Genomic DNA, 57,671 nt, shown 5'->3' on the forward strand with positions numbered 1-57,671 from the left:
TTTTATCGTAAAAAAGTCTCTCCAGATGATAAGATTCTCACCAAAGAGGAGGAGGCGACTTTTATCCCCCTTGCGCAAGCGCGATTGCTAGGCGATGTGAGTGTGGGCGATGAGGTGGATTGTGAATTGCAGCTAGATTCTATGAGTAGAGGTGCGATTAATAAACTTTTTTTAAACCTTGAATACCACTTGCAGCGCTCCATTGAAGACCAAATTTTGCAAAATTTTCGCGCGCAAGTGGGTAAAATCGTTAATGGGCAAGTTGTGGGCGTAGATGAGCAGGGCAATACTTTTATCGAAATTGAGAGCATTCGCGCCATTTTGCCGCAAAAAAATCGTATCAAAGGCGAGCAGTTTAAAATCGGCGATTGCGTGCGCGCGATTTTAAAATTTGTAAGCATTAATAAAAATGGTTTGCAAGTGGAGCTTTCCCGCACCACACCGAAGTTTTTAGAGGAGCTTTTGGCAATGGAGGTGCCAGAGATTAAGGATAACGAGGTGATTATTTTTAAAAGTGCTAGAATCCCCGGTGAGCGCGCAAAAGTGGCGGTATATTCTCATAATCCACGCATCGACCCAATTGGCTGCTGTGTGGGCGTGAAAGGCGTGCGCATTAATGCTGTGAGCGCTGAACTAGCTGGGGAGAGCATTGATTGCATAGAATATCATAGCGCGCTTGAAATCTTTGTGGCAAAGGCTTTGACACCTGCGCAGATTCTAGGGGTTAAAATAGAGCAGGGGCAAGAAGGCGCGCGCCATAAGGCTATCGTGCAAATTAAAAGTGAGCAGAAAAGCAAAGCCATTGGCAAAAATGGCGTAAATATCCGCCTTGCGAGTATGCTTTGCGAGTGCGATATTGAATTTAACGAGATTGCAAGTGAAGAGCGCAAAGAAGAAAAGATAGAGGGTGAAAAGCGCGGGATTGATGCGTTAAGCTCGCTTTTTAAAGACTAGATTCTATAACTCCGCGCTATTGCTTTTTTAACAAAAAGCCGCGCAGTCTTATCTTCGGGCAAGTGAATTGCCCTGCGACGCCTAAAGTATAAAGTTATAGTTGCTTAAAGCATCTATCAACTTAGTTTTTAAGGCTAGATTCTATATTTTACAAAACCCCTTGACTTAGAGTAGCACTCATTTTTTATAATACGCGATAAGATTCCATAGCATAGAATCTATTTCGAATATAAGGAGGCAAAATGCTACTAAAAATGAATTTACAAGAGGCAAAAGAGGGCAAACGCATAAGTGCGAAAGGCTTTGCGGTGCGTGATAAAAACGACACATTTAAGCCATTTGATTTCACGCGTCATGCGATGGGGCAAAATGATGTGCTAATCGAGATTCTATACGCTGGAATCTGCCATAGCGACATTCATTCCGCGCGCAGTGAGTGGCATCCGGGCATTTATCCTATGGTGCCCGGACATGAGATTGCTGGGCGTATCGTGGCGGCGGGCGATAAAGTCAGCAAGTTTAAAGTCGGTGATTACGCCGGGGTTGGCTGCATGGTAAATAGCTGTGGGCAGTGTCGCGCGTGCAAGGAGAGTATGGAGCAGTTTTGCGAGAATGGCAAGCTTGTCTTTACCTACGACTGCAAGGATTGCTTTCATAACGACGAGCCAACTTATGGCGGTTATAGCAATAATATCGTGGTAAATGAGCATTTCGCCCTAAAAGTGCCGCAAGATGCGCCGCTAGAGAAAGTCGCGCCTTTGCTTTGTGCGGGCATTACGACTTATTCGCCCTTAAAATTTAGCAAGGTTGGCAAGGGAATGAAGGTTGGTATCGCTGGATTTGGCGGGCTTGGCGTTATGGCGTTAAAATATGCTAAGCTATTTGGCGCGGAGGTTAGCATTTTTGCGCGTAATCGCAATAAGGAGCAGGCTGCCATTGAACTTGGCGCGAGCAATCTTTACACGATTGATAAGCTAGATTCTATAAAAGAGAGGTTTGATTTTATCATAAGCACGATTCCTACGCGGTATGACCCTATGCGTTATGTGAATTTACTGCGATATGGCGGGGATTTTGCGATTGTGGGGCTGCCACCTGAGAATGCGACTATAAAGACTGATATGACGCGCCTTGTCTTTAGCCCAAATCGCCGTGTGTATGGGAGTTTGATAGGCGGTATTAAGGAGACGCAAGAAATGCTTGACTTTTCGCTAAAACATGGAATCTACCCTGAAATCGAAATGATAACGCCAAATGACATAAATCTCGCCTATGACAATTTGACTGATGGCAAGGCAAAATTCCGCTATGTGGTGGATATGAGTAAGCTTGAGGGGTGAAGCCTATGAAAGAGAGACTAGATTCTATAAATTTATAGAATCTAGCCTTAAAAACTAAGTTGATAGATGCTTTAAGCAGCTATAACTTTATACTTTTAGGCAAAAAGTGGCGCCACAATAAAGCCCAGTGCCACAGAAAAAATAATGGCAATAGTACCCGGCAGTATAAAGCTGTGGTTAAACACATATTTGCCTATGCGCGTTGAGCCTGTGTCGTCCATTTGCACCGCGCCTAAAAGCGTTGGATAAGTAGGCAGCACAAAGAGCGCGGAGACAGCCGCAAAGCTCGCCACTAAAATATAGCTAGATTCTGGATTTGCCGCACTTATGCCAAGCGCGCCAATCACCACAGGCATAATCGCTTTTGCTGTGGCAGCCTGCGAGTAGAGCAGCATACTAGCTAGAAATAGCGCCACGCTTAAAAGTGCGGGATAATCGCCCACAAGCTTGCTTGCTAGCGCGCCAATCTCTTCTTTATACCCGCCCACAAAGGTATTGCCTAGCCATGCTACGCCTAAAACGCACACGCAAGCGGTCATACCCGATTTAAAGGTGCTAGCATTTGGTAAGGCGCCGCTATCGACTTTGCAAAAAATCACAATGCAAGTCGCAATAAGCAGCATAAAGCTCATAATCGCGCCATCTCGGCTTAAGCGCACGGGGTCGATGTAACTTTTTATCATCTTAGCCACCTTTACGCTAAAGCCCTCCTCATTTATATCCTCTTTTATAGAATCTTGCGCTCTTGCGTTAAGCTCGCTTAGTTTAGATTCTAAAAATGCTTTAACCTCCTTTAGCTTATCATCTACGCCTAATTCTTTAGCATGTACGATATTGTGCTGCAAGATATTTAGAGAATCCACATACGCGCTAATTTTAGTTTCATCAAATGCGCCATTTTTATCCCTAAATGCGCCCTTAGATTCTATAAATAGCGCTTGCATTTTACTAAATTCAGCATCTAGCTTTTGCGTGGCTTGATTGACATCGCTTGAAGCACTTTTGAGCATGCCAATAGCTTGGCTTTTGATATTAAAAAGCTCTTGCTCCATATCTAGGGGTATGTGGCTATTTATAAGCCTTAAAAGCGGCGCTCTTACCACATCTGAAATAGAAGTGGCATAGATTACCACGCATAGCACGCCGCCCAAAAATATGCCTACACTAAGCTTTGCACCCTTTCTTAGCTCCATATGTTGCGCACCGCTGCTTGGCTTGACTAAACCAGCCTTTAATCGCTCTTGATAGATAATATCTTTGCTTAAATCAAGGGGGAAAAATTTACTCACCACAAAGGCAGTGAGCATACACGCGCTAAAAGTAGTAATAAGCCACACTAATAATAGCGTAGGATAGCTCCAGCCAAAAGGCTCTAGCACGCCGCTCATATACACTACAGCCGCGCTCACAGGGGAAGCGGTAATAGCGATTTGACTAGCCACCACAGCAATGGAGAGTGGTGCGGAGGGCTTAATATTTTGCTCCTTTGCCACTTCGACAATCACAGGTATCATAGAAAATGCTGTATGCCCTGTGCCAGCTAGAAATGTAAGGAAATATGTCACGCTAGGGGCTAGATAATTAATATACTTTGGATTTTTGCGTAAGATTTTTTCTGCCACCTGCACCATATAATCTAGCCCACCAGCAAGCTGCATAGCCGCTATGGCTGCGATTACAGACATTATAATTAAGATTACGTCCCATGGGATATCACCGGGCTTCATACCTAAGCCAAGACATAAAATCACCACACCAAAGCCTCCAGCATAGCCTATGGCCATACCTCCTAGCCTTATGCCCAAAAAGATTGCCCCAAGTAATACTGCCACTTGTAAAATAAGCAAAATACTATCCATTACCCCCTCCTTTTTATTATTGTCTATGTTTGTATGCCTAGTTTAAGCTTAAAAGCTAAAACATAGAATCTAGCCTTGAATAAACGAAGTTTGGCGCAGATTCTATCCCGCGCCAAATGATGTAAGTTTAGTGTAGCTTAGTGTTTGCCAAACCTCGCCTTATCCTCCGCGCTCATGTGCGGGTTTAGCATATTTGCAGGTTTGAAAATTTCATCTAATTGTTTAGAATCTAGCAAGCCGCGCGCTAAGGCAATCTCGCGCACGCTTTTGCCACTTTGCAGGGCTTCTTTAGCGATACTTGCCGAGTTTTCATAGCCAATATATGGATTTAGCGCAGTGACAATGCCAATGCTATTAAACACAAAGTCACTGCACACTTTCTCATTCGCGCTTATCCCCTCCACGCACTTACTCGCAAGAGTTAGCATTGCATTTCGCAGCATCGTAATGCTATTAAACAGCCCATAGGCAATCACAGGCTCAAAGACATTCAACTGCAGCTGCCCGCCCTCACTTGCAAAGCTAACGGTCACATCATTGCCTATCACAGCGTAGCACACCTGATTTACGACCTCAGGTATCACGGGATTGACTTTACCGGGCATTATGGAGCTTCCGGGCTGCATTTTAGGGAGATTAATCTCATTTAGCCCAGCGCGAGGACCGCTGCTAAGTAGCCGCAAGTCGTTACAAACCTTGCTAAGTTTCACTGCCACACGCTTCAAAACGCCGCTAACTTGCACATACGCGCCCGTATCCTGCGTAGCCTCGATTAAGTCATCAGCGGTTACGAATGGATAGCCTGTGACTTCGCAAAGTTTCTTTTGCACGATTTTAGGGTATTTTGGGTCTGAGTTTATGCCCGTGCCAATCGCCGTTCCGCCCATATTTATCTCGGTAATTAGCTCTCTAGCCTCTTTCACACGCTCAATATCTTCACCCATCATCACGCCAAATGTGTGAAACTCCTGCCCCAAAGTCATTGGCACGGCATCTTGCAGTTGCGTGCGCCCCATTTTTAGCACATCTTTAAACTCATTTGCCTTCTTAAGAAACGCGCTTTTTAGCACCTCCATATCATTTGCTAGGTTGCTAAGCTCAGCATATAGTGCCACATGAATCGCCGTAGGATACGCATCATTGGTGCTTTGGCTCAAATTCACATGGTCATTTGGGTGGCAAAATTTATACTCGCCCTTTTTATGCCCCAAAATCTCTAACGCGATGTTTGCGATGACCTCATTTGCGTTCATATTCGTGCTAGTGCCAGCGCCCCCTTGTATCATATCCACGACAAACTGCTCCTTAAACTCGCCATTTATGATTCTATCGCACGCCTTGCAAATCGCCTCTGTGATGTTAGAATCTAGCAAATTAAGCTCATTATTAGCCTGTGCGGCGGCTTTTTTTACCTGTGCGAATGCTTTTATGAAACTAGGATACTCGCTAAGTTTTCGCCCTGTGATATGGAAATTTTGCAGCGCCCGAAAGGTCTGCACCCCGTAATACAAACTATCATCAATCTCTAGCTCCCCGATAAAATCATGCTCCACGCGCTTTGCCATGAAACTCTCCTTGTTAAGTAAAATAGTTATCTTAAAAGATAACTTTGCGGTTAAGATTCTATGCCTTAAAAACTGAAAATAATATAAAAAAATAATTGAATACTTTAAATAAAGCTAATGTTAAGTTATAAAAGTTATATATTTAAGAATATTTTAAAATATAAGCTGAAATGTATTCACTAATTCTTAAATAAAAATAAATTATAGTGAGGTTAAGCAGTGCGGTTATAGAATCTAAGGCTAGATTCTATAAATTCCGCGCTATTGCAAGCAAGCTTGCCGCGCGCATCTTACACAGATGAGCAAAGCTCATCTGTGCGCCTAAAGTATAAAGTTATAGCTGCTTAAAGCATCTATCAACTTGTTTTTTGAGGTTAGATTCTATAAACTCCTACGCTGCGACTTTTATTAGCGTAAAAGCCGCGCGGTTTTATAAATGTCGGCAAAGCCATGCAATCAAGCTTAGAAATCAAAGGCGATATTGAGCCAATACCTGCGCCCTTCTTGAATAACAGGTCCATAGTAATTAACACTTGCTCCAGCTGTTGTGCCATTATTATACCAGCGGAAATCAGCAAAGTTTGTATCTAGTAGATTATACACGCCGCCATTTAAGCGAATATTTTGTGTTAGCTTATAATGCATGCCTAGATTAAGCGCAACAGAGGGCTTATAGTAGATGCCACCAAAGAGATTTCTTAAGCCTTGAGCCGCTGCGTCATCGCCTATAGCGCTTGTATTTACGATACCTTCTTTGTAGTGGGCTTGCAGATACATACCAAAGGCACGATAATTATAGCTTAGCTTGCCAAAGAGATTATTGCGCGCGGTGGTGGAGAGAGGATTGCCCTTATTCGTGCCGGAGGTAATTTCAGAATCTATGTAGGTGTAGCTCACATCAAAGCCAATGCCATAAATAGGCTTAATGCCAAAGCTTGCCTCTATCCCTTGAGAATACGCGCTATCGGCGTTGTAGGTGCGATTACACGCAGCATTACTGCCACCATAGAGCGCGCAAGTTTCACTATAGTTCGCACTACCTGCGACTTTGCTTACCCTTTGAGATTCTATCTTGTCCTTAAAATTAGTTTTAAAGATAGTGAGTGAAAAATCAACATAGCTGCCATCAAAGACCGTGCCTACTTCATAGCTTATAGAGCTCTCCGCCTTTAAGTCAGGATTTCCCAAAAAGGCAAGCGTGCCTTGAGAGCCATAGCCATATACTGCATCAATAAGTTGATTAGCATAAGGGGCTTTATACCCTGTAGCCACGCCCCCTTTAAGCGACCAATTATCTATAATCTCATAGACTAAATACGCGCGTGGGCTTACATTTGAGCCAAATTTGTCATTATAATTATAGCGCGCGCCAAGCGTTAGGGTTAGGGGTTTAAAAATATTCCACTCATCTTCTACAAAGGCAGCAAAGGTGTTGCGATTGTGATTAGCGGGCGTAGCGGCTAAATCATGGTAATTTTCGTGGCGATATTCAAGCCCTACATTAAGATTATTAGACTCCCCAAGATAAAACAAAAGTCTAGAATCTGCGATGATGTCATTACTTGCAATGCCGCGATTTTTACCTAAATTTGGCGAACTCACATTGCCTGCGACTAGTCGCCCGGTATTATCTGAGCGCATATATTGCAGGCTATTGCGCCAAGTGCCAAAGCCATAGCTACCCATATGTGCGAGGCTTGAGCTAAGTTTATTCATACCTACCCACTCTGTATAGCCGCCTCGACCTTGTGCATTAACACCTAGCGTGCCAATTTGCCCTAATTGATTATCATAAGTGGATTGCGTGTAGTCAATATCCGCATACAAGGTATTTTTCTCATTTGGCAGATAAGTTAAGCGCCCACCGATATTATATGCCACATATTGCGTGCCAAAAAATGAATTGATTGTATCTCCTCTATCATTTGTAGGCTGCTTGCTTGCTTCACGCGTGATTTGGCGTGCGCGCAAGGTTAAGCCTAGCTTCTCCGCTAAAGGTCCTGTGATGTAGAGGGAGTTTTGGTAGGTGTTGCCAAAAGTAGGCGATTCTGGTGCGACAAATTGCGATTGAAAGCTGCCGCTCCATTGCTTTGTGATAGGCTTTGTAACGACATTAATCACTCCGCCTAGCGCATCGCTTCCATAAAGCGTGCTCATCGGTCCTCGTATAACTTCAATGCGCTCAATCGCGCTTAGGGGTGGCATAAAGGTATTATACACGCCCACACCTAAGTTTGCTGTGGCGACATCACCGCTAGGATTTTGCCTTAAGCCATCGATAAGAAATAGCGTATATCCCGCGGGCATACCGCGAATAGAGATAGCGTTTGCTCCAAGCTTGTTGCTTGTGCCCTCCACACTCACGCCCGGAATTTCTTTAATTGCCTCGCCCAAATCGCGGTAGGGCTTTTGCTCTAGCTCCTCTTTACTAATAACGCTCACAGATGCGGGCGCATCAACGACATTTTTTTCACTCCCTGCAGTGGCGCTCACAACGGACTTTTGCAATTTGACATTGCGCGCAGAGGCTGTGGGCTGTGAATTAGATGAACTAGAGGTGGGAGAAGTGGTAGAGATAGAATCTGCTGCTTGTGTATTAAGCTCATCGCCTAGAGCGGAGCTAAAAAGTAGTATTAGCCCCCCCCCCCGTTAAAATTCTGCTAATTGTTTTCATTTAAATCCTTTTTTAATGTGAAATATTTGTGAAATTGCATTCTAGCGATTAAAACTTAAAATAAGTTGATAGGAATAATTACTAAAATTTTTATGCAGATTCTATTATGTCCGCGCTGTTGCTTTTTAAACAAAAAGCCGCGCACTCTCACAATTTCGCGCTAAAGCCGCCTATTGCGCTTGAGTAATCACCCCGCCGCCTAGCACGCAATCACCCTGATACAGCACTAAGGCTTGTCCTTGCGCTACGCCATAGGCAGATTCTAAAAGTTGGGCGTGGATATAATCGCCATCTATGTCAATTTGTGCTTTAAGCGGCACACTGCGATAGCGCACTTTCACATCATACACACCGCCATTAAAGGCTTGCGGGAGGCTTTTATTGAGCGCTTTTATAGAATCTACAGCAAGCTCTTCTTTTGTGCCAACGACAATTTCATTACTTAGCGGATTAATCGCTTTCACATAGTGCGGTTCATGAGAGCCAAAGACACTAAAGCCCTTGCGCTTACCGATAGTGTAGTGCATATAGCCTTTGTGCTTGCCTACAGCCTTGCCTTGTGTATCGCGCACAATGCCCTCTTCATCAACCTTTTCATGCAGTTTTAAAATATCAATGTAGCTCTCCTCCACAAAGCAGATTTCTTGTGATTCTTTATAGGTTTGTAGCGTGCCAAGAAAGGGCAGGAGGTTAAGTGCTGTTTTTTTCACATCTTCTTTATAGAATCCACCAAGAGGGAAAATAATCCTATCGATGGCTTCTTGTGGCAGCGCGTAAAGGAAATAGCTTTGGTCTTTGGTATCATCTACGGCTTTTGCAATGCGCTTAATGCCCTCTACTTCTTTAATCTGCGCATAATGTCCTGTGGCGATATAGTCACAGCCTAGCTCATCAGCTTTCTGCAGTCCCAAACCAAATTTCATTAAAGGATTGCAAATAGCGCAGGGGTTTGGCGTCTGTCCCTCTTTGTAGGAGCGCACAAAGCTATCATATACATTTTGCTTAAATGCCTCGCGCAAATCCACCACCTCAAAGGCAATGCCTAGACGCTCGCTCACCTGCTGGCAATTTTTAATAAAAATATTATGTTTTTTCTCTTTATCATGTAATTTGAGATAAAGCCCTATAACTTCATATCCTTGTGATGAAAGCAGATGGGCGCAATAAGAGCTATCCACGCCCCCGCTCATAAGAAGTGCAACTTTCATAAAAATCCTTTTGTTTTATTATGGTTTTTGGGAGTGGGGAGTGTAGCATTTTGGAGTAAGTTATGCGTAAATGCTCACTCAAAAACGATTTTGTGATATAATCTTGCCTTTTTTGAATGACACACATAGATATTGCTTAAAAGGTTTAGTCGTGATTTTAGAGCATGAATTGCCGCAAGGAAGTAAATTATATTTTGACACATCAGCCAAATTAAAGCGCGATATAGAATCTTGCGCAATTAGGGCATTTTATGAGAATGATTATAAGGAGATTGTAACGCCCACTTTTACTTTTTTAGAGCATCAGGGCGACATTTTTAATCGCGATATTGTGCGCTTAAGCAGTGAGAGCAATCATCAAATTTCTTTGCGTTATGATACGACTATTGATGCTATGCGTATTATCACAAAGCGCATTACACGCAGCAGCGAGCATAAAAAATGGTTTTATATCCAGCCAGTTTTTAGCTACCCTACTACTGAAATTCACCAAATTGGCGCGGAGCATTTGGGCGGGGAGAGCTTATCGCCAGTTATGTGCTTGGGAGTGGGAATTATACAGGAGCTAGGATTAAAGCCATATTTGCAAATTTCAAATATGAAAATTCCGCTACTTTGCGCGCAGCATAGCGGGGTAGATATACAAGTATTTGCCTCACAAGAGGCAGGCAAGCTTTTAGAAATGGAGGGCTATATCGCGGATTTAGTGTATGTTAAAACTAAGCAAGATGTGCAGAAAGCCATTAAAAACGCGCCATCATTTTTAAAAGATGAATTAGAGCGATTACTAGAGTGCGCGAGTTATTGTGAGTATGAAAAAAGTATTTTTTCTCCCCTTGCTTTCACGCCTAGTTCGTATTATGGGGATTTATTTTTTAGAATGTTTATGGGCAACGCGACTTTATTGCAAGGTGGCAAGTATAGCGTAGGCGAGCAGTATTCGTGCGGCTTTGCTATCTATACAGATGCTGTGGTTAAATGTTTATGCTAAGGAGAATGGTATGGCTGATGTGATTGTGGGGATTCAGTGGGGTGATGAGGGCAAGGGCAAGATTGTTGATGCCTTAGCAAAAGAGTATGATTATGTCGTGCGCTATCAGGGTGGGCATAATGCAGGGCATACTATTGTTGTAGATTCTCAAAAAATTGCCCTTCACCTGCTGCCCTCTGGTATTTTGTATAGCCATTGCAAAAATGTTATCGGTAATGGCGTGGTGATTAACCTTAATGCATTGCTTGATGAAATGAGCGCATTTAAGGACTTAGAGGGACGATTGTTTATAAGCGATAAGGCACATATTATTTTGCCCTACCATGAGATATTAGACAAGGCGCGCGAGAAAAGTTTGCAGCAAACGGCTATAGGCACTACAGGCAAGGGCATAGGACCATGCTATACAGATAAGATTGCCCGACATGGCGTGCGCATTACGGATTTAAAACATTTAGAGTTACTAAGAAGCAAGATAGAATCCATTCACGCACAAATGCAGTATGTGCAAAGCCTCTATGGCGTGGAATTACCTAGCGTAGATTCTGTAATGGCGCATATAGAATCTATTGCGCCTAAGATTTTGCCTTTTGTAGTGGATAGCGCGCAGCTTTTGTGGAGCGCTCAAGCGCAGGGTAAAAAGATTTTGTGCGAAGGCGCGCAGGGCAGTATGCTTGATATTGACCATGGCACTTATCCTTTTGTAACTAGCTCGACTACTATCGCCGCAGGAGCGTGTAGCGGCAGTGGGTTAGCTCCGCGCGATATTCATAGTGTGATTGGCATTGCAAAGGCGTATTGCACAAGGGTTGGCAATGGCGCTTTCCCCACTGAAGAAAAGGGCGACATAGGCCATAGAATCCGCGAAGTGGGTAAAGAGTTTGGCACGACGACAGGCAGAGCGCGCCGTTGCGGGTGGTTTGATGCGCTAGCTGTGCGCTATGCGTGTAGGCTTAATGGCTGTGATAGCATAAGCCTTATGAAACTTGATGTGCTTGATGGATTTGAATGCGTTAAAGTATGCGTGGGGTATGAGTATGAGGGCAAAGAGATAGATTATGTGCCAACTGATTATGAGGGCGTTAAGCCTATTTACAAGGTATTTGAGGGTTGGGATAAAACAAGCCATGTGCGTGAATTTAGCGCCCTGCCTCAAGCAGCCAAGCTATACATACAAGAGCTTGAAAAGCTTATTGGCGTGCGTATAGCGATGATTTCTACATCACCAGAGCGGGCAGATATTATTAGGCGCTAAGATGAAAACTAAATTTAGCTCTATCGTGTCGCTGCGTAAAAAAGATATGCAGGCTTGCGAGCGTAGTATTTTGCAAAATGAAAATAAGATTGCGAGTAAGCAAACACAAATTGGAGCTTTTCAAGAGGAATTTTTGCAATTACAAATGCCACAAAATGGCACATTTTATGCTTTTAGGGCTTATGAGGAGAGTAAAAATATGCTCCTTTCTCACATTGCCTTTGCCAAGCAGGAATTAGAGGGACTTTTAGCCAATAAAGCCCTTTTGCAAGAGCAGTATAAAAAATGCCATATTGAGTATGAAAAAGTGAAATTTTTGGAGAAAAAAGCACAAGATGAGATGATAAAGCGACTAAAACGTCAAGAGGCATTAGAAATTGATGAAGTCGCCCTTATGCTTTATAATAATGCAGGAGGCAGGATAATATGAGCCTATCCACAAAACAAATTGCCGCTATATTTTTGATTGCAGCTTTTTTATGCCTTGCGTGTGTGCAAAGTAGGGCTGCAGATTCTCAACTGCTTGATTGTAGCATTATTTTTGAGGCGCGCAAAAATGAGATAAAAGCCCAGCTTGATGAAATTGATGAGCGCCAGCAGGCTTTGCAAGTGCTGCAAAATGCCACGCAAGTGCTGCTTGATGAGAAAGAGCGCCAGTTAAAGCAAAAAGAGCAAGAAATTGATAATAAAATTGTCATCTTTGCCAAGGAGCAGGAGCAATCAAAGGCTGATTTAGAGGCGCAAAATACTAAAAACACCCAAGCCCTAGAGCAAAAAAGCCAAGAAATCCAGCAGCTCATTAAAAAAAATGAGGAGATTCTCTCTCAAATTAAAAAGGCAAAGGATAATAAAGTAATCCAAGCCTACAAAGGGCTAAAGGAGGCAAAAGCCGCAGCCATTTTAGCCGATATGCCAGAATCTGAGGCTGTGGATATTCTCTCACAAATGGAAGTGCGCGATATTACTAAGATTTTGGGTAAAATGGATACGCAAAAGGCTGCTGCTATCACTTCACAAATTCGCGCTATTGACCCAAATCGCCTGCCAGATTCTATAAATGTAAATGCTAACACCGAGCAAAATACACAAAGTGCGCAAAATACAGGGCAGAATACAGAATCTAAGCCTACAGATTCTATAAATACCCAAAATGAGGCAAATACACAGAATCTAGACTCGCCAAATGCGCAAGATATGCCAGATAATGCAAATGATGATGCACAAAATGGGCAAAATGCGCCATCTCCTAACGCAGATTCTCAAAATCAAAATAATGCTATGCAAAATCCCAACGCACTCTAGCTTTAAGCGGCATAGCAGTGATTTTAGTTATAATTTAGCATTTATTTTAAGGAGCAGTGTATGAAAATTTTAGTCATTCAAGGACCAAATCTTAATATCTTAGGACATCGCGAGCCACACATTTATGGGACATTTACATTAGAGCAAATTCATAATAATCTTAAATCCCAAGCCCAACAGCACAATGCACAATTAGAATTTTTTCAAAGTAATTTTGAGGGGGAGATTATTGATAAGCTCCAAGAGTGCATAGGCGGCGAATATGTGGGCGTTATTATCAATCCTGCGGCATTTTCGCACACTTCTATTGCGATTGCTGATGCGATTGCAAGCTGCGGTGTGCCTGTGATTGAAGTGCATATTAGCAATATTCATGCGCGTGAAGAATATCGCTCTAAGAGTTATACTGGCGCGGTGAGCGCGGGCGTTATCACAGGCTTTGGCGCATTTAGCTATCATTTAGCCCTCATGGGTATTTTGCAAATTGCAGCTGAAATTGAAGCAATGAAGCAAAATCAGCAGTCAGAGAAAAAATAGAGAAAAAGACAAAATGACAGATACTTATCTCACACTCAATGAAAATGCCCAATATTATGAATGCGGCTTTAGTTGCGATAATGCGCTGCTTGTGCGCGTGGGCGATATGGTGTTTTTTATTACAGATTCTCGCTATACCCTTGAGGCAAGGCAGTATTGCACAAAGCACACGCAGGTTATAGAATCTAGCGATTTTATTCAAAGCGCGTGTGATGTGCTAAAAAGCTTACATGTTAAAACCATAGTGTTTAATCCTAATGAATTGAGTTTAAGCTTGTATGAGGGGCTTAAAAATAAGCTTAGCGACATTAAATGCGAGCTTTTAGCGCAGGCAAATTTCCACCAAAAGCTAAGAGTGATAAAAAGTGAAAAAGAAATTGCACTCATTGCTAAATCACAAAAACTCAATAAAAAAGCCTTTAAGCACTTTGGCGATTACATTAGCGCGCATTTGCATAAAAAGCTAAATGAGGCGGAGCTGCATTATCGTGCTACGCAGTTTTTGAGCCATTTTGGCAAGTATGCTTTAAGCTTTGAGCCAATCGTTGGCATTAATGCAAACGCGGCTAAACCCCATGCGCTGCCCTCAAAAAAATGTGTGCTAGCCAAAAATGATATGTTGCTCTTTGATGCGGGCATAAAATATAAGCGATATTGCTCTGATATGACGCGCACAGCCGCAGTGCATGGAAATAATGGCAATATAAATTTTCATAAATCACAAAAGTTTAAAAATAAAAAGCACGCGCGTATTTATGAGATTGTCCTAAAGGCGCAAGAGAGGGCTATTTCGCAGGCTAGGAGTGGTATGAGCGGCAGGGAGATTGATGCATTAGCGCGCGATGTGATAGAAAAAAGCGGCTATGGCAAATATTTTGTGCATAGCACAGGGCATGGCGTTGGGCTTGATATACATGAATTGCCGCGCATATCGCGTTTGAGCGAGGAGATTATAGAAGATGGTATGGTGTTTTCTATAGAGCCGGGCATTTATCTTTCTGGCGAATTTGGCGTGAGGATTGAAGATTTGGTGGTTATGAAAAATGGGCGCGCGGAGATTTTGTAATTGAGAGAAAATCTAAGCCAAATATGCGCAAGCGGGGATTTACACCTTTTAGAATCTTACACCGCTAAGCGGTATGCTATTAATATGGATTTTTTTTCCTCGCTTAATCCTACACTTTTTAAAGAGCTGCAAGCTCCCTTAAAGCAGTATAATCTTTATATTGACAAAGGCATTAACATTATTGATGTGCAAAGCGCTCAATTTGTCTATCCTGTGCAAAATGGTGTGCATACGATGATTGAGCAAAATTTTGAGCTTGCTAGAAATCCGCTCAATAATAAAGCCTATACGCTTTATACCAATCATTTAGCCCTGCATAAGCAAGATGAAGCAAAAATCCCTTTGAGTGCTGGCATTTGCAATCCTATGATTGATATGATGATGCGCGATTTTAACGGGACTAATCGCTTTCATTTGCCCTCACTTTTTTTGCCTAGTGTAACGATTTTTGGGCTGCTTGGGGGAATGTTTTTGCAATTTTTAATCGAGCAGGGGTATAGCTTTCATTCATTGCTGCTTTTTGAGGAGGATATAGATTTATTTAGAATCTCACTCTACTTTGTGGATTATCCGCTTTTGTTTGAACGCGTGAGCGAGCGCTCATGCTATATATTTGTGAAAGATTTGTTGCATAAGGAATTTGTGCAGCATTATTTCACGCATAGGCGCATTACAAATAATTTTTTGCGCCTTGAATTGCAGCTTTATGATAGCCCAAAGATTAAGCAAGTCCAAGAAAGTGTCGCGCAGGCTTATGCGATTAATTCGCGCGGTTGGGGGAGCTTTGATGATGAGATGATAGGGGTGAGAAATACTTTTTCAAATCTAGGCACAGATTCTATAAGCAAATATCCTATTTTGCACCTGCCAAAACGCGTAAATGCGCCAATATGCGTGGTAGGAAATGGCGCGAGTTTAGATGCCTTGCTGCCTTTTATTAAGCAAAATGCTAAGAGAATGATTATTTTTAGCTGTGGCACGGCGCTAAAGCCGCTTAAAAATGCGGGCATTGCGCCTGATTTTCAAATAGAGATTGAGCGCATTTCATATTTGAAAGAAGTGTTAGAATCTGCTCCTTTAGGCGATACTACGCTTTTGTGTGGGAATATGGTGCAGCCTAATGCGCTAAGCCTTGCCAAAGAGGCGTATTTATTTATGCGCGGGGGGAGTGCGAGCGCGTATTTTGGCGACTCAAAAACTATTATTGAGTTTGCAGCGCCTTATGTGGGCAATGCTGGGTTTGCGCTAGCGTGTTTATTGAGCGAAGAGGTGATTATTTGCGGGCTTGATTGTGGTTATATTGAGGGTAAAACTAAGCACGCAAGCGGCTCATTTTACGGAGATGAGCAGAGTAATATCCCTAAAAATGCCTATGAAGTGCAGGGCAATGGGAGCAAAAGGGTATATGCAGATGCGCTCTTTTCGCTCTCAAGCGCTATGATGAGCAGGGCGGTGAATGCGTTTAAGCCAAAGGTGGTGATTAATTTAGGAGAGGGGGCGTATATTCAAGGCACGCGCGCGGTGAGTAGTGAGGATTTTACTTTGCGCGAGATTGATAAATCCACTTTTATAGCTCAATTGAAAGGCTTTATGTGTGCGGATAAGGCTAAGATTTTTAGTTATAGTGGATTCTATGAGGAGGAAATAAACGCCTATAAACAAGCGATTTTAAATATGCTGCGCAAAGGTGTGAATGGCGAGCATAGGGGCGTGGCGAATAAAAAAGAGCTATTTTTGCGCATTGATAGCCTTTATGCACTAAGTCTTAAAAAATCAGCGAGTATACCATTTGTGGGGGTGCTATTTGAGGGGAGTATTTCGCATATTTTGCACACACTTATGCTCTGCGCGCTGCACATACCTCATGATGATATTGCGCTTTTTTACGCGCGGAGCGTGGAGATGATAGAATCTGGCTTAAACAAAATGGTGATGAGTTACAAAATGCTAGTGGCTTCACTCCAAAGATAGCTTTTATAGAATTTTGTAGAACTTTCACAGAGCCTTTATAGAATCTAAGGAGTGCGAAGAATAACAGCTAGGCTTAAAGCCTTATTTGCGCAGTTCTTTGATGCGCGCAGCCTTGCCCTTGCGTGTGCGTAGATAATAGAGTTTTGCCCTCCTTACACGCCCTATGCGCAATACCTCAATACTCTCCAAGCTCGCGCTATAAAGCGGGAAAGTTTTTTCCACGCCGATATTATTTGCGCCAATTTTTCTAGTGGTAAATGTCCTATCCACACCATTGCCACGGATAGCGATGCATACGCCCTCAAAATGCTGGATTCTACTTTTATCGCCCTCTTGGATTTTAATGCCTAAGCGAAGTGTATCGCCTGCTTTAAATTGCGGGACTTTCTTATCGGCAATCTGCGCTTGATTAAAGCTTTGAATATAACGATTTCTCATAAATTTACCCTTTCTTTTTTGTCTGCTCTGGCTCTACAAAGGCGCGATATGCGCGATACAAGTCCGGTCTAAAATACTTTGTCTTGCATATTGCCAAGCGTTTTTTTAAATCGCAGATTATATTATGGTTTCCCTTTGAATACACTGAAGGGGCTTTAGAAAATTGCATATTTTTGGGAGAAATTTTTGCAAAAGCAGGCGCTTCAAGTAAATAATGCGCAAAGCTCTCTTCTTTAAGAGAATCTGCATTGCCTAGCACGCCTTGAATATGTCGCGCGATGCTATCACAAAGCATTAAAGCGGGCAATTCCCCGCCTGTTAGGACAAAATCACCCACACTAAAGATTTCATGCGCATATTTTTCAATCACACGCTCATCAATGCCCTCATATCTGCCACACACAAAACTTATATGGCTTTTGTGGCTTAGGCGCAGCGCGTCATTATGCTTAAAAGGCTTGCCACATGGACTTAGGACAATCACATGAGCATTTGCCACACTTTGCAGCGCCCTCTCTAGCACATCAGCTTTTATCACCTGTCCAGCACCACCGCTAATTGGTGGCTCATCAACTTTTTTGTATTTATCAAGCGCGTAATCGCGGATATTTACGCACTCTGTGCTTATTAGTCCATTGCTAATAGCGCGCTTTAGTATAGAATCTTGGAAATAAGATTCTATAAGCGCTGGGAAAAGTGTGAGGAAAGAAAAGTGCATAACAATATCCTAGCTTTGCTCAAGGAGTGATAGGGCATTATGGGTAAAAATGCCTTGAGGGGAGAGCGAAGAGACAAAATGCGCAATGTAGGGGACAAAAAACTGCTTTGGCAAGCCTTGTGCGCGAAGTTTAGAATCTGTAGCTACAAGCAGATAGTCTATCTCACCTATGCGCTCAATATCCTTAACCTCCCCTAGCTCTAATAGCGCAACTTGCCCACTGCATTCTTGCTCATTGTGTGTTTGCTTATCAAATACTTTTGTGCCTATGATGTCCTGCCATAAGAACTCACCCTCCGTGCATATAGCTCTACTTTCCTCAAGCGTGGCATAAAGCTCGCAATTTACAAGCCTAGCTGCACTCTCTCTTGATTGAAAGCCGCAAAAAGTAATAAGACCTCTTTGCTCATTAAAAGTATGCACGCGTAAATCCCCAAGTGATGTTTTAGTATGAAAAACAGCATGAGGGGTAAAAATCGAGGGAAAGTCACTCATAATATGCAGTTTTAATGCACCGCCTACACCCACCAATCGCCCCACTTTAGCAACCAAAAGGAGAGGAGATTGCTTCATTATTTAATGAGCTTGTATGGCTATTCTGTAATTTTTGCCATCTTTGGCTTTTGTGCCAGAGATAAAAGTCTTAAGCGAGCCCACCATTTTGCCATCTCGTCCAATGAGACGCCCCACATCTTGAGCGTCAGCTAGGATAATGATTTCGCGTGTGTTGTCTTCTGCATCTTGAATTTGGATTTGTATCGCTTCGGGATTATTTGCAATTTTTTTCGCATATTCTTTAATAAAATCTTCGACCATAATGTTTTCTTTCTTAATATTGTGTTATTTTGAAGTGAGCTTTGCCACCCTTTCACTCATTTTTGCCCCCACACTTTTCCAGTATTCTAGTCTTTGCGCGTCATATTTAACTAAGATTGGCTCCACTAAGGGATTATAATATCCTAGAGATTCTATCCAGCCCCCATCACGCTTTTTGCGAGAATCTGTTACTACAATACGATAAAAAGGTTTCTTTTTGCGTCCCATTTTTGTGAGTCTGATTACTGTTGCCATTGGCTCTCCTTGAATTTTGGCTTTTAAAATCCGCAATTATAGTGTGTTTTGCTTAAATCATCATTATTTTGGCATTCTAAGAGAACCCATCATATTCATAAGCTCCTGCATACCGCCCTTTTGAGAGAGCTTTTTGGCTATTTTTGCTGCATTATCAAATTGCTTAATAATGCGGTTAATATCACTCACTTCTAAACCGCTGCCAAGCGCTATGCGCCTGCGCCTTGAGCCATTGAGTAGGCTAGGATTCTCGCGCTCTTTTTTAGTCATAGAATTCACCATAGCGCGTATATTTTTAATCTCGCTTGATTTATCTAAATCCACATCTTTTAGTGCGCTTGCCATACCGCCTAGTCCGGGTATCATTGAGGCGATTGAACTCATTGAGCCAAGCTTTTTCATATTTTCAATTTGAGCGATAAAATCTTCAAAGCCAAATTGCCCTTTTTTGAGTTTTTTAGCGATATTTTTTGCATCATCTTGACTAATTACACTAGCTGTTTTTTCCGCAAGGGAGGCAATATCACCTGCCCCCATAAGTCGCGAGATAATCCTATCTGGTATAAATACATCAAAATCAGCCACTTTCTCGCCATGCCCTATGAACTTAAGTGGAATACCAATTTGGTGGGCGATATTAAGCGCAATTCCGCCTTTGCTATCACTATCAAATTTTGACAAAATCACGCCATCAATACCAATTTGCTCATTAAAATGTTGCGCGGAGCGGATACCATCTTGCCCACTTAGAGAATCTGCCACATACAAGCACTCTGTAGCATTTATTGCTTCCTTAATAGCCTTGAGTTCGTGCATTAATGCTTCATCGATAGCTAGTCGCCCAGCACTATCGATAATCACCACATCATAATGCGCATTTATAGCCTTTTGCTTAGATTCTGTAGCCACACATACCGCATTTTGTGGCTCACTCGCCATTGGGGGAGTAAAAATATCTACCTCTATGCTTTGGGCGAGCTGGCTTAATTGCTCAATAGCCGCAAGCCTATGCAAATCACACGCTACAAGCAGCACTTTTTTGCCCCTCTGCTTAAGATAAAGCGCGAGTTTAGCACTTGAAGTAGTCTTCCCACTACCTTGCAAACCCATCATAAGAATAACGCTTGGGGGTGTGGGCGCAAAGCCAATGCCATAGCTCTTTGCAGATTTTAAAATTTCACTTAAAGCGCTCTGCAAGGCATTCATAAAATTTTGCTTACCAATGCCTAGCTCTTTAGTGCGCTGCTGCACTTCTTGCACGATTTGTTTAGTTACTTTGTGATGGACATCATTTTTAAGCAAAGCCTTTTTTAACTCATCGCAAGCCCTTAGGAGCGATTTTTCATCATCGGCAAAGCGAATTTTATTAACAATGTTTTTAAATGAGCTTGTGAGGGTATCAAACACGAAATCTCCTTTAATTTTTTAGCTGCGAACTTATAGAATCTAACCTTAAAAAACAAGTTGATAAGCTGCGTAAGCAGATTATAACTTTATACTTTAGGCGCAAATGTGAGCTTTGCTTGCATTTGCAAGATGCGCGCGGCTTTTACAAAAGCAACAGCGCGGATTTATAGAATCTAATGCTACAAAATGGCAGATTCTATATAAAAATCACTTTTATTATGCTTTTATTTGCCTCAAGTTTATATATTGCAAGGCAAAAATTTTTTTATTATAACTTTTTTAAGGATTAGCTATGATGAGTTTTGAACAACATTTGCGGGAAAAACACCTAAAAATTACGCCTCAACGAATCGCTATGCTTAATCAAATCCAACATAATGGGCATATGAGCGTAGAGGAGATTTATGAGCAGATTCGCCATATTTATCCTTCTATATCCCTTGCTACCATTTATAAGAATGTGAGTGCGCTGTGTGAGGCAAATATTCTGCGCGAGATTAAAGCGCCAAAAGATAAGCAAAAATATGAATTAAGTAGCGATAGGCATTTGCATGTGTATTGCGAAGTGTGCGGCAAGCTAGAGGATATTAAGCTTGATACAAACGCGCTAGAAGCAGATTGCAGTCATAATAGCGGGTATAGCATTTGTGATATTTCAGCGGTGCTTATTGGCGTATGTCCGCATTGTAAGGCAGAGCAAGCGCGCCGTTTATAGAATCTATAAAGCTTTTGAGTATCAAGCCTCGCACGTCTGCTAGATTCTATAAATCCGCGCTGTTGCTTTTTTTAACAAAAAGCCGCGCGCATCTTGCAAATGCAAGCAAAGCTCACATTTGCGCCCTCAAAGTATAAAGTTATAATCTGCTTACGCAGCTTATCAACTTGTTTTTTAAGGTTAGATTCTATAAATTTAGCAATAGTATAGAATCTAGACTTTTAGATTTGCTTTTGCATTTGGGGGTAAAATCTCCATAAATCTATTTAAATCAAAATTAATATTTTGCGTCTTTGCTTCCTTGATGAGCGCGAGTGCGTCCTCCATATTATACACACTTCCGCCCTGATAAGGCTCAAAGACTTTGTTGGTAACTGCTAGCGCGTAGGCGTTTTTTTTCACTTCATCTGAAGCTGCATGCGGCATAGTGATGTAAGCAGTGCTTTGTATAAGCACTTCATCAAATTTCCAATGGTCAAATAAAAAGCCCAAAAATGTCAAATGGTCTAAGCCGTAAAATTCATTTTCCACAGCGCCAATATCGGTAAAATTATTCGCTTTAAGTTGGGCTAAAAATTCCTTATCCTTGCCACTTTGAATAAGTGTGTTTGCAAAAAGCATCATTCCCAAACGCAAGAGCATAGCGCAAGGCACAAGCACTTGAGCGAGCTTTTTATCACTTTGTGAAAACCACTCTGATAAAAAGTCCGCCTCTCTGCTACAATTGCCTAAAAACTCTTGTGTATCAAGCCCATAGGGCGATACATCAATTTTAAATCCACTTCGTAAAGAATTGGCTATGGCTACATTTTTGACATTGCTAATGCCTAGTAGGGATACTACTTGATTGAGTGTAGAAATCTCGCGTGAAAATCCATAATAAGGCGAGTTTGCTAAACGCAGCAAATCACCAGTTAAAAGCGGGTCTTTGGAGATGATATCCACCACGCCTTGCACCTGCACTTCTGAGCCAGATGAATCTACATATTGTTGTAATTTCATCACCGTTTCAGGCAAGGGCGGCAGATTATCAATTGTTTTTAATAAAAGCTCATTCATTATGTATCCTTTAGCCGACTCTCATAGATAAGCGCGCACATGGCATAAATTGCGCGTGCAAACCAAGTGAGGGCAAATTATATCAAAAACGATTATAAAAGCATGTAAAACTTGCCATTTTTGTAAAAATTTGCTCCCCCACATTTATGCCCTGCTCCTTAATGCTTGAGCTATAAGCTCCAAAGGGTGGGCAAAACGCACTTTAGAATCTATTTGCGTGAGTGAATTATCAATCTGCATACGACACGCACCGCACTCCGCGCTTACAATTTGCGCCCCACTTTGCTCTATCATTTGCGCCTTACCCCTGCCAGCTTTTAGCGTTAAAGCATAGCGCGAGCTTTGCATACTAATGCCGCCAAATCCGCAGCACTGCGTAGAATCGCGCATCTCTTGTAATGTATAGGCTTTGCCCAAAAGTGCGCGTGGCTCTTTAAAAATACCTAGCACTTTTCTAGCATGGCAAGGGTCGTGATAGGTGATTGTTTGTTGGCCTAAATGCGCGGGAATAATATCTTGCAAGCAAGTGTGCGCATAGAGCCACGAGCTTGCCATATCAATTTTTGGCAATAATTTTTTTAAACGCATAGCATATTCACTCTCTCCCAAAGCATGCAGCCAATCTTTTTTAATCATCGCTGCACAGGTAGCTTCAGGAATAATCATCGCATCAATACTATCCCAAAAACTCTCAAAATACTCGATATTTTTTTGAGCCAAATGCACAACCGTCTTTACATCACCAGTAAAAAATGCAGGCGCGCCGCAGCACTCTTGTAAATGTGGGACAAAAGCTTGAATGCCTAGTGTGTGCAAAATACTAAGCAGGCTCTCTCCCACACTCACATAATTATAATTGCTCAAACAGCCAATAAATATCGCCACTCTATTGTGCTTAAGATTATGCTTATGCGCCACATCGGCTTTGGGGCTTTGTGAAATGCGGCTAGATTCTGTAATTTGTAGTGGCGCAATATCGCCTTGATAAGTTTGCAAAAATGATTTGCGTCGCACGGGGAAAATAGAGCGTTTCGCCCATTTATTATTATCGTCTTTAAATAGTTTTAAGCGGCTAATCCACCGCCCATGCTCCTCCTTAAACGCGCAAGGCATAATAAAATGCACAAAGCTAAAGACAATATCTGCTACTTTTCTATGCCGTAAAAGGAAAAAATATGCCCTTTTATACCACGCAATGCCATATTTTTGCGCAATATCCACGCGCACAGATTCTATAGCCACATCAACAGGCAGGCTTGAGGGGCAGTGCGTTACGCAAGTGGTGCAAAGGAAGCAAGATTCAAAAATATCCCTCGCTTTAGAATCTAGCTCCAACTGCCCGCGCTTATACGCACCCAGCAAATCCAAAAAGCCGCGCGGAGAAGTTACTTCATCGCGATTAACCATATAAATAGTGCAGTGAGGAATGCATTTGCCGCATTTCACACACGCATTGGCTACGCTTTGTAAATCAAGCATAAAGGCTCCTAAATAGTCTTGCTAAAGCGTTTATCGCCTTGATGCGCGCCTAAATACGCATCAAAAGTCATAGCGATATTGCGTATGAGCATGCCACCTGTAGCAGAAGTGTGAATGCTATGAGGCGTGATAGATACTAAGCCTGCTTGTTCATATTCTTTCAAAGCGGCTAAAGATGGCGCAAAATACGCCCTAAAATCAATATCAAACTTAGATTCTATAGGCGCAAAATCAAGGCAGAGATTATTCATAAGTCCCATAATCACCTCTTTGCGCAAAATATCCTCCCTGCTTAGCCTAATGCCGCGTTCTACAGGCAATTTACCATTATCAAGCGCGTTTTCATAAGATTGAATATCTTTAAAATTTTGTGAATAATAATCCACGCCCTCCCCAATGCTAGTAAGCCCAATGCCAATAGTTTGGGAAAATCCGCGCGTTGTGTAGCCTTGAAAATTTCTCCTTAGCTCATTACTCATTTTTGCCAAATATAGCTCATCGCTTTTTTTAGCAAAATGGTCCATACCAATCATCGCATAATCTTGCCCTTGCAAAAAGGCTATGGTATTTTTTAGAATCTCAAGCTTTTGACTAGGGCTAGGGAGCGTGGTTTCATCAATTTTGCGCATAGTTTTTTTTATCCAAGGTAAATGCGCGTAATTAAAAATCGCTAGCCTATCAGGGCTTAGAGAAACCACCTTTTCAAGCGTGCTAGCAAAGCTTTTTTCATCTTGATAGGGCAAGCCATAAATTAAATCAAAATTTACAGAATCTATCCCAAATTCGCGCGCTAAATTAATCGCATGGCTTACTACTTCAATGCTTTGATGTCGGTGGATTGCCTCTTGGACTTTCTCATCAAAATCCTGCACGCCAAAGCTTAAGCGATTGAAGCCATTTGCCCTTAAAATCGCCATTTGCTCGCGCACAAAAAAGCGCGGGTCAATCTCGCAGCTTATTTCCGCGTGTGTGGCAAAGTTTGTAAAATGCCCCCTTACTAGGTGAATAACTTCCTCTAGCTCACTGGCATTAAAAAAAGTAGGCGTGCCACCACCAAAGTGGAACTGCACCACTTCACGCGAAGTATCCATAACCTGCGATAGCAATGCTAGCTCTTTTTTGAGATAATGAATATAGCGCTGCTTTTTGTCTTCTCTGCTTGTATAAATCACATTGCAGCCGCAAAAATAGCACGCCGAGCGGCAAAATGGCAAATGCACATAGAGTGAAAGAGGCAAGTTTGACATAGAATCTGCGCGCTTTAAAGATTGTATATAATCCTCCGCACTCCATTTTTGGCTAAACTCCACAGCTGTGGGATAGCTTGTATAGCGCGGACCAGCCTTTGAATACTTCACAAATGCGCCAAAATCGATATATTCACTCAAAAATTTACTCCATGTTGTTTGTTTTGCGAAAATAATCAATATCAAAAAATAAATTAGGATATTGCTTTTTAATATCCTCTGCAAGAAGCGTAGTATTAATATCAGGCAGCACACCATCATTTGAGCGCAGAGATTCTAAAGCATTTTTTGCCACCACCATCGCATCATCAAAATCAAGGGGCATTTGCGCGATGATATCTTTTTCCAAACTCATCACTAGTTTTTCCTCTTGCATATCACGAATGCGTGATAAAAGCTTTATAAACAGCTCTTGTGGGAATACAACATATTTTTGCCCTTGCTCATCTTGCAAAAACCATAAATCATCTTTTGAGAATTCACCCTTTTGCATATCTAAAAGCATTTTGTCATCTTCTATCTTGCGTAAAATGCCTAGATTCTCGCTCTGCTCATCAAGCCATTTATCTTGCTTATCTGCTTTCATGCTTGCTCCACAATGGGTAAATTATTGATTTGAGCCAAAAATAGCATAATGCCCTTTTGCGCGTGCAGGCGATTGCATGCCTCCTCAAATACGCGGCTTTGTGCGCCCTCAATCACGCTATTACTCACCTCATATCCACGATACGCAGGCAAGCAGTGTAGAAATATCGCCTCTTTTTGCGCAAGATTCATTATTTGTTCATCAACACAAAATCCCTTAAATGCCTTTGCGCGCTCCTCTTTTTGCTCCTCTTGTCCCATTGAAGCCCAAGTATCTGTAACGATTACATTTGCCCCGCTTGCGGTATCTTGTGGATTATGGCTTAAGAGAATCTTGCCGCCACTTTTTGCGCAAAGATTATGCGCAGATTCTATAATTGCTTGCTTTGGCTCATAGCCCTTTGGCGAAGCTATACGCAGCTCAAAGCCTAAAATGCTTGCAAGATTAATCCAAGAATGCGCCATATTATTTCCATCGCCAATATATGCTACTATCGGCACGCGCCCATTTGTGCCACCATGTGGATAAAGCACATTTGTATGCTCTAAATAAATCCCGCATTCAACCATAGTCAAATAATCTGCCAAAAGCTGCACAGGGTGAAAATCATCGCTTAAGCCATTAATCACAGGCACGCAAGAATAACGCGCAAACTCCTCTAGCCGCTTATGCTCTGCTGTGCGCATCATTATCATATCAACCATAGAGCTAATCACGCGCGCAGTGTCTTTAATACACTCTCCACGCCCAAGCTGAATGTCTTTATTGGATAAAAAAATACCATAGCCACCTAGCTGAAAAATACCACTCTCAAAGCTTACGCGCGTGCGTGTAGAAGCTTTCTCAAAAATCATAGCCAGCACTTTGCCTTGCAAATAGGGCTTATGCACACCTTTTGTTAATTCTTGTTTTAAGCGCAGGGCTATATCAATGACGGATAGAATTTCATCTTTACTAAAATCATTGAGCGTGAGAAAATGTCGCATTTGCCTGCCTTATTGCGCCTAAGCGTGGTGTTTAATGAAAGTTTGGATTGTATCCAAAAATGGCTACAAAAATCTTAACACGCTTTTAGTTTGTAGGATTTGTGGGGATATAGTCTTCAACGCCTATGGTGATGTTAAGCGTTAGGTTTTTGAAAAGCACTCTATTCTTACTGCGCTCATAATAAAATTCCTGCCCGCCGCGCACAAACCATTGCACAAACGCACCATTATTTGCCACCCGCTTGCCCTCGCCATCAAAAATATCTCTTGCTGCTAAAATATCGCTAAACAAAGTAGGATAGCTCACCTCGCCAAAGAATCCACGCGCAGCCATCCATTTTGCGCGGCACTCTTTCATCACACAAACTTCTTTTTGGGTGATATTAATAGTCCCAATAGGTTTGCCAAGCTTGTATAATTCGATAGTGAGATTTTTGCCCTTGTATTTGAGCGAGGCAAAGTCGTAGAATTTCACACGCGGCGTGTCAATTAATAGAATCTTAAACTTTGTAGGTTCTAAAACAGGGGGTTGCTTAGCATTTGTCTCTGGGTCTTGATACAAATCCTCAAATAACGAGCAGGCAGCAAAAACAAAGCAAAGCAGCACAAGAAGGCTGCTTTTAAATATTTGCTTAAAGATACCCATCGCACGCATGGCTTGCCCTAGATTCTATAAATACGAGCTTATGCTCGTGCGTTAGAGAGGATTCTGTGCCAGATTCTGCCATCAAGCTTTAGCTCCATATTCACTTGGCATAAGCCGTCTTTATACACAGTTTCAAGCACTTCAGCATTGCGGATAAGCGCTTGCACTTTTGTTTTAACAGTTGAGCTTTGTAGCATCATATCGCGCACGGTATCTTGGGCATTTACTCTAATGCCATACATTTTTTCGCCAATTTGTCTATACGCATCTACAATCGCCGCACGCTTCGCCATAGCAAAGGCTTGAGAGGGAGAGAGTGAATTCTCTGGTGAAACGCCTATACCCACCGCGCTCAAAGTGATTTCATTTTCTGGTGTGAGCATGGGGGAATTAGGGATATTGCTATTATCGCCCCGCCCGATGTATTCATTATCTCTATCAAACTTTGGCTCTAAATTATCCTTATTTAAGCCCGGCACCTCGACTTTTTCAACCACAAGTGTATTAATCTTTTGATTGCCGCTTGTGGGCTTTGAGATAAGATTTGGATTGGTGTTATATCCAGGCATTGGCGGATAAGTAGGTGCTTGGATAGGCGAATATACAGGCTGATTGCTAGCGCTTGGGGGGATTAAGCCATTATTAGCCCCGCCTGTGCTATCACCAACATTTAGTAAATCTCCGCAACCACTAAACGCGAATACAGCAAAACTCGCAACGATTGAACTCTTAAGCAAACCATTTTTCATATTCAGTCCTTTGAATTAAATTTCAAAGCAGGTTAAAGCAAGTAGTGTTCCATATTTTTATTTCTCATATCGCGCTTTATAGAATCTAGCCCTTAATCTCACTCCTCTAAAATCACAAATGGCTTTTGTTTTGAGGCATTAAGCGGCTTAGATTCTGTATTTTGCTTTTTTACATCTGCATTAGCGCGTAAATCTGTTTTTACATTTGGCGTAGCGGTGCGCACCTGTGAGTGTAAGAAATCTAGCGCATAATCTGTTTTTGCAAGCCTAGCCGCACTTAGAGAGAGTTTTGGCATATAAGCTTGCAGGTCTTTTACGCGCCGTGAAATATCCTCAAAATACGCAATTGCCATTTTGTCGCGCTCCTTATCTTTCTCCCAGCTAAAGCCTTTGTTATAGGATTTAATCACCTCATACCAATTTCCCTTGCGCACTTTATACCAATATGTTAGCTCCTCAAGTGCCGTGAAAGAGGCAAAATCATCATCGCGTATGAGCAGCTCGCCTACCATATTACGCATAAAATTAGAATCTGTTTGCTTATGTTTTTTTAGAATACCCGGAATATGCGCATGGTAAATGCCAGCGGAGGGGTCTGCGAAATTTATACGATATTCGCCAGCACATGATTCTTTCCACGCAATGGCTGCCATAGTGTAGCCAAAGCCACTTTTTGCGCCATATTTAAAGGCTTTAAGTATAACTTGCTTTTGATTTTTGTTAAAATCTTTTGGCTGCACACATTTGCCCTCAATCTTATGAAGTGGCAAGGCATAGCCTACAAGCACATAGAGTGCTAATAAGCCTAAAATAACGCTACATTGCCGCATAAATCGCATACGCTCTCCCTTAAATCAAATGCTCCTAAAATCATACGCCTAACTTTAGCTTGCCTAAATAACTTTTTAATAACTCTGCGTTACAATGCCACAATCATATCTAAAAATTAAAGGAATATCTTTGAATCCGCTACATTTGCCCTTGCTTGTTGAGATTCTTACCGAAGAACTCCCCGCAATCCCGCTTTTAAAAGAACTCCCTCATATGGTAGAAAAATGGCAGCGCATTGCCCAAAAATCTGGCATTACCTCAAAGCCGCTTTTGTATTACACGCCGCGTCGTATTGTGCTTTATGAGGAGCAATTCCCCACACGCACGCAAGATAGGCTTATAGAATCTTTTGGTGCGCCCATTAGCATTGCTTTTATTGATGGTGATAAGACAAAGGGTCTTACCAAAGCTGGAGAGAGTTTTTATAAAAAGTTAGGGTTAAGCCCTGATACGCCGCTGCAAACAGCACAAAAGGATAATAAAGAAGTGCTTTATTACTCCACTATGCAAGCAGGTGTGCCTACAAGCACGCTTATAGGAGACATACTTAAAGAATGGCTTGTGGCGTTAAATTTTGGCAAAAGTATGCTTTGGGGGGATTTGCATGAGAGCTTTATCCGTCCTGTGCGCAATATACTTGTCTTGCTTGGGGAGGAGAGCATTCATCTTAGCGCCTTTGGGCTACATAGTATGCCACAGACTTATGTGCATCGAGATGTAAGCTTTGAGCCTTATGCGGTAAGCTCGCCAAATGCGTATTTTGAGATACTAAAAAATGGCAAGGTGCTATTGTGCCAAGATGAGCGTAGGGCGAAAATCTTGCAAGAAATTGCGCATATAGAATCTACGCAGGGCATTCAAGTAGAAGTAGATAAAGATTTATTAGATGAAATTGTGGCTATTACAGAATATCCACGCGCGGCTTATGGGAGCTTTGATGAGGCGTTTTTGCGCCTGCCAAGTGAGGTAATTATCACTTCTATGAAAGATAATCAACGCTATTTTGCCACTTATAAAAATAATGCTTTGCATAATGGTTTTATTATGGTGTCTAATTCCACTGCGCCAGAGTTAAAGCTCATTGTGCAGGGTAATCAAAAGGTGCTTAAAGCGCGCCTTGCTGATGCAGTGTTTTTTTATGAAAATGATTTAAAAACAGGTTTTGAACCTAAGCGTCTATCCCAAATTGTGTTTGTTGAGAGTTTAGGCTCTATGCTTGATAAAACTAAGCGTGAAAATGTTCTAGCCCTTATGCTGCTTAAAGCATATAGTGCGCATATAGAGGATAATATTACGCACGCAGGCGAGATTCTAAGCAGTGCGATTAAGTATGCTAAGGCAGATTTGCTCACAGAAATGGTGTATGAATTTCCAGAATTACAGGGCATTATGGGCTTTTACTATGCTAAAAGCTTTGGTATGCCCCCACTTGTCGCCCAAGCCATTAAAGAGCAGTATCTCCCTACGGGCGAGGATAGCGCGCTGCCCAGCAATATGATAAGTGCGATTGTAGCGCTAAGCATTAAGCTTGATAATATTTTTAGCCTTTTTAGTATTGATAAGATTCCCACAGGCTCAAAGGACCCTTTTGCGCTAAGGAGAGCAGCAAATGGCGTGATTAAAATCATATGGCATTTTGGATTAGATTTTGATTTGCACAAAGATTTAGCAGCACTTTACCAAGCAGGCGGCTATAAGCCTAGCGATTTAGGCAAGATAGAATCTTTTTTCCTTGAGCGATTAGAGGGTATGCTAAAGCTTAATCCCTCTATTATTCGCTGCGTGCTTAATGCGCGTGTCAATAATCACAAAGTGCGCAATCTTAAGACATTACTAGCAAATGCCAACGCACTTCATACATTTTTTGAGAAAAGTGATAAGCAGGCTTTGGTGGCATTATTTAAGCGCGTGGCAAATATTTTAAGTGATGATATTATGCCTACGCATATTGATGAGCATTTACTGCGCCTAAAAGAAGAAATTGCACTTTATAAAGCACTAAAACATCTTAAATCCCAGCATTTTGCAAGCATTGAGGAGCATATAAGCGCGCTTTTTGCGCTTAAAGAGCCTTTGGAAGCTTTCTTTGAATCTGTGCTTGTTAATGATACAAATCCAGCCATTAAGACTAATCGGCAAATGCTCATTTTTAGCATTTATAATGAATTTTTGCGCATAGGAGATATTAAGGATATCACGCTATGAAAGGCTTTTATGAGATTTTTCTCCTTGAATTAAAGGCAATTTTTACTTCTGTTTCGGCTATGCTTATTATTTTTGGCGGCTCGCTTTTTTATTTATTTTTATATCCTACGCCCTATTATAAAGATGTGGTGAGTGCGCAAAAAGTGGCTATTATTGATTATGATAGCACCACTTCTTCGCGTGAGTTAATCCGTTTTTTTAAGGCCTCGCCCTACTTAGATGTAGAAGAGGTATTTTATAGCCCACAAGATGCGCAAGAGCTTATAGAATCTAATCGCGTGTATGGCTTGCTCATTATTCCTAATGATTTTGAAAAGCACCTCTATGAGCGTATTCCACCAACTATTGCCATTATGGCAAATGCTTCTTATTTGCTTATTTATGGTGCGATTGCAAATGCTGCCACTGACGCCATTAGTGCGTTTAATGCCTATCTTAAACAAAAGCAAAATATTACAGAATATGATATCTTAGTCCCTAAGCTTATTCCGCTTTTTAACCCCTCTATGGGCTATATTAATTACACATTAGCGCCTATTTTAATTTTTATCTTGCATCAAACGCTTATAGCCGGTGCAGGTGTGATTGGTGGCACGCAAAATCAGCAATTTATACAAGGTGCTAGGACATATTATGCATGGGCAAATCCGCTTATTATTGTGCTATCAAAGCTGATGGTGTTTTTTTGCATTTATAGTGTGCTATTTTTGCTGTATTTTGGCTTTGCGTATGCGTTTTATGGTGTGCATGTGCATGCGCATATTCTTGAATTTTGGCTTTTTAGCATTGCTTTTATTTTATCTACTGCGGCATTTGGCATATTTTTTGGCACGCTTTTACCTAATCGCGCGCTTTCAACACAAATTATTATGCTCGCCTCAATGCCTATTGTCTTTTTGCTAGGCTTTATGTGGCCTAAAGCTCAAATTGCCCCATGGGCTAGCGATGTAGTGGCATTTTTACCAGCATATCATGGTATAAATGGGCTTTTGGAGCTTAATCAAATGGGCGCTAGCTTTGGCAGCGTGTGGGATTATTTTATGAGTTTATTATTTTTAGGCGCGCTATACATCGCTGCAAGCACTTTTATGATTTATAAAAGGACGGATAGAATCTAGATTCTATAAACGCGCGGTGTTGCATATTACACGGGTTTTGCGAGCTTATACTTGCTTTTTATAGCTTGCCACTGCCCAGAGATTAAGCGCAATAGCAAAAAGCGCAAGGGCGAGCAAATCTTGCCACAAATGCGCTAAGTGACTACCTTTAAGAAAAATACTGCGTAGGGCTTCTATAAAATATTTAAGCGGATTAAAATATGCTAGATATTGCGCAAATGTGGGCATTGACTTCACAGAAGTATAAAGTCCGCTCATCAAAACCAAAATAAGCACAAAGAAAAACATCACAAACATCGCCTGCTGCATATTGCTTGAATAATTTGAAATCACAAGCCCAAAGCCCGCCACCACAAATATATACACTAAGCTAAAAAGATAAATAAGCCCATAGCTCCCCTGTGAGCTAAAGCCATAAACCGCCCACGCAAGCACAAAGCAAAGCGTAATCACAATAAGCCCAATAATCCAATAAGGAATGAGCTTTGCGATGATTAGGTTAAAGCGCGATATGGGCGTTACATTAAGCTGCTCCAAATTGCCCTTTTGCTTTTCGCCCACGATATTAAACGCAGGCAAAAAACCGCAAATCATCGTAAGTACCATGGCTAAGAGTGCAGGAATCATATAAATTTTATAATCAAGTTTGGGATTAAAATAATAATTACCAAAAATCATATCCCCCATATTTGCGCTATTTGCATTGATATGGGCTGATTTTTGCGCACCAAAAGTAGCAATAATATTTGCTAAATAGCTAGAGCCAAGTAAGCCTTTAGTAGCATTTATGGCATTAGCATAAATGCCCACATGCGCACTTTTAAAGCGTGTGATATTAAGCTCAAAGTGTGCGGGGATTTCAAGCACAATATCGCATTGATTATTATTGATACAAGTATGAGTATCATCTACGGATATAATCTTAAAATACGCGCCCGCGCCAATTTTGGCTATAAGCTGGCGTGAAAGGCTAGATTTATCAAAATCTAAAATGCCAAGATTAATGTTTTTTATCTCCATATTTGCCGCAAAAGGCATAACTAGCACCACCATAATAGGAAACATTACAATAAGTTTAGGGATAAATTTCCCACGCAGGATTTGCTTAAATTCTTTTTGAATAAGAAATAGCATTTTTCAAAGCCTTACTTTAAAAGTTTTTAGGCTAATGAGTAAAATTACACCAAGCATGAGGCTTAAAATCATAAATTCACTCCATACAAAGGCTATGCCAAGCCCTTGTAGCATAATCTTTTTAAGCGCGATGATAAACCATTTTGCCGGAATGATATGGGAGATGTATTGCAAAATAAGGGGCATAGATTCTATGGGGAACATCATGCCTGAAAGCAGCATAATAGGCATCATAAAAAGCATGCCCGATACGAGCATAGCCACAATTTGCGTTTTGGCGATGTTTGATACTAGTAAGCCTATACTTAGTGAAAGTATCAAATACAGCACACACAGGGCTAAAAGCAGCCCAAAAGACCCCACAATGTGCAAATCTAGCAAACTCACGCACACCACAAGCACCACCAGCAAGCTTACAAATGAAAGCGTAAAATAAGGCAAAATCTTGCCAAGTATCATCACAAGCGGATTTATAGGGCTTGTAAGCAGCGTTTCCATACTGCCTAGCTCCTTTTCGCGCACGATTGACACAGAAGTCATCATCGCGCATATTAGCATTAAAATCATGCCTAAAAGACCCGGCACAAAGCTATACGCGCTTTTGCCTTGAGGATTAAAAAGCATAGTAGTGTGCGGAGTGATGCTTATTTGTGCAGGCTTAAGGCTTTGATGAGATGTAGCAAGGTGGGAGAGTAGCACACCTTGTGTGAATAGATAAATGCTGCTAGCGCGATTTGCATCACTTGCATCGAGTAAAAGCTGCACGCGCGCAGGCGTGGTATTATCAAATGCCACCACCATGTCAAGCCTATTATTGGCAAAAATATCTTGTAAATCTTTTTTAGATTCTATAATTTTGTCCAAAGTGAAGTATGGATTGCTGCTTAGCGCGGAAATAAGCTTGCTAGATAGATAATCTTTTTGCAAATCAAGTAAGGCAAAATTGATATTTTTCACTTCATTATTAAGTGCAAAGCCAAAGAGCAGCAGTTGGATAATTGGCATAAGCAGCAGTATCATCATCGTGCGCACATCGCGCAAAATATGATAAAACTCCTTTTTACTAAAAGCAATAAAGGCTTTAAAATGTGTTTGTTTCATATTGACCTTTTAATCTTGCTAGATTCTATAATGGCGCTAGCTTTGCTTCTAAAAATGGCGCGTAGTCTCACCAAAAGGCGCAAAAGCGATTATAGCATAGATTCTATAAAATTCAAACGATTGTTTTAATTTATTGCATACATATACCCATTATTTTTAAACTGTTAAGATTATGCTTTTGCTAAGATGTCGCACTTTAGGGGAGTAAATGAAAGGAGCTAGAGAGAAAATCATACAAATTGCCGCGCAGAGTTTTGCCCAAAATGGCTATGATGGCACTTCCACGCGTGAAATTACAGCAAAAGCAGGCGTTAATCTCTCCTCCATTTCATATTATTTTGGGGGCAAGGAGGGGTTGTTTAAAGCTGTGATAGAGGAGTGTTTCAAGCCCATTTTGACTTTTATTGACACTATGGAGGGAAATCCTTCGGGCATTGCGTGTTTAAAGGGTTATCTTAATTTTGCTTATGCCTATATTCATAATCAAACTTATGGGCGCTTTGTCTTGTGGCTTTTGAGCGCACCACATAGTTTTAGGGCTTTTGTGGTGGCAAATTATATGTCTAGGGTGTTTAGTTTTCTTAAAGGCTGTATGCAAAAGGGCAAGGATTGCGGCGAGCTAAGGGCGGATTTAGATATAGAATCTGCGTGCCTTATGTTTGTTGGTATGATAAATTTTTATATCCTTAATCAAGATAATATTCAAATGCTGCTTCACCCACAGCTTGCCGCTACAAAGCCCGCTGCGCGCAAGAGTGCGCATAAAAAAGATGCAAAGGAAGTGGCTTATTTTGAATATATGATAGAAATTTTTCTGCAAGGTGCTGGCACGAATCGATAAATTTTCAAAACTCCCACCAAATATCCCGCTTTGGCGCAGAATCTAGCTCATAGACTTCTCCTAAGCGCGGCACACTAATAGGCAATTGATACAAATCACAAAGCTTAATGAGATTTTTAAGCGGTTCATTCCACGCGTGGCTCCCTGCGACAAATCGTCCATAGTGGATTGGCATAACCATTTTTGCGTGCAAATCAAGCGCGGCTTGTAGCACTTGAGGCGTGAAAGAATGCGAATATTTCCACGCGATATTGTATTGCCCATTTTCCAAAATGGCTAAATCCACGCCGCCAAAGGCATTGCCAATGTCCTTAAAATGTGTATAATATCCCCCATCGCCGCTTAAAAATATCTTTTTCCCTCCAATTTCTAACAAATACGAACTCCATAATGTCCTATCCCACTCTAGCCCCCTACCGGAGCTATGTTGCGCAGGCGTAGCGTGCAGGCGTATATCTGGCGCTAGAGATACGCTCTCCCACCAATTAAGCTCGGTAATCTTGCTAGATTCTATCCCCCAAAATCGCAAATGAGAACCCACACCAAGAGGCACAATAAAGCGCTCCACCTGCGCCTTTAGCGCATTAATGGTAGGGTAATCCAAATGGTCATAGTGGTCGTGAGTAATTACAAGCGCATTAATTGTGTTAAAATCCTTAGCACTCCAGTGGATATCTGCCTTGAAAGCGCGGTTTATAAAGCTTTTTGGCGAAGCATAATCGCTAAAAACAGGGTCAATGAGCATCGTAAAATCTTTATAATTTATAAGCAATGATGAATGCCCAAACCACACTACAGCAGGACTTTGGCTATAAAGCGTATGAAAATTTTCCTCTACAAAGGGTAGTGGCTTATTTGGAGTAGCGTTTTTAGGCTTAAATAAATAATATTTCGCCACAGCCCACATTGATGCGCGCTCGATGTGGGGCATTTGGGGATTTAGATTCTTAAAATATCCTTTTTGTTTTTGCGCATTCCATTCAAAATTAGGCTGATGTATGAAGCGCTGCATATCTTCAAGGCTAGGATTGCTCCCTTTAGCGGGATTTTGCGCATAGAGCATACTAAACGCCATAAACAAAGCACAAAATATGCGCATCACATTTCACAGCAATGCGGAGCTTGTGTGCTAATTTGTAGTCCTAGCTCTTTGTATGCATTAAATCCCCCCGCTAGCAGATAGACATTATTATAGCCCAAGTGTTTTGCCCACAAAAGCGCGACATTGGCGCTGCCCATGGGCGAAAGGATATGCTCCCCGCTGTCATAAAAGACAATCTTTGTATCCTTATCCTCGCCAAGAAATGCTATAAACTCGCTTTGTGCGCGATTAAGCCCATCAGCTTCCCAATTCCACTCGCTGCCATTTTCATTAAGCGTGGGGCTTAGCGCGAATGCAAAATGCTTAGCATTAGGGATTAGCCCTAGATTATAAACCCCACGCGGCAAAGTGGCGATAATATTAAACTCATCTAAATGCTGGACTAAATCTTGTGGCAAAATAAGCTTATAGCCCACGATATTAGCCCGCTCCACTAGTGCTAGCGCGTCATCTATGATATTTTGGGGTGCTTGCTTTTGCAAATTTTCAAGCATTTGTGCTGCATTTGCATCTGCATTTGCCTTTGCTTGCGCGTAATTTTGCGCTTTTGGCAATATTTGGACTAATTCTGTAGCGTAAGTTTTGCTCTCCGCATTGCTTTTTGTGTCTCCACAACCATAAAACAACGCACAAAGTGCGAGTAAAAATAGCCTTTTCATCAAATCTCCTTTTAAAAATTAAATTTACAGAATCTAGCCCTCATAAGACTTGCGCAAAGAGCGCCCAAGCAGCGCGGTATGATAGAATCTAGCCGCTAAATGCGCTGAGTTGGGCATTGATTTTATCATATTTTTCTTGCGCTGCACTCAAGGCTTGCTTATTTTGCTCAAACACATGCGGTGGCGCGTTTTTTATAAACTGCTCATTACTTAGCATGCTTTGCAGTTTGGTAATGTCTTTTTCAAGCTTTTGCTTTTGATTATTTAAACGCGCAGTAATTGCGCTTAAATCAACGCCTGTTAGCTGCATATAGCACTCACAATACTCGCTCACATCAACCACGCTGCCCGCTATTTTATCGCTCACTAGCTCAAGGTGCGCAACTTTAGCTAGCTTGCACACAAATTGTTCAAGCAGTGACTTTGCAAGCGCGGCATTAAGCTTCACATACACTTTTTCCACAGGCGCATTACCTAGCTCCAATGTGGCTTTTAGCCGCCGTATGGAGATAATCACATCTTGGATAATATTAAAATCGCGCTCAATTTGTGCTAGATTGCTATCTAGTGCGCGCGCTTTGGGATAGGGGGCAATCATTATAGAATCTGCAGATTCTATCTTAGTGCCATTAAGGCTATGCCAGAGCCAATCGGTAATAAAAGGCATATAAGGGTGCAAAAGCAACATCGCACCCTTAAAAATCGCACCTAGCTCATATACAGAATCTTTGCTTGCCTTTGCTAGCTCAATCCCCCAATCGCAAAATTCCCCCCACAAAAAGCGATACAAAATACTTGCCCCATCATTGAAGCGATACGCATTTAGCGCCTCTCGCACTTCGTTTGTAGCCTTATAAAAGCGCGCTAGCATATACTGCCCTAGAGGTGTTGTAATCTCTAAATGCCCCACATCGCCAAAGCCACGCTCTAGCGCCTCCTTGCCACCTAGCTGCTCAAGATACATATTTAAAAACTGCGCAGCGTTGTAGAGTTTATTAGTAAAATTATTGATAGTTTCTAAGGTATGCGCAGAGAGCTTCACATCTCGCCCTTGTGCGCAAAGATAAGCCAAACTAAAGCGCAAAGTATCCGCGCCATAAGTTTGTATCATATTTAAAGGGTCAATGACATTGCCTTTGCTTTTTGCCATTTTCTGCCCATCTTTATCCCGCACAAGCGCGTGCAAATAGACATCTTTAAAGGGTAGTTTATGCAGGAGAGATTCCCCACTTAAAATCATTCGCGCCACCCAGAAAAACAAAATATCAAAGCCTGTGATAAGCAAAGTATTAGGATAAAAGTCTATTAAATCATTTGCCCCATACAATGTGTGATTTATAGAATCTACATTTGAAGTATTTTGGCTCTTTTCAATGCTCTCATTCCCCCAGCCTAGCGTGCTGAAAGCCCATAGCCCAGAGCTAAACCAAGTATCTAGCACATCATTATCTTGCTTTGTGATTTTAAGGTGGCATTTTGGGCAAGTGGGATAATCAGATTCTGAAGCGACCCTCTCCCCGCATTCGCAATACCATACAGGGATTCTATGTCCCCACCAAAGCTGACGAGAAATGCACCAATCCTTAAGCTCGCGCATCCATGCGTTGTAGTTATTAAGCCACTGCGGCGGGATAAAATGCAACTGCTTTTCATTCACGCGCTTAATGGCATTAAAAGCGACTTCTTTTTTGACAAACCATTGTTTAGAAATATATGGCTCTACTACATTGCCGCAGCGGTAGCATTTGCCCACTTGATTAGTATAATCCTCGATTTTTTCTACAAAACCTTGCTCTTGCAGTGCTTTTATAATATCGTGGCGCGCTGCTAGCCTATCTTTGCCCGCAAAGGCTCCAGCGTGCGCGTTTAAAATGCCCTTTTCATCAAAAATAGTAATAAATTCTAAATGATGTCTTTTGCCCACTTCATAGTCATTTATATCATGCGCTGGCGTTACCTTCACGCAGCCGCTTCCAAAGTCCATATCCACCGCAGTATCCGCAATGATTGGAATTTCACGATTTAAAAGGGGTAAAATCACGCTTTTACCGATAAAATGCGCGTATCGCTCATCTTGTGGATTAACCATAACCGCACTATCGCCAAAGAAAGTCTCCGGGCGTGTAGTAGCCACAATAAGGCATTCCTTGCTCTCCTTAATAGGGTAGCGCAGATAGTAGAGTTTGCCTGCATTTTCCTCATACTCTACTTCAATATCACTTAGTGCGCCATCTTTCACGCACCAATTTATCATATAATTATCCTGCACGATTAAGCCTTGATTATACCACTGCACAAACGCCTTTTTAACGGCATTTTGCAAGCCTTTATCCATTGTAAAGCGCAGGCGAGACCAAGCGGGCGTGATGCCTAAATGATACATTTGATTAATAATTGCTCCCCCACTTTGCTCTTTCCATTCCCACACGCGTTTTATAAACTCCTCTCTGCCCAAATCCTCCTTATGTATGCCTTGTGCTAAGAGCTGCTTTTCAACTACATTTTGCGTAGCAATGCCTGCGTGGTCAAGTCCGGGCTGATAGAGGGTTTTAAAGCCATTCATTCTTTTATAGCGCGTGATAATATCTTGCAGGCTGAAAGTGAGCGCATGCCCGATATGCAGCACGCCTGTAACGTTAGGAGGAGGCATCATAATGCTAAAACAAGGTGGATTTGGCTGCTCCCACAGGGATTTATTCCCCTCAATTTCAAAATATCCGCGCTCTTTGCAAATATTATAGAATCTAGATTCTATAATGTGCGGGTTATAGCCCTTTTTTGCTTCTGTGGTGTTTTGGGTGGGATTCATAAAATGCCTTTGTGGTATTTAATTTGCTTTATGTGTATTATAATACCAAAATGCTAAAAACAAATGGAGGCAAATATGACTTACGAGCTAAAGATGCCAATTTTAGGCTTTGATGATGTGACAAAAGTGGAGCTAGAAAAAATTGATGAAACTTTTAGCAAAATTCGCTCGCTTGATGGGGAACGCTCCTTTGAAATTACACTAGTTAATCCCTTTTCGCTCTGTGATTATGCCTTTACTATCCCAACTGCTGATGAGAGGCTATTAGATTTAGATGAAAAAAGGGGGGATAAAGTAGAGGTGTATTGCGTGGTGGTGGTGCAAAAGCCCATTGAAAATTCTATTGTCAATCTTATGGCGCCTTTTGTGTTTAATCCCGCTAATGCCTCCGCACTACAGGTTACTACACTCCCTGTGGCAGAATATCCGCAATTTAGCAAAGTGCAGCCTTTGAAAGAATTTTTATCACAAGAAGTCCTTGAAACGCTTAATAAATAAACTCGCTTTATGCCACTCTCAAACCTCAATGCCGAGCAAGCCCAAGCCGCTCACGCGCCAAGTGGGCATAATCTCATCATTGCTTCAGCTGGCACGGGGAAAACTTCTACTATCGTTGGTCGCATAGCCTATCTTTTAAAACAGGGCTTAGAGCCTAAGGATATTTTGCTGCTTACTTTTACTAATAAGGCAAGCAATGAAATGATTGCACGCGTAGCAAAGCTCTTTGGCGAGCAACTAGCAAAAAATATAGAATCTGGCACTTTTCACGCCGTGGCATATCGGTATTTAAGAGAGCATAAGCAAATCCACCTAAAACAGCCCAAAGAATTACAAATGCTTTTTAAAAGCCTTTATGATAAACGCGTGTTTAGTCAAGATTCTATAAAGGCATATTCTGCGCAATATCTTTTTCAAAGCTACTCACTTTTTGTAAATGCTGCTTTTCAGGGTGGCTTTGGCAGCTGGCTTATAGAGAAAAATCCGCAGCAAGAGGCTTTTATAGCCATTTATGAAGATGTGATTAGTGAGTTTCAGAATCTAAAAAGCACACATCACTATGCGGATTATAATGATTTGCTCCTTTTGTATAGAGAGGCTCTCCTAGCACTGCCAAAGCCACCATTTGCCGAAGTGCTATGCGATGAGTATCAAGATACTAATCCTTTGCAAGATTCTATCCTTAATGCGCTCAATGCGCCAAGTCTTTTTTGTGTGGGGGATTATGACCAAAGCATTTATGCCTTTAATGGCGCAGATATTAGCATTATTAGCAGTTTTAAGGAGAAATACCATGACGCGCGGGTGTTTAATTTAAGCAAAAATTACCGCTCAAGCAAATATATTTTGCAGCTTGCCAATAAGGTTATCGAAAAAAATGAGCGCATTTATCCCAAATCGCTAGAAGTGATTAAGCAAGGTGAATTTGCCCCGCCAAAGCTAGTGTGCTATGATGAATTATTTTTGCAATATCAGGGCATTGCTAAACGCATAGCCTTGAGCAACCTGCCCTATGAGGATACGGCAATTATTTTTCGCAATAATTCTAGTGCCGATGGCATTGAGGCTAGTCTAAGGGAGCTAAATATCCCCTCAAAGCGCAAAGGAAGTGTGAGCTTTTTTGACACCAAAGAAGTGAGCCTTTTGCTTGATATTTGTTCCCTCACACTTAATCCTCGCGATATGATGGCATATATCCATACTTTAAGCTATGGCAAGGGCATCGGTAATGGCATTGCAAAGGATATTTATGAGGCGTTATTCCGCTTAGGCGAGGGGGATTGCCATAGGGGTATGTTTGAGCCAAAAGCGAATATAAAAGCCTATGAGCAAAGGAGTAAAAACACGCAACTAGGGCTTTTTGATGATTTTTTTACATTAGAAAATCAAGCGCGCTTTGATGCGTTTGTAAGCCCAAAATTTGCCTCCCACCCCATTTTGCAGCACCCAAAATTGCATAAAGAGGGCGCGATATTTTTAAGTGATTTTTATGAAATGCTTAGCCACACACGCTCTGTGCGCACACCAAAGGCAATGATAGCCTATATTATGCAAGCAAAGTTTTTTACAGACATTATGCACACACTAGCCACCACTCGGGCTAAATTAAAGGACGGAAACATCGATAGCGCGCGCTTTGAGCAGGCTTTAGAATCTATTAAGCGCAAGGCTAATCTTTTAAGCGACTTGGCAAAAAATTATAATGATTTGGGCAAATTTTTAAACGCGATGATTTTGGGTTCAAGCGAGGCGGTAGAGGGCAATGGCGTGCATTTGCTTAGTGTGCATGCGGCTAAGGGATTAGAATTTCAAAATGTGTATGTGGTGGATTTAATGGAGGGGCGATTTCCTAATCGCAAGCTTATAAGCAAGGGCGGGAGTTTGGAGGAGGAGCGCAGGCTTTTTTATGTGGCAATTACGCGCGCTAAGGAAAATCTTACCCTTTCTTTTGCCAAAAAAGATGCGCTTAAAAATATTGACTACGCACCTTCAATTTTTCTCTATGAGGGGGAGCTGCTGCATAAAGATAGTGTGTTATAGCCACTGCACTTAGTTTAGTTTTTAAGGAAACTTGCCTTTGGCGCTTTTGGCTACTTTGTAAAACACCTCGTCCATTGTATCGCTTTGAAATTGTGCTTTTAGCGCTTGGGGCGTGTCAAATGCCGCGATTTTGCCATCTACCATAATGCTCACGCGGTGACAATACTCCGCTTCGTCCATATAATGCGTGGTTACAAATATGCAAGTGCCGCTATCTGCTGCGGCTAAAATCAGCTCCCAAAACTGCCGCCTAGCGATAGGGTCTACCCCACCTGTAGGCTCATCAAGAAAAATAATGCGCGGTTTATGGAAATTTGCCACGCAAAAAGCTAGCTTTTGCTTCCAGCCTAGCGACAAATCAGCCACGAGCGTATCGTATTTATCGCTAAATTTGAGTAAAGACAAAAGCTCATCGCTACGCGTAGCAATGTCTTGCTTGCTCATTCCATAGATTCTGCCAAACAAGTAAAGATTTTCCCATACTTTTAAATCATCATAGAGTGCGAATTTTTGACTCATATAGCCGATATGCTTTTTTATTTGCTCACTCTGTGTCCTCACATCAAAGCCGCACACGCGCACTTCTCCAGCGCTTGGCACGCTAAGCCCGCATAGAATCTTCATTGCTGTGCTTTTGCCCGCGCCATTTGCGCCCAAAAAGCCAAAGATTTCACCAGCTTTGATGGCAAAGCTAATGTCATTGACTGCGTGAAATGTGCCAAAAATCTTTGATAAATGCACCACTTCGATGATGTTTTGGCTATTTTGCATAATAATCCTTGTGTAAAAACTTCAAAAGCAGATTGTAGCACAATGTAGCCATTTTTCAAACGATTGTTTTAATTTAAGCAAGCAGCTTTTGGATTAGCTTTAGGGCAGATTTTTAGCGCCTTAAGAATGGGATTGAAGTGTTTAGCGTAAAAATTCTATAAAGCAATCTTCAATGCTAGGCTTAATCTCTGTAATACTAACGCCCTTATTTGCCGCATATTTGCGCTTTAAGCTATCAAGCTGCTGCGCGATATTTGCAGTTTTAAACACAATATGAAAATCCTTTGCAAATAAAAAGCACGAATGCACGCCCTCCATACTTCGCAAGCCTTCAAGCGTGGTAAAGAGCAAATGCTCATCTATTCCGCTTAGTTTAAAAAGCCTGTGCGGATATGATGCGCAGATATTTTGTGGCGTGTCAATGCTTAGAATCTTGCCATTTGCCAAAAGTGCAATTTCATCGCATAAATTTGCCTCGTCCATATATGGCGTGGATACAAGGATAGTCATTTGCTTTTTAAGCTCGCCTAAAATCTCCCAAAACTCCGCGCGGCTCACCATATCTACACCAGTAGTTGGCTCATCTAAAAATAAAATTTTAGGCTTATGGATAAGCGCACAGCAAAGGGCTAGCTTTTGCTTCATTCCCCCGCTTAAAGCACCCGCTCTGCGGTCTAAAAATGGCTCTAGCGCGCTAAAAATAGGCTTAATAAGCGCATAATTTTCTTCAATACTCACTTGGAAAATATCTGCAAAAAATGTAAGATTTTCTTTCACGCTTAAATCCGCATAGAGGCTAAATACTGCAGGCATATAGCCTATGATTTGGCGGATTTGCCTATATTCTTGCACCAAGTCAAAGCCCGCTATGCTGCCTTTTGCATGTGTATCTTGCGTGTGCTGTGTAGCATTTGTGCTTTTTGCGTGCTGTGCGGCGTGCGTGCGCGGCGCGGCGTTTTTGCCATGCTTAGCGCGCGGTATAGAATCTACACTATCAGGGAGCATAAGCGTGCTTAAGATTCTAAAAAGCGTGCTTTTGCCCGCGCCATCTGCGCCGATAATGCCAAAAATGCAATGAGGCTTTACCTCAAAGCTAATATTTTCTAGTGCTACAAGCTCACCATAATATTTGTAAATATGCTCTATGTGAATGATTGGCTTAGATTCTGTGTTGGATTTTATATGAGATTTTATGCCGGATTGCGCGCTAGATTCTATAATTAAATCTACGCTTTGCGCGGTATTTGTGGCATTTATGATATTTGTAGCATTACTAGAAGTGCTATTTTGCATATCGCGCCTTTAAGGCATAGAATCTAGCTTAATCTCGCCATAGCCGCCAATTTTTAATAGCCCATCATTTTCCACATCAATCTTAATGGCATAGACTAAATTTTGCCGCTCATCTTTAGTCATAATCGTTTTAGGCGTGAATTCCGCTTCACTTGAAATCCATGAAATAACGCCCTCATACACCTTATATCCCTCCATTTGCGCGCTAGATTCTGTATTTTTAGAATCTACATACACTTTTACTTTATCACCAAGTTTAATGCGCACTATATCATCATAATTAAGATAAGCCTTAAGGCGCAAAGTGCGCGTATCTGCCATACGCAAAAGCGCCTTTGATGGGCTAGTTAGCTCGCCATTAAAAGCATACTTTTCAAGCACCACGCCATCAAGGGGCGCGATAATATCTGTGCGCGCGATTTTATCATCTAAAATATCAAGCTCTTTTTGCAATGACTGGCTTTTATACGCGGCATTATCCACATTTTGCTTTGTGCTTGCATTTGCCTTAAAGAGCCTTTGTGTGCGCGCTAATTCATCAAGTGCGTGCGCTAAATCAAGTGCTAGTTTTTCTCGCTGCAGCTCTAGCGCACTGCTATCAATTGTGCCTAAAAGCGCGCCTTTGCTCACCGCCTCGCCCTCTCTTACCTCAAAGCCCATAATGCGCCCGCTGCCCTCTGTGCTAAGGAGTATTTCATCAGCCTCAAACATTCCCATAGCATCAAACTCCCTGCTATCCCCACACGCGCAAAGCATTAGCCCCACGCAAATGCTAATTATATATCCCAAAAAATTTTTGCCTTTCATTTCTAATCCTTTGCTCTAGATTCTATACCTGCGTCATTTTGCAAACACTGCTTGCGCGCTAGCAACACATTCTATATCACTCCCACACATTATGCAACTGCTTAAGGGAAAAGATTTGCAAAAGAAATTCAATTTCTATGTATTTTTGCTGCAGGAGCGCAAGATTAAGATTATTAATATCTGTAATAAAATCATTAATGCTTAAAATCCCATTTTTTAATCGCGCCTCTTGCGTGCGCAAAATATCTTCATACAAAGTAATAATGCGTGCATTTTCTCTTAATTGCGCTAGCAAATTATGCGCACTTTTAATCATTTCATTGCGCGTTATGGCAGTTTGCAGCATAAATTCCTCTTTTTTAGAATCTAGCTGCAAGCGCGCATTTTGGATAAGCTCACGCTCTGTGCGCAGCGTATAAAAATTGCTAAAATCCCAATTTAGGCGCACACCCGCGATGTAGTAAGGCTCAAACTTCCCGCTTAAAATATTCAAACTAGGATTAGCATAGCCTAGCTGCAAAAACGCATCAATATGCGGTAGATTTTTTGCATTCTCCACGCTTTGGCGCGTGGCAATCTCTTTATTTTTAAGTGAGAAATACATCATTTCAGGGCGCAGCATAAAGTCCTTAGTATCTGCTTGTGTTAGATATTGTTTTTGTAGCTCAATATCTGGCATTTGCAGTCCGCTAGATTCTAAAATGATAGAATCTACCCCACTAAGCGCGCTTAGACTATCAAGTGCAATGGCTTTTTGCGTGCGCAATAGCTCATCATTTTTTTGCGCGCTAATGATTTGAATGCGCATTTTAGTGAGCGCATCTCGCTGTAGCACGCCATTTTTATACTGGGCTTGTATATTGTCATAATTTTTTTCTAAATCCATAATGTGCAGGGCATTTTGTTTGATTTGAGAATCAAGCAAAAGCGCTTGAAAATACACATTTATCACCGCTTTGCTCACTTGATAAAGACTTACTTCTAGCTCGCTTTTTTGGCTCTCATACTGCGCTAGAGCCATTTTTTTGCTCGCAGAAATGCCCATATCAAGCAGCGGCTGGGAAATTTCAAGCGTGAAAGCATATTGGTCTTTGCTTAGAGGCGTGTAGCCATCAAGATGTAGCCCCATACCGCTTAGAGCAGCGGTATTAAAGGGTAGTGTAACGACATCGCTTTGATAGCTCACTTTACTAGCAAACTTTGTGCGCGCGATGTAGCGGGTATTGAGCGAGCTAAGATTAAGAGAGAGCGCATTTTGCAAAAGTGCGGCATTTTTGTGCAACGGATAATGTTTTTTAGCAGCATCAATAAGCGATTGTATATTTTCTTGCGCGCCTAGCACGCACCAAATAAAGCTCCACAAAAGCATAACACGCAACATTTTAAGCCCTCTATATAAATTCATAAACTAGACTTCACAAATTAGAACATGCCTTTAAAATGGCATTACCCCTAAAAAAGAGCGGCATTATATTCAAAAAGCTTGATAAAGTCAAACGATTGTTTGACTTTGCCTTGCGCGGAATATCGCGCAAATGTGGATTTACTAAACTTAATGTAACTTTTAACTAAAAGCCTTATAATGTCGTCTTTTCAAAAATTTGCGATTTAAAAAGGATATGTTTGCAGCCAAATGAGCTAGATTCTATGGATTTTCCCCTCGTGTCCATAATCATTCCTAATTTTAATACCGCGCGCTTTGTCTCCAGTGCGCTTAAATCTTGCATAGAACAGACCTATACCCATTGGGAGGCAATCATTGTCGATGACGCCTCTAAGGATAATTCTGCGCGTATTATTGCAGATTTTGCCAGCCAAGATACACGCATAAAGCCCATATTTTTAGAATCTAATGGCGGCGTGGCAAATGCGCGCAATCTTGCTTTGCAGGCTGCTAGTGGGCGCTTTATCGCCTTTTTAGATGCCGATGATGTGTGGGAGAAGCATAAACTAGAATATCAAGTGCGCTTTATGCTTGCAAATGATGTGGCGCTAAGCTATGGGGATTATTATGTGATTGATGAGGAGGATAGCATTTTGGGCGATTTTATCCCAGAGGCGCACATTACTTTTAAAAATATGCTAAAAACCTGCCAAATAGGTAACTCCACAGCTGTTTATGATGCAAATAAATGCGGCAAAGTAAAAGCCGGACAAATCCGCCAAGATTATGAACTATGGCTTAGTATTTTGCGCGATTTTAGCGCGCAAAAAGTATGCTTCGCCCCCCCCCCCGCATAACTCTACACAGCCACGCACAAGCCCATATCTAGCCTTTATTAGAATCCGCAAAGGCAGCGATACCTATAATCGCCTAAAAACCGCCAAGCGGCAATGGCTCGTCTATCGCCAAGTGCTAGAATTAAGTATATTTAAAAGCGCGTATTACTTTAGCTGCTATATTTTTTACGCGCTAAAAAAGCGCCTTTCATACTTTAGCCTTTTCTCCCCCCCCCCCCCCTTATACGGCAGCGGCGTAAAAAATCTCTAAAGCAAGCCAAATGATTAATCTCGCACCCCATCACACAGCTAAGCAAAGAGTGCATAGCGTGCGCTATTGCGCTAGCCCAGCACTTTATGCGCTATGTCTTTTGCCTTTGTGCGCGCTGCCTTTCTCGCCGCTTGTATGTTTTGTCGGCGCATTTTTGTGCCTTTTTGCTTTTCATAATGGGCTAGATTCTGTGTCGCGCGTTATTTTGGGGATTAGCTTAGTTTTGAGCGGGAGCGTTGTATATGCCTCGCGTGTGTATTTTAATTGGGAGGGCGATGATTTTATCCGTTATTATCAAACTTATAAACTCCTGCTTGAAGGCAATATCAAAGGCATACAAGCATATGGCATAGAATGCGGCTTGTCCTTGTGGCACATTGCACTTATTGCGTTGTTTGGCGAGCTAAGTCCAGCAGGCTTGCTCTTTTGGACGATTTTACCCCCAAGCATACTTTTTCTTATTTGGCTTGAAAAATACGCTATGCAGGGCTTAGATGATAGTCAAAAAGCCATTTGTATCTTTCTATCCTTTCTCTTTTTTGATTTCTACATTGCTTCAGAATACACGCGGCAGTTTTACTCCTCCATTTTTATCCTCTATGCCTTAAGCGTGGTATCTATGCGAGCTAAAATAGCCTTTAGTTTGCTAGCCTGCGTATTTCATTTAAGCGCGCTTTTGCTATTGCCTCCGCTTTTTTTGCTTAAAAAATATCCTAAATTCACCCTAAGCCTATCTTTAATTGCGCTCATTGTCCTAAGTATTGGCTTTGGCGGCTTGCTTTTATTTTATCAAGCGGGCATTTTGCCCAAAAATCTCCCTCTTTTTGATAAGCTAGGATTCTATATTGTCATCAAGCCGCATTCCACAATCCCAAATATTATTGAATTATTTTTCATCTTTTTGCTTTTTGCTAGTTTTTTGTTGCGTGGCGATAGTTTTAAAGCGCGCTGGTTTTATTTTGTCATCTTTTTTCTTTTGCTCTATTTTGCGCTTCTTTTTGTGCATAGTGGCATTGCTCATCGCAGCACGATTTTGCTTACCACCATTTTGCTAGGTTTTTTGCTTTTTGTGGGTTTAAGACAATTTTTCATCTTTTTGCTCATTTTTTGCGCGCTTGCTTTCATCTACAAGCTTAAAGTTATGCTTTTTGGTAGAGATGTATTTTGGCTTTTTGAAAGCTATCCAGCCTTTGGCGAGTGGTTTTATTTTATTTCTTAAGGAGTATTCTTATGGATTCTGTAAGTGTCTTACGCGTGTTTTGGCGCAATAAATGGCTTTTTAGTGGTGTATTTTTAGTGATTTTTGTTATAGGTGGTGTGTATATTGCCTATAGCGCGCGCGTGCAGCAGCAAAGTAACGCCATAAGCGCGCATAATAATTATGCCTTTTTCCTTATGTCAAAGGCAGTGCAGAAGTATCCAAATGTCTCTAGCAGCCTATTTGTAACGCATAAGATTTTAAATCCTATCTTAAATCGCCTCTTAAACGCCCCAGATTCTATCATTGCAGAATCTATGAGCCAATCTACTATAGAATCCAGCGCGTCCATTATACAAGTGATAAAAAATAATTTGTGGGTGCTTCCCCCAGCAAATCCCTCCATATACGCACCTGATGCATATTGGTTCATCTATCCTGCACAAAGTGCTAAAGAAGCTCAAGATATAGCAGATTTGCTTGTGTATTTTATCCAAAGTGCACCCGAAGTGCAGGCATTTATGGAGCATTTCCGCACACTTGCCACAGCGCAGAGCGATGGCGTTTATAAAACATCATTAGAAGATATTTTGCAAAATGGCGCATTTATTCACTCAACTCCGCAAGCAACAAATACAAGAGGCTTTAGCGAGATGAGTATTATGAAAGAAAGCATAAGCGGGCGCTTTACTACGCGCAGCAAGTGGATTCTCCTCCTTGCCTCCGCGTTTGTGCTAGCTGCGCTAAGTGTGTTTGTGAAAGAATTTTTAAGCACGCAGTGGCGTAATATTAAGCATTCCTAAGCAAACACGCCATGAGCTATGCACTAAATATCCTCCTATGCGCCAATGAGCCATATATCAAATACGCAAGCGTTGCGATGTATTCGCTCATTTCCCACACGCAGGCGGCTCTAAATTTTTATATCCTTTGTGATGAGAGCGCGCACCCCTCTACATTACAAAGACTTAAATCCCTGCAGTCTGCTCGAGTGCGCATTCACACCTTTTGCTGCTCTCTTGCGCCCTTTAGGCAGCTCTCTACTCTCAATGGCAGCCTTATGGCCTATATGCGCCTGCTTGCAGATAGCGTGCTGCCTAGTAATATACAAAGGTATCTCTACATCGATACTGATGTGCTTGTGTGTGGGGATATTTTAGAGCTTTATCACATCAATATGGAGGGTAAGCTCCTTGCTGCTGTGCGCGATATAGCCTTTCACGCAGGCTCAAGCCACATACCTAATCATAACGATTTTTATTTTAATTCTGGCGTGCTGCTAGTGGATTTAACCAAATGGCGCAAAGAGCGCACTACACAAAGGCTTTTTGATATTTTACATACTAATCCTAGCCTAACAGAGGGCTTTCACGACCAGAATTTGCTTAACTTCGCGCTAGCTAGCGACACACTTGAGCTTAGTGTGCAATGGAATGTGATATATGTGCCGCATTTAGTCTTTGCACCTCATACTTTTGCCTCTAGCGCTTTTGCCTTTGCAGTGCCACAATCTTTAAAGGCAGATGAAATCCTCTCGCGCCACAGCGAGCAAGCCTACACAAACGCCCTGCAGCACCCCAAAATCTTGCATTTTGCCGCCCAGCCTAAACCTTGGGAAAAAATGTGCTACATTAAAGACAACGCGCCTGCACTAGATTCTATAAACCAGCTAGATTTTGCAAATAAGCCAGATTCTATACATAAAGCGCGCTTTAGCCTTATTGATTTTGAAAACCCTTACGCGAGAAAATGGCGAGCCATAGCCTACAAAAGCCCTTTTGGCAAAGACATTAAGCGCGAGTATATAAAAGCCTTGCTTAAAGCGTATAAAACGCGCCTTATTTATGTGGCAAAGGTGTATTGCGCGCCACTTTATAGCATACTTTTAGCCATTAAAAATCGCTTTTTACAGAATCTAGCGCACTCCTCCAAAAGTTTAAAGCTCAAAGCCAAGAAATAAAGGAGCGCAAGTATGATATATGACTGCTTTACATGGTTTGATGAGCTAGATATATTAGAAATCCGCTTAAACACGCTAGATTCTATTATTGATTGCTTTGTGATTATCGAGGCAGATAGCACTTTTACTGGCACGCCAAAGGAGGCAAGATTTTTGGCCCATAGCGCACGCTTTGAAAAATTTATGCATAAAATTAGCTATCATTTTGTGCATTTGCCCTCTTTCTCACATTTGCCTACCATTGAGCAGCCATGGGCGCGCGAAAATTATCAAAGAAATTATATTAAAACCGCACTTTTAAGCCTTGCTAAGCCTAGTGATATTGTGATTATCTCCGATGTCGATGAAATCCCGCGCCCTCAAAGTGTTGCTAAATATGCCAAAGCCCTATCGCAGCGCCCTAGTATCAACACACCGCGTATCGAGGTGCTAGCGTGCGATATATTTTATTTTTATCTCAATAATTTATCCTTTGGGCATTATTGGTATGCTGGCGCGAAAATGCTTACCTTTGGCGATTTGTGCGATGATGAGCTTTTGGCGCATTGGGCGTATGAGGGAGAGGCGCGCTTTCTTATCCCCTCGCTAAATGTTGGCACGAGCGCTTCTAGGGTGAGAATGTATAATGGCAATAAGCAGCGCGTGCATTACCCTTGTGGTTGGCATTTGAGCTATATGGGCGGCGTGGATTGTGTAATAAAAAAGCTTGATAGCTTTGCACATCAAGAATGGCGCAATAGCGCAGATTCTATAAATGCCACTATTGCTCACAATGCCGCCACTGCCGCAGATTGCGGGGGGGGGGGGTATATCTTGCTAGATAGCAGAACAGAGCAGCGTGCGCTACAAATTATGCGTGATAGTAGATTTTGCGGCTATAAACTCATCGCCCTGCCACCACAAAGCGCTATGCTCCCGCCATTTGTGCGCGCAAATGCGGATAAATACGCGCATTTACTGCTTGTAGAATCTAGCGCGCATTTTGTGCGTTTAAAGCAGCGCGCGCTGTGGTGGCAAAGGAAAATTTATAGAATCTGCAGGCTCATAGCGCGCTTTATGCTAAGCAAAATAGGTCTTTTGCCTTTTCAAGTGCCTCCCACTTTGCGAAAAAAAGAAATAGAAAAATTATAGAATCTCAACAAAGGAGCAAAAATGACAAAACTTATCTTTGATGCCAAAGCCCTAAAAAGCCTGCATTCTCACAACGCTACGCGCAGCGGCATTACGCTTAGTGCATTTGGCATTTTATGCGCGCTAAAAAAGCATTGCAACATCGCACTTTACGCAGAAGTGGAGTATTATGAAATGTGTAAAATGGCGTGTAAAGGCACAAAATCGCTGCGGGATTTAGAATTTGTGCCGATGTATGGGTGGTTTGAAAAGCTTATATCGCGCGCATGTTATTACAAATACGCGCTCACTTATGCTAATGCGCCTAGATTTTTGCAGTTTTTAGCCAAAGTGATAAGCTATCCATTTGTGCTGCTTGCGCGCTCCTTGCATTTATCAAAAAGGCAGATTGCAACCCTGCAGGCGCATGGGGAGGTATTTTTCTCGCCATATTATGCCATCGCACCAGAGATTAGAGCATCTCAATTAGTCTGCTTTACGCTTTTGCACGATATTGCACCTTTGGTTTTAAGTGGGCATTTTGTCTTTGATAATAGACTGCTAGCGAGGCTTGCGCGCAAATATCTGCCTAAAGTAATGGCTAGGCACGATTTTTATGATATTGTAGATTCTATAAACCCTAAAGATTACTATTTTGCTAATTCCACTCACACGCGTAATGATTTCCTCCGCGCACTAGGCAAGCAGATAAACCCTACGCACTTTAGCGTAAACCTGCTAGGCTATGATAAGTCCATTTTCCACCCCTGCACAAATGCCGCGCTTAACGCACAGCTTAAGGCAAAATATGGCTTATCAAGCAATGCGCGCTATATTTTTAGCCTCTGCTCGCTAGAGCCGCGCAAAAATCTGCTTTTTGTCATCGAGCAGTTTGTCGCCTGCATTAAGCGATATGAGCTACAGGATTTGTATTTGCTGCTAGGTGGGGCGGCGTGGGATAATTTTAAGTCTATTTTGTCATCTAAAATTAGCTCTTTTGGCTTTTATGAGCATAAAATCATTCGTGTGGGCTATGTTGATGAGCAGTATTTGGCAAATCTCTTTTCTTTTAGCGTGTGCAGCGTGTATCTCTCTACTTATGAGGGCTTTGGGCTGCCAGTTTTAGAATCTATGGCGTGTGGTTGTCCCACTATCGCTTCAAATACCACTTCAATCCCCGAAGTCTTAGGCGATGGCGGTATTGCGCTTAGTCCTACTGATGCAAATGGGCTACAGGAGGCTATATATCGCATTTATAGCGATGTGGAGTATAGAGATGAGCTGTCACGCAGGGCTTTAGCACAGGCGAGTAAATTTAGCTGGGATTTATGCGCGGAGGGAATGTGTGAGGCGTTTGAAAAAGCTATAGAATCTAAGCAAGGCTTTAGGGGCGCGTAATGAGTGAATTACAAGTCATTCATAGAATATTTTTTGGCTTTAATGGCGATGATAGCGCGTATTTGCCCTATATTAAGACTTGGGAGGAGCAGCTGCCGCATTTTAGTATAAAGCTATGGAATGCCACAAATTTACCGCTAGATATTTGCCCTTATACTCGGGCTTTAAGTGAGCTGCAAGATGGCGTGTTTTTGGGAGATTACTACCGCTGGTGGATTTTGTATCATTATGGTGGGGTGTATTTGGATTGTGATATTGAGGTAGTGAATGGCGCAAAATTTAGCGCGCTATTAAAAGAGCTAGAGGAGAGTGAATATGAGGCGATTATTGGGATAGAATCTGCGCAAGGAGGCTACACAAGCCATTCTATGGCAGCCAAAAAGCATTCGCGTTTGGCTAAATTTATGTGCGAATTATATGAGCATTTGGGCAAGCTCTACTTAGCGCGCAAGAGTATGCTTATATCTCCGCAGTTAGTAGGGCTGTATTTTATGGATAATGGTGAGTTTATGCAAAGTGGCGGCTTTATAGGCGATATACAAGCGCCTATAATCGTGCAGGGCGTGAAAATCTATCCAAAGGATTATTTCTCACCCCTTAGCATTGGCGTGCCGCCGCGATTAGAGCATTTAAGCGCAAATACCGCTTTAGCCCATCATTGCGCGGCTTCGTGGTGTGAGCAGGATACGCGCTTTTTTGTTAATAAATTGGCGTTTGAAAAGCGTGTGAAGTTATTAAAAGACTATGAAGCGCAGGCAAAATCGCTGCGTTTTAGGCTTAAAAGTTTGCCAAAAAAGTTTTTTATAAATGTGTGCTTTCCGCATAATAGTAGGCGCAGAATGTGGGCAAAGTCGCTTGTGCAGCGGCTTATAAACTTTGGATTATATTAAATTAAAGGAGATGATTATGATATATGCGTTGAAAATGTGGCTTAAGGGGAGATTATCTCAAGCCCAATGGGAGTGGCTTAAACATTTAAGGCAGCGCCTTGTAGGACGCAGGGCGTATATGAATCCTAGCTATGCCATTGAGGGTGAGGATAGAATCGTGCGCGCGCTTTTGTGGCAGAAGCGCGATAGTGGATTTTATGTCGATGTGGGCGCGCATCACCCTTTTAGATTCTCAAATACTTATTTATTTTACACGCAGGGTTGGCGTGGGATAAATATAGACGCCACACCCGGCAGTATGGAGGCATTTAGAAAATACAGGGCGCGGGATATTAATTTGGAAATGGGCATTGGTGAAATTACAGAATCTAGCGCAAAAAATTTAGCGCAAGATAATTTAGCGGGGGGGGGGGGCAGCTCTTTAGCTAAAACATTTTTGGCATATCATATATTTGATGAAAGCTCGTGGAATACCTTTGATGAAGAGGTGGCAAAAACTCGCTCGGCAAGCTTTTGCGCGTGGTGAAAGTGCCTTTTAGGACATTAAGCGATGTGCTAGAGGAGTATCTGCCTAGCAATCAAGAAATTGACTTTTTGAGCGTGGATTGCGAGGGGTTTGATTTGTCGGTATTAAGGAGCAATGATTGGAGTAGGTTTAAGCCAAATATTGTGATTGTGGAGATTTTAAGTAATGTGTATGGCGAGCTTGACTTTAGCGCGCTGCAGGATAATGAAATTGCGCAATTCCTAGCGCAGCAAGGCTATGTCATCGTGGCAAAGGCGCATAATAGCGTGATTTTCCAACGCAAAGAATATCTTAAGAGTAAAGAACAAATCATACGCGAGCTTAGAGAGAGCAATGAGCGCGATTAAAGGAGTGGCGTGGAGTTTGCAAATATAGAATCTAGCAAGATTATAGAATCCAGTAAAATTACAGAATCTAGCGCACGTATGCAGCCTGCTATCGATTTGAGCGAGCCTATACATTTAGCAATTATTTCTATCATCGTGCCAGTGTTTAATACGCAAAAATATATTAAGCGATGTCTAGATTCTATACTCGCGCAGAGTATGGCTGAAATTGAGGTGATTATCGTTGATGATTGCGGGCAGGATAGGGCTATGGAGGTGGTAGAGCAGTATAGTGATAGGCGTATAAAAATTGTGCGCAATGCGTATAATGTCGGGCTATTAATGGCACGCATTGAGGGTTTAAAGCACGCAAGTGGCGAATATATTATGTATGTAGATTCTGATGATTATGTGTGTAAAGACTTTTGTGCGCGCTCCTTACAGGCAGCCAAACAGAATGGAGCGGATATTGTGTGCTTTGGTGCGAGACTAGAGGGCTTTTATCGTCGTGTGTGGCGTGCGCGCAAAAATGGCGTAATCAAAAACGCCTTTAGCGTGTTTGTATGCGGGAGTAGATTCTATCCATATGTGTGGAATAAGCTCTATGCAAGGGAGCTTATGGTGCGTGTGGATATGATTATCAAGCAGGCTTTAGATGATGTAAGTCGCGCGCGGAGTGATTTGCACACTAGGGAAATGAATAGCGAGGCGAGTGGCGATAAAGGTGTGCGCATTACTTTGGGTGAAGATATACTTAAAAGCTTTGTGGCTTTGAGTTTGTGTAGTCGTGTGTGTGGGATTAAGGGGGATATGTATGTGTATTGTGCAAATATAAATTCAAGCACTGCGCAGCCTACGCACGAGGCGTATAGAGATGTGAAAGATGCGCTAGCGGCTATTGTGCGCATTATGCGTGAGCTGTATGTGGGTGATGAGAGCAAGCCTCAATACGATGTGTTAGAAGCGCGTGCGCAAAAGATTTATAGAATCTTAGACTATCTTATTTTATGTGCGCGCGCAAAGCAGAGTGGGTATCTGCGCTATATGTGTAAGTCGCTATGCGTGTGGTTTAGGCTGGAGGGCGTGCTAAAGATAATGATTTATATCTTTAGCTTTGGCAAAGTGAAGCGATAAACGCATTAGAATCTGCATTTTAGTAAAGCGGCGTGATTGCGCAGCTAGTGTGGCTTGCGCAAAATATGCTTTAGCTTAATGGCGCAGAATCTGCATTTATCTCATGTTTATTTGATTTTTTTAATTTGCTTGATTTAGGCTTATTTGACTTATTGGCTTTAAGCTCTTTGGCGACTTTGTGGAGTTGCTTTTCCTCAAGCTTTGCAATTTTTAGCTTTTTTTGCACTTCTTTTAGGGGGTCTATGTGATTTGCTTGATATTGTGAGTAACTCCACACAATGCTAGGGTCTGGCAGCAGGCATACAGCGGTTTGGTCTTTGCCCTCATAGTCGATTTTGCTCAAAATATCGCGCGCCACATTAAGCCTTGCACGCTTTTTGTCGTTGGTATTGACAATCGTCCAAGGGCAAATGTGCGTGTGTGTGCGCGCAAACATCTTTTCAAACGCCTCTGTGTATTGCTCCCATAAATCAAGTGATTTGCTATCAATGGGGCTTAGCTTCCACATTCTTAGTGGGTCAGTTTTGCGGCGTAAAATCCTGCGCTTTTGCTCCTCCCTGCCCACATCAAGGAAATATTTAAAAATCATCGTGCCGCTTGAGATGAGCATTTGCTCCAAATTTGACACTTGTGTGATAAACTCCTTATACTGCTCCTGCGTGCAGAATCCCATAACCTTTTCCACACCCGCGCGGTTATACCAGCTCCTATCGTAAAAAACGATTTCGCCCCCACTTGGTAATGTGCTGATGTAGCGCTTGAAATACCATTCTGTTTTTTCCTTTTCGGTGGGCTTATTGAGCGCAACTATGCGGCAGCCACGCGGATTCATATGGCTCGTGAGTGCTTTAATCGTGCCTCCTTTGCCCGCTGCGTCGCGTCCCTCCATAATGATAATAATTTTTTGATTGGTGGCTTTGACCCAATTTTGTAATTTGAGCAGCTCAATTTGCAGTTTTGTGAGCTCTTTTAGGTAAAAATCCTCCTTCATACGCCCATCTTTGCCTCTAAAAATTTTTTGGACATCGCCCTCACTTTCAGGTCTAATAACGATTTGTCGCTCTTGCTTCCCCATAGCGTCTCCTTAGTGTAAAAATTATGTTTTATAGTGTAATATGTTTTATTCAAAAATGTAGCAAAGATGTAAAATTTAGCGCGCTACTTTTAAGGGAGGTTACTAAATGAAGCCTAATGAGATGAAGTCTAGTGATATGGAGCGAGATATAGCACAAGGTATGATTTTGCATACACAGCTCGCACAAGCAGCTTTAGAGATAATGCATACAAGGGGTTTATACATCGCTATGGCAGAGAGCTGCACAGGCGGGCTTTTGAGCTATCATTTTACCGCGCTTAGCGGCGCTTCGCAAGTGTTTTTAGGCTCAATGGTGAGCTATGCTAATGAGATTAAGCACAAGTGGCTTAATGTGAAAGAGGCGGATTTGCAAGCTTATGGCGCGGTGAGTGAGCCTGTAGTGCGCGCGATGTGTGAGGGCGTGCTGCGTGAGAGTGGTGCGGATATTGCACTAGCCACAAGTGGCATTGCTGGACCAAGCGGAGGCAGTGCCAAAAAGCCTGTGGGGAGCGTGTATATCGGCGTGCAATC

Annotated in this window: 57 protein-coding genes (2 of these 57 only partly in view); 29 read left to right on the forward strand and 28 right to left on the reverse strand. The window is 42.0% G+C overall.

What is annotated here, in order from left to right:
• A protein-coding gene (gene nusA, locus LS71_RS03970) for a transcription termination factor NusA (RefSeq protein WP_034352885.1) crosses the window boundary here: on the forward strand, positions 1-954 show its 3' portion. Its footprint begins 171 nt before the window's first position; only the last 954 of its 1,125 coding nucleotides appear in the window; the start codon falls outside the window, past its left edge; it ends in the stop codon at positions 952-954.
• A 242-nt stretch (positions 955-1,196) separates the two neighbouring features.
• Positions 1,197-2,294: an NAD(P)-dependent alcohol dehydrogenase gene (locus tag LS71_RS03975; RefSeq protein ID WP_034352887.1), complete on the forward strand. Its 1,098-nt coding sequence runs from the start codon at positions 1,197-1,199 to the stop codon at positions 2,292-2,294.
• Positions 2,295-2,389: 95 nt separating this feature from the next.
• Here the strand turns inward: LS71_RS03975 and LS71_RS03980 are convergent, their stop codons facing one another.
• From LS71_RS03980 to LS71_RS03990, 3 genes are all read right to left on the reverse strand, one after another.
• A complete protein-coding gene (locus LS71_RS03980; RefSeq protein ID WP_034352889.1) occupies positions 2,390-4,153 on the reverse strand; it encodes an anaerobic C4-dicarboxylate transporter in 1,764 nt (587 codons plus the stop codon).
• 137 nt (positions 4,154-4,290) lie between these two features.
• Entirely contained in the window at positions 4,291-5,718 is a 1,428-nt protein-coding gene (aspA, locus tag LS71_RS03985) for an aspartate ammonia-lyase (RefSeq protein ID WP_034352891.1), read from the reverse strand.
• A 462-nt stretch (positions 5,719-6,180) separates the two neighbouring features.
• Positions 6,181-8,211: a TonB-dependent receptor domain-containing protein gene (locus LS71_RS03990; protein ID WP_238700320.1), complete on the reverse strand. Its 2,031-nt coding sequence runs from the start codon at positions 8,209-8,211 to the stop codon at positions 6,181-6,183.
• Between the two features lie 16 nt (positions 8,212-8,227).
• On the opposite strand from LS71_RS03990, the gene LS71_RS09655 reads away from it, so the two are divergent.
• A complete protein-coding gene (locus tag LS71_RS09655; protein WP_238700321.1) occupies positions 8,228-8,371 on the forward strand; it encodes a hypothetical protein in 144 nt (47 codons plus the stop codon).
• A gap of 191 nt (positions 8,372-8,562) precedes the next feature.
• On the opposite strand, the gene mnmA is transcribed toward LS71_RS09655, so the two are convergent.
• Positions 8,563-9,600, reverse strand: coding sequence for a tRNA 2-thiouridine(34) synthase MnmA (mnmA, locus tag LS71_RS03995; protein ID WP_138109826.1), 1,038 nt, complete (start codon positions 9,598-9,600; stop codon positions 8,563-8,565).
• Between the two features lie 70 nt (positions 9,601-9,670).
• Here mnmA and LS71_RS04000 point away from each other — a divergent pair, with 70 nt between their 5' ends.
• The 7 genes from LS71_RS04000 to LS71_RS04030 are packed head-to-tail and all read left to right on the forward strand — an operon-like array spanning position 9,671 to position 16,722.
• Positions 9,671-10,591 (forward strand): ATP phosphoribosyltransferase regulatory subunit, encoded by a 921-nt coding sequence (locus tag LS71_RS04000; RefSeq protein WP_238700322.1) that lies wholly within the window; start codon positions 9,671-9,673, stop codon positions 10,589-10,591.
• A gap of 10 nt (positions 10,592-10,601) precedes the next feature.
• Positions 10,602-11,846 (forward strand): adenylosuccinate synthase, encoded by a 1,245-nt coding sequence (locus tag LS71_RS04005; RefSeq protein WP_034352894.1) that lies wholly within the window; start codon positions 10,602-10,604, stop codon positions 11,844-11,846.
• Position 11,847: 1 nt separating this feature from the next.
• Positions 11,848-12,276 (forward strand): flagellar export protein FliJ, encoded by a 429-nt coding sequence (locus LS71_RS04010; RefSeq protein ID WP_034352896.1) that lies wholly within the window; start codon positions 11,848-11,850, stop codon positions 12,274-12,276.
• A complete protein-coding gene (locus LS71_RS04015) occupies positions 12,273-13,148 on the forward strand; it encodes a MotE family protein (RefSeq protein ID WP_081946227.1) in 876 nt (291 codons plus the stop codon). The genes LS71_RS04010 and LS71_RS04015 overlap by 4 nt, the downstream gene beginning before the upstream one ends.
• A 60-nt stretch (positions 13,149-13,208) precedes the next feature.
• On the forward strand, positions 13,209-13,685 hold the full coding sequence (gene aroQ, locus LS71_RS04020; protein WP_034352899.1) for a type II 3-dehydroquinate dehydratase: 477 nt from the start codon (positions 13,209-13,211) through the stop codon (positions 13,683-13,685).
• Positions 13,686-13,698: 13 nt separating this feature from the next.
• Complete coding sequence (locus tag LS71_RS04025) at positions 13,699-14,751, forward strand: aminopeptidase P family protein (RefSeq protein ID WP_034352901.1); 1,053 nt, start codon at positions 13,699-13,701, stop codon at positions 14,749-14,751.
• Positions 14,752-16,722, forward strand: coding sequence for a motility associated factor glycosyltransferase family protein (locus LS71_RS04030; protein ID WP_052057829.1), 1,971 nt, complete (start codon positions 14,752-14,754; stop codon positions 16,720-16,722).
• An 81-nt stretch (positions 16,723-16,803) separates the two neighbouring features.
• On the opposite strand, the gene rplS is transcribed toward LS71_RS04030, so the two are convergent.
• The 6 genes from rplS to ffh form a co-directional block, all read right to left on the reverse strand.
• Complete coding sequence (rplS, locus tag LS71_RS04035) at positions 16,804-17,160, reverse strand: 50S ribosomal protein L19 (RefSeq protein WP_034352904.1); 357 nt, start codon at positions 17,158-17,160, stop codon at positions 16,804-16,806.
• A gap of 4 nt (positions 17,161-17,164) precedes the next feature.
• Complete coding sequence (gene trmD / locus LS71_RS04040; protein WP_034352906.1) at positions 17,165-17,878, reverse strand: tRNA (guanosine(37)-N1)-methyltransferase TrmD; 714 nt, start codon at positions 17,876-17,878, stop codon at positions 17,165-17,167.
• A 9-nt stretch (positions 17,879-17,887) separates the two neighbouring features.
• Complete coding sequence (gene rimM / locus LS71_RS04045) at positions 17,888-18,451, reverse strand: ribosome maturation factor RimM (RefSeq protein WP_034352909.1); 564 nt, start codon at positions 18,449-18,451, stop codon at positions 17,888-17,890.
• Positions 18,452-18,454: 3 nt separating this feature from the next.
• The gene (locus LS71_RS04050; RefSeq protein ID WP_034352912.1) at positions 18,455-18,694 is read right to left on the reverse strand and encodes a KH domain-containing protein; all 240 of its coding nucleotides are present in this window, start codon (positions 18,692-18,694) and stop codon (positions 18,455-18,457) included.
• Between the two features lie 24 nt (positions 18,695-18,718).
• On the reverse strand, positions 18,719-18,949 hold the full coding sequence (rpsP, locus tag LS71_RS04055; RefSeq protein WP_034352914.1) for a 30S ribosomal protein S16: 231 nt from the start codon (positions 18,947-18,949) through the stop codon (positions 18,719-18,721).
• Positions 18,950-19,012: 63 nt separating this feature from the next.
• Positions 19,013-20,356, reverse strand: coding sequence for a signal recognition particle protein (gene ffh, locus LS71_RS04060; protein WP_034352917.1), 1,344 nt, complete (start codon positions 20,354-20,356; stop codon positions 19,013-19,015).
• Between the two features lie 292 nt (positions 20,357-20,648).
• On the opposite strand from ffh, the gene LS71_RS04065 reads away from it, so the two are divergent.
• On the forward strand, positions 20,649-21,071 hold the full coding sequence (locus LS71_RS04065; RefSeq protein ID WP_034357239.1) for a Fur family transcriptional regulator: 423 nt from the start codon (positions 20,649-20,651) through the stop codon (positions 21,069-21,071).
• 213 nt (positions 21,072-21,284) lie between these two features.
• Here LS71_RS04065 and cheP read toward each other — a convergent pair whose 3' ends face one another.
• From cheP to LS71_RS04105, 8 genes are all read right to left on the reverse strand, one after another.
• On the reverse strand, positions 21,285-22,130 hold the full coding sequence (cheP, locus tag LS71_RS04070) for a cheVAW transcriptional regulator CheP (protein ID WP_034352457.1): 846 nt from the start codon (positions 22,128-22,130) through the stop codon (positions 21,285-21,287).
• Between the two features lie 144 nt (positions 22,131-22,274).
• On the reverse strand, positions 22,275-23,609 hold the full coding sequence (locus LS71_RS04075; protein ID WP_034352454.1) for a (Fe-S)-binding protein: 1,335 nt from the start codon (positions 23,607-23,609) through the stop codon (positions 22,275-22,277).
• A gap of 8 nt (positions 23,610-23,617) precedes the next feature.
• A complete protein-coding gene (hemN, locus tag LS71_RS04080; protein WP_034352452.1) occupies positions 23,618-24,997 on the reverse strand; it encodes an oxygen-independent coproporphyrinogen III oxidase in 1,380 nt (459 codons plus the stop codon).
• Between the two features lie 4 nt (positions 24,998-25,001).
• Positions 25,002-25,442: a DUF2603 domain-containing protein gene (locus tag LS71_RS04085; protein ID WP_034352449.1), complete on the reverse strand. Its 441-nt coding sequence runs from the start codon at positions 25,440-25,442 to the stop codon at positions 25,002-25,004.
• Complete coding sequence (gene argF / locus LS71_RS04090; protein WP_034352446.1) at positions 25,439-26,428, reverse strand: ornithine carbamoyltransferase; 990 nt, start codon at positions 26,426-26,428, stop codon at positions 25,439-25,441. Before argF ends, LS71_RS04085 begins: the two co-directional genes overlap by 4 nt.
• Before the next feature lie 85 nt (positions 26,429-26,513).
• On the reverse strand, positions 26,514-27,083 hold the full coding sequence (locus LS71_RS04095) for an HP0838 family lipoprotein (protein ID WP_034352443.1): 570 nt from the start codon (positions 27,081-27,083) through the stop codon (positions 26,514-26,516).
• A 29-nt stretch (positions 27,084-27,112) separates the two neighbouring features.
• Complete coding sequence (locus tag LS71_RS04100; protein WP_034352442.1) at positions 27,113-27,823, reverse strand: LPP20 family lipoprotein; 711 nt, start codon at positions 27,821-27,823, stop codon at positions 27,113-27,115.
• Between the two features lie 98 nt (positions 27,824-27,921).
• Complete coding sequence (locus LS71_RS04105; protein ID WP_238700323.1) at positions 27,922-28,662, reverse strand: hypothetical protein; 741 nt, start codon at positions 28,660-28,662, stop codon at positions 27,922-27,924.
• A gap of 121 nt (positions 28,663-28,783) precedes the next feature.
• Between LS71_RS04105 and glyS the strand changes: the two genes are divergently transcribed.
• Complete coding sequence (gene glyS, locus LS71_RS04110; protein ID WP_238700324.1) at positions 28,784-30,859, forward strand: glycine--tRNA ligase subunit beta; 2,076 nt, start codon at positions 28,784-28,786, stop codon at positions 30,857-30,859.
• Positions 30,856-31,977 carry an ABC transporter permease gene (locus tag LS71_RS04115; protein WP_034352439.1) on the forward strand — a complete coding sequence of 374 codons (1,122 nt, stop codon included), beginning with the start codon at positions 30,856-30,858 and terminating at the stop codon, positions 31,975-31,977. The genes glyS and LS71_RS04115 overlap by 4 nt, the downstream gene beginning before the upstream one ends.
• A 45-nt stretch (positions 31,978-32,022) precedes the next feature.
• Here LS71_RS04115 and LS71_RS04120 read toward each other — a convergent pair whose 3' ends face one another.
• Together LS71_RS04120 and LS71_RS04125 are read right to left on the reverse strand one after the other, a co-directional pair.
• Complete coding sequence (locus LS71_RS04120) at positions 32,023-33,111, reverse strand: ABC transporter permease (protein WP_034352436.1); 1,089 nt, start codon at positions 33,109-33,111, stop codon at positions 32,023-32,025.
• Between the two features lie 3 nt (positions 33,112-33,114).
• Entirely contained in the window at positions 33,115-34,212 is a 1,098-nt protein-coding gene (locus LS71_RS04125) for an ABC transporter permease (protein ID WP_034352432.1), read from the reverse strand.
• On the opposite strand from LS71_RS04125, the gene LS71_RS09425 reads away from it, so the two are divergent.
• Positions 34,204-34,341: a hypothetical protein gene (locus tag LS71_RS09425; RefSeq protein ID WP_194145660.1), complete on the forward strand. Its 138-nt coding sequence runs from the start codon at positions 34,204-34,206 to the stop codon at positions 34,339-34,341. The two genes, LS71_RS04125 and LS71_RS09425, sit on opposite strands and share 9 nt — an antisense overlap.
• Before the next feature lie 79 nt (positions 34,342-34,420).
• Positions 34,421-35,053 (forward strand): TetR/AcrR family transcriptional regulator, encoded by a 633-nt coding sequence (locus LS71_RS04130; RefSeq protein ID WP_052057779.1) that lies wholly within the window; start codon positions 34,421-34,423, stop codon positions 35,051-35,053.
• A 4-nt stretch (positions 35,054-35,057) separates the two neighbouring features.
• Here LS71_RS04130 and LS71_RS04135 read toward each other — a convergent pair whose 3' ends face one another.
• The 3 genes from LS71_RS04135 to LS71_RS04145 all read right to left on the reverse strand — a co-directional run bounded on the left by LS71_RS04135 (position 35,058) and on the right by LS71_RS04145 (position 39,623).
• Positions 35,058-36,116 (reverse strand): MBL fold metallo-hydrolase, encoded by a 1,059-nt coding sequence (locus LS71_RS04135; protein WP_238700325.1) that lies wholly within the window; start codon positions 36,114-36,116, stop codon positions 35,058-35,060.
• A gap of 35 nt (positions 36,117-36,151) precedes the next feature.
• A complete protein-coding gene (locus LS71_RS04140; RefSeq protein ID WP_052057777.1) occupies positions 36,152-36,814 on the reverse strand; it encodes a rhodanese-like domain-containing protein in 663 nt (220 codons plus the stop codon).
• Positions 36,815-36,902: 88 nt separating this feature from the next.
• Entirely contained in the window at positions 36,903-39,623 is a 2,721-nt protein-coding gene (locus LS71_RS04145) for a valine--tRNA ligase (RefSeq protein ID WP_034352429.1), read from the reverse strand.
• 75 nt (positions 39,624-39,698) lie between these two features.
• Between LS71_RS04145 and fliW the strand changes: the two genes are divergently transcribed.
• Positions 39,699-40,121, forward strand: a complete 423-nt coding sequence (gene fliW, locus LS71_RS04150; RefSeq protein WP_034352426.1) for a flagellar assembly protein FliW — start codon at positions 39,699-39,701, stop codon at positions 40,119-40,121.
• A gap of 9 nt (positions 40,122-40,130) precedes the next feature.
• Positions 40,131-42,161, forward strand: a complete 2,031-nt coding sequence (locus tag LS71_RS04155; protein ID WP_034352423.1) for an ATP-dependent helicase — start codon at positions 40,131-40,133, stop codon at positions 42,159-42,161.
• 21 nt (positions 42,162-42,182) lie between these two features.
• On the opposite strand, the gene LS71_RS04160 is transcribed toward LS71_RS04155, so the two are convergent.
• The 4 genes from LS71_RS04160 to LS71_RS04175 all read right to left on the reverse strand — a co-directional run bounded on the left by LS71_RS04160 (position 42,183) and on the right by LS71_RS04175 (position 46,437).
• On the reverse strand, positions 42,183-42,932 hold the full coding sequence (locus LS71_RS04160; protein ID WP_052057776.1) for an ABC transporter ATP-binding protein: 750 nt from the start codon (positions 42,930-42,932) through the stop codon (positions 42,183-42,185).
• A gap of 141 nt (positions 42,933-43,073) precedes the next feature.
• On the reverse strand, positions 43,074-44,225 hold the full coding sequence (locus LS71_RS04165; RefSeq protein ID WP_052057774.1) for an ABC transporter ATP-binding protein: 1,152 nt from the start codon (positions 44,223-44,225) through the stop codon (positions 43,074-43,076).
• Positions 44,226-44,234: 9 nt separating this feature from the next.
• A complete protein-coding gene (locus tag LS71_RS04170) occupies positions 44,235-45,032 on the reverse strand; it encodes an HlyD family secretion protein (protein WP_034352420.1) in 798 nt (265 codons plus the stop codon).
• A gap of 76 nt (positions 45,033-45,108) precedes the next feature.
• Entirely contained in the window at positions 45,109-46,437 is a 1,329-nt protein-coding gene (locus LS71_RS04175) for a TolC family protein (RefSeq protein ID WP_034352417.1), read from the reverse strand.
• A 218-nt stretch (positions 46,438-46,655) separates the two neighbouring features.
• On the opposite strand from LS71_RS04175, the gene LS71_RS04180 reads away from it, so the two are divergent.
• From LS71_RS04180 to LS71_RS04230, 11 genes are read left to right on the forward strand one after another with little or no spacing between them, the layout of a single operon-like run.
• Positions 46,656-47,273 carry a glycosyltransferase family 2 protein gene (locus LS71_RS04180; protein ID WP_052057772.1) on the forward strand — a complete coding sequence of 206 codons (618 nt, stop codon included), beginning with the start codon at positions 46,656-46,658 and terminating at the stop codon, positions 47,271-47,273.
• On the forward strand, positions 47,203-47,523 hold the full coding sequence (locus LS71_RS04185; RefSeq protein WP_138109828.1) for a hypothetical protein: 321 nt from the start codon (positions 47,203-47,205) through the stop codon (positions 47,521-47,523). The genes LS71_RS04180 and LS71_RS04185 overlap by 71 nt, the downstream gene beginning before the upstream one ends.
• 10 nt (positions 47,524-47,533) lie before the next feature.
• A complete protein-coding gene (locus LS71_RS04190; RefSeq protein ID WP_034352414.1) occupies positions 47,534-48,742 on the forward strand; it encodes an EpsG family protein in 1,209 nt (402 codons plus the stop codon).
• An 11-nt stretch (positions 48,743-48,753) separates the two neighbouring features.
• A complete protein-coding gene (locus LS71_RS04195) occupies positions 48,754-49,524 on the forward strand; it encodes a GumC domain-containing protein (protein ID WP_034352412.1) in 771 nt (256 codons plus the stop codon).
• An 11-nt stretch (positions 49,525-49,535) separates the two neighbouring features.
• The gene (locus LS71_RS04200; RefSeq protein ID WP_034352408.1) at positions 49,536-50,681 is read left to right on the forward strand and encodes a glycosyltransferase family 8 protein; all 1,146 of its coding nucleotides are present in this window, start codon (positions 49,536-49,538) and stop codon (positions 50,679-50,681) included.
• Between the two features lie 12 nt (positions 50,682-50,693).
• Positions 50,694-51,812, forward strand: coding sequence for a glycosyltransferase family 17 protein (locus LS71_RS04205; protein WP_052057767.1), 1,119 nt, complete (start codon positions 50,694-50,696; stop codon positions 51,810-51,812).
• 21 nt (positions 51,813-51,833) lie between these two features.
• Positions 51,834-53,189 carry a glycosyltransferase family 4 protein gene (locus tag LS71_RS04210; protein ID WP_034352406.1) on the forward strand — a complete coding sequence of 452 codons (1,356 nt, stop codon included), beginning with the start codon at positions 51,834-51,836 and terminating at the stop codon, positions 53,187-53,189.
• The gene (locus LS71_RS04215; RefSeq protein WP_034352403.1) at positions 53,189-54,079 is read left to right on the forward strand and encodes a glycosyltransferase family 32 protein; all 891 of its coding nucleotides are present in this window, start codon (positions 53,189-53,191) and stop codon (positions 54,077-54,079) included. The genes LS71_RS04210 and LS71_RS04215 overlap by 1 nt, the downstream gene beginning before the upstream one ends.
• Before the next feature lie 16 nt (positions 54,080-54,095).
• Positions 54,096-54,605, forward strand: a complete 510-nt coding sequence (locus LS71_RS04220) for a class I SAM-dependent methyltransferase (protein ID WP_052057765.1) — start codon at positions 54,096-54,098, stop codon at positions 54,603-54,605.
• Complete coding sequence (locus LS71_RS04225; RefSeq protein WP_194145661.1) at positions 54,599-54,952, forward strand: FkbM family methyltransferase; 354 nt, start codon at positions 54,599-54,601, stop codon at positions 54,950-54,952. The genes LS71_RS04220 and LS71_RS04225 overlap by 7 nt, the downstream gene beginning before the upstream one ends.
• A gap of 9 nt (positions 54,953-54,961) precedes the next feature.
• Positions 54,962-56,065, forward strand: a complete 1,104-nt coding sequence (locus tag LS71_RS04230) for a glycosyltransferase family 2 protein (protein ID WP_052057761.1) — start codon at positions 54,962-54,964, stop codon at positions 56,063-56,065.
• 70 nt (positions 56,066-56,135) lie between these two features.
• Here the strand turns inward: LS71_RS04230 and ppk2 are convergent, their stop codons facing one another.
• Positions 56,136-57,140 (reverse strand): polyphosphate kinase 2, encoded by a 1,005-nt coding sequence (gene ppk2 / locus LS71_RS04235; protein WP_081946217.1) that lies wholly within the window; start codon positions 57,138-57,140, stop codon positions 56,136-56,138.
• A 106-nt stretch (positions 57,141-57,246) separates the two neighbouring features.
• Here ppk2 and LS71_RS04240 point away from each other — a divergent pair, with 106 nt between their 5' ends.
• On the forward strand, positions 57,247-57,671 hold the 5' portion of the coding sequence (locus LS71_RS04240) for a CinA family protein (RefSeq protein ID WP_081946216.1). It continues 130 nt past the right edge of the window; the window shows 425 of its 555 coding nt (coding positions 1-425); the start codon lies at positions 57,247-57,249; the stop codon falls past the right edge of the window.

Origin of the sequence: Helicobacter jaachi, assembly GCF_000763135.2 — a bacterium.
GTDB lineage: Bacteria > Campylobacterota > Campylobacteria > Campylobacterales > Helicobacteraceae > Helicobacter_C > Helicobacter_C jaachi.

Bases quoted from the DNA above. Each gene is read 5' to 3' on its own strand.
- fliW (WP_034352426.1), top strand. From the start codon at position 39,699: ATGACTTACGAGCTAAAGATGCCAATTTTAGGCTTTGATGATGTGACA.
- trmD (WP_034352906.1), bottom strand. From the start codon at position 17,878: ATGCACTTTTCTTTCCTCACACTTTTCCCAGCGCTTATAGAATCTTAT.
- LS71_RS04025 (WP_034352901.1), top strand. From the start codon at position 13,699: ATGACAGATACTTATCTCACACTCAATGAAAATGCCCAATATTATGAA.
- LS71_RS04115 (WP_034352439.1), top strand. From the start codon at position 30,856: ATGAAAGGCTTTTATGAGATTTTTCTCCTTGAATTAAAGGCAATTTTT.
- LS71_RS04075 (WP_034352454.1), bottom strand. From the start codon at position 23,609: ATGCTTGATTTACAAAGCGTAGCCAATGCGTGTGTGAAATGCGGCAAA.
- LS71_RS04220 (WP_052057765.1), top strand. From the start codon at position 54,096: ATGATATATGCGTTGAAAATGTGGCTTAAGGGGAGATTATCTCAAGCC.
- LS71_RS04155 (WP_034352423.1), top strand. From the start codon at position 40,131: ATGCCACTCTCAAACCTCAATGCCGAGCAAGCCCAAGCCGCTCACGCG.
- LS71_RS04125 (WP_034352432.1), bottom strand. From the start codon at position 34,212: ATGAAACAAACACATTTTAAAGCCTTTATTGCTTTTAGTAAAAAGGAG.
- LS71_RS04195 (WP_034352412.1), top strand. From the start codon at position 48,754: ATGGATTCTGTAAGTGTCTTACGCGTGTTTTGGCGCAATAAATGGCTT.
- LS71_RS04135 (WP_238700325.1), bottom strand. From the start codon at position 36,116: ATGCTCTATGCGCAAAATCCCGCTAAAGGGAGCAATCCTAGCCTTGAA.
- rpsP (WP_034352914.1), bottom strand. From the start codon at position 18,949: ATGGCAACAGTAATCAGACTCACAAAAATGGGACGCAAAAAGAAACCT.
- LS71_RS04175 (WP_034352417.1), bottom strand. From the start codon at position 46,437: ATGAATTTATATAGAGGGCTTAAAATGTTGCGTGTTATGCTTTTGTGG.
- LS71_RS04190 (WP_034352414.1), top strand. From the start codon at position 47,534: ATGATTAATCTCGCACCCCATCACACAGCTAAGCAAAGAGTGCATAGC.
- LS71_RS04100 (WP_034352442.1), bottom strand. From the start codon at position 27,823: ATGAAAAATGGTTTGCTTAAGAGTTCAATCGTTGCGAGTTTTGCTGTA.
- argF (WP_034352446.1), bottom strand. From the start codon at position 26,428: ATGCGACATTTTCTCACGCTCAATGATTTTAGTAAAGATGAAATTCTA.
- mnmA (WP_138109826.1), bottom strand. From the start codon at position 9,600: ATGAAAGTTGCACTTCTTATGAGCGGGGGCGTGGATAGCTCTTATTGC.
- LS71_RS04165 (WP_052057774.1), bottom strand. From the start codon at position 44,225: ATGCAAAATAGCACTTCTAGTAATGCTACAAATATCATAAATGCCACA.
- LS71_RS04145 (WP_034352429.1), bottom strand. From the start codon at position 39,623: ATGAATCCCACCCAAAACACCACAGAAGCAAAAAAGGGCTATAACCCG.
- LS71_RS04105 (WP_238700323.1), bottom strand. From the start codon at position 28,662: ATGCGATTTATGCGGCAATGTAGCGTTATTTTAGGCTTATTAGCACTC.
- LS71_RS04065 (WP_034357239.1), top strand. From the start codon at position 20,649: ATGATGAGTTTTGAACAACATTTGCGGGAAAAACACCTAAAAATTACG.
- LS71_RS04140 (WP_052057777.1), bottom strand. From the start codon at position 36,814: ATGAAAAGGCTATTTTTACTCGCACTTTGTGCGTTGTTTTATGGTTGT.
- LS71_RS04130 (WP_052057779.1), top strand. From the start codon at position 34,421: ATGAAAGGAGCTAGAGAGAAAATCATACAAATTGCCGCGCAGAGTTTT.
- LS71_RS03975 (WP_034352887.1), top strand. From the start codon at position 1,197: ATGCTACTAAAAATGAATTTACAAGAGGCAAAAGAGGGCAAACGCATA.
- LS71_RS04200 (WP_034352408.1), top strand. From the start codon at position 49,536: ATGAGCTATGCACTAAATATCCTCCTATGCGCCAATGAGCCATATATC.
- rplS (WP_034352904.1), bottom strand. From the start codon at position 17,160: ATGAGAAATCGTTATATTCAAAGCTTTAATCAAGCGCAGATTGCCGAT.
- LS71_RS04005 (WP_034352894.1), top strand. From the start codon at position 10,602: ATGGCTGATGTGATTGTGGGGATTCAGTGGGGTGATGAGGGCAAGGGC.
- ppk2 (WP_081946217.1), bottom strand. From the start codon at position 57,140: ATGGGGAAGCAAGAGCGACAAATCGTTATTAGACCTGAAAGTGAGGGC.
- aspA (WP_034352891.1), bottom strand. From the start codon at position 5,718: ATGGCAAAGCGCGTGGAGCATGATTTTATCGGGGAGCTAGAGATTGAT.
- LS71_RS03980 (WP_034352889.1), bottom strand. From the start codon at position 4,153: ATGGATAGTATTTTGCTTATTTTACAAGTGGCAGTATTACTTGGGGCA.
- rimM (WP_034352909.1), bottom strand. From the start codon at position 18,451: ATGAAGCAATCTCCTCTCCTTTTGGTTGCTAAAGTGGGGCGATTGGTG.
- LS71_RS04210 (WP_034352406.1), top strand. From the start codon at position 51,834: ATGACAAAACTTATCTTTGATGCCAAAGCCCTAAAAAGCCTGCATTCT.
- aroQ (WP_034352899.1), top strand. From the start codon at position 13,209: ATGAAAATTTTAGTCATTCAAGGACCAAATCTTAATATCTTAGGACAT.
- LS71_RS04205 (WP_052057767.1), top strand. From the start codon at position 50,694: ATGATATATGACTGCTTTACATGGTTTGATGAGCTAGATATATTAGAA.
- LS71_RS04015 (WP_081946227.1), top strand. From the start codon at position 12,273: ATGAGCCTATCCACAAAACAAATTGCCGCTATATTTTTGATTGCAGCT.
- LS71_RS04095 (WP_034352443.1), bottom strand. From the start codon at position 27,083: ATGCGTGCGATGGGTATCTTTAAGCAAATATTTAAAAGCAGCCTTCTT.
- LS71_RS04160 (WP_052057776.1), bottom strand. From the start codon at position 42,932: ATGCAAAATAGCCAAAACATCATCGAAGTGGTGCATTTATCAAAGATT.
- LS71_RS04010 (WP_034352896.1), top strand. From the start codon at position 11,848: ATGAAAACTAAATTTAGCTCTATCGTGTCGCTGCGTAAAAAAGATATG.
- LS71_RS04120 (WP_034352436.1), bottom strand. From the start codon at position 33,111: ATGCTATTTCTTATTCAAAAAGAATTTAAGCAAATCCTGCGTGGGAAA.
- LS71_RS04050 (WP_034352912.1), bottom strand. From the start codon at position 18,694: ATGGTCGAAGATTTTATTAAAGAATATGCGAAAAAAATTGCAAATAAT.
- LS71_RS04000 (WP_238700322.1), top strand. From the start codon at position 9,671: ATGCTCACTCAAAAACGATTTTGTGATATAATCTTGCCTTTTTTGAAT.
- LS71_RS04085 (WP_034352449.1), bottom strand. From the start codon at position 25,442: ATGAAAGCAGATAAGCAAGATAAATGGCTTGATGAGCAGAGCGAGAAT.
- LS71_RS04215 (WP_034352403.1), top strand. From the start codon at position 53,189: ATGAGTGAATTACAAGTCATTCATAGAATATTTTTTGGCTTTAATGGC.
- LS71_RS04170 (WP_034352420.1), bottom strand. From the start codon at position 45,032: ATGAAAGGCAAAAATTTTTTGGGATATATAATTAGCATTTGCGTGGGG.
- cheP (WP_034352457.1), bottom strand. From the start codon at position 22,130: ATGAATGAGCTTTTATTAAAAACAATTGATAATCTGCCGCCCTTGCCT.
- LS71_RS04185 (WP_138109828.1), top strand. From the start codon at position 47,203: ATGAACTATGGCTTAGTATTTTGCGCGATTTTAGCGCGCAAAAAGTAT.